The following is a 57,671-nucleotide window of genomic DNA, read 5'->3' as shown; positions in this document are numbered from 1 at the left end:
CGATGATCTGCACGATGCGTCGCTCCGGCTGCGCCAGCTTCAGGCCCAGCGCCATGCCGCCGCTGAAGCCAAGCCCTCCGCCGGCGAGACCGACATAGCTGTGCGGCCGCGTGCGGCGGATATGCTCCTGCACCAGCGGCGCATTGCGGATCGCTTCGTTGACGACGATATCGTCCTGCGAGATCGCACGGTTCAAGGTCGCGAACAGATAGGCCGCGCTGATCGCGCCAGGCGCGCCCTTGTTCGCAGCGGCGGCTACCCGCCGCTTGTCCGCTGCCTCGCGGGCACCGCTCCAGCCAGCAATGCGGTCGACGACGCTTTTGCGATAGGCGTCATCGGCGCGCGCCGCGACCGCCTCGAGCACCTGCCGCAGGACGGTCGCGCAATCGGCCTGGATCCTGATGTCCGTCGGGAAGCCCCACATCGGGAAATCCGACTTCAACGGATCGATGTCGATCTGGATCCAGTCGATGGCTTCTACGCGCTTGGCGTATTGCGGCACAAAAGGCACGTCGGTATCGAGCAGCAGTCCGACGTCGGCCTGTTCCAGCAGGGGCATCGGATCGAAACCGGCAAAGCACGGCGAATCCTGCGAAACATTGAGATCGATCGAGTTGAACTCCGCTATCCGGATGCCGCAGGCAAGCGCAAGACGCTCCAGCGCCGCGACCGCCTCGGCATTGCGCCCGAGATAGGCCGTCAGCGCGATCGGATTTTCCGCCGCCATCAATCGCGTGGCGATGGCATCTACGCGAGCAGGATCGATACCGCCGGCCGCCACGCCGCCATAGCGGGCGGGGTTGTAGGCCGGCATCTGCGTTTCGTCCCATTCCTCGGCCAGCGTCTCGCGCGGCAGCATCATATAGACCGGCCCGGGCGGATCACTGTGCATGAAGGCGCCGGCGCGGGCGAGCGCTTCCTTCACGACGACGCCGGAGGGCAGTGAATACTCCCATTTGACATAGGGCCGTACGATGCTGGCGATGTCGAAGGGATCCTGCACGAAGTGTACATAGGTGTCGCGCGATCCCGTCAATTCGCCATGCAGCGTGAAGGGTGCGCGTCCCGCGAACAGCATTACCGGCAGCCGGTACCGAAACAGGTTCTGTATCGCCATGCAGGCATTGGCGGTCCCGGCGTCGACATGCACGAACACCGCCTGTCCCCTGCCGGTCGCCAGTGCGTAGCCGCCGGCCATGTGAACGGCGACGATCTCGTGCGGGCAGAGGATGACTTCCGGATGCTTGCGGCCTTCGCGGTCCCAGCGCGCGATCTCCTCGATCAGCGAGACATGATCGGTGCCGAGATTGGCGAAGATGTAGTCAACGCCAAGGTCGACGAGACCTTCGAGGAAATAATGCGCGGCACTGTGACGGCTCATGGCCTTTTCCTTGTGTTCCCTTGTCGGCCTTCGGCCTGTTCTTGTTCGACGACGGATCCGGCGTGATCTGTCAGGGGTGGCCGCCGACCACGCGACGGATAAGTCCGGCGGCGTCTGTCACATCACCGTCCGAATCCCAAGCGACAAACTGATCGGGCCGGACCAGTATGAGCGCCGCTTCGTAGAATTCTCGCGCTTCCACGCTGTCGTCCCTGACCAGCTTCAGTGGTACGCCGCTGGTCTCGGCGGCGCGCCTGATCGAGGCGGTGGCGGCTTCCGGCGCGCCAAAATCGAGCAGCGTAAATCCTTCGCCCAGTTCCTCGAAGACATTGCGGCCCGACGTGAGCTGGCGCGGCGTCAGATGATGGCCGGCGCGCGCCGCGAATTGATGCGACCCGATCGCACTGCAGGCGGCGCCAGGCGTGCCTGCGACGACCGAGGAGCCCTCGTAATTCGGCTCGAACGAATTCACTTCCGAATGCGCACCGGACGAGCGCGCCTGCCATTCGGCTTCGAACGCATCCTTGTCGGCCGCGGGATCGAACTTGGCCAGGAATTTCCGGTCGCTTTCGATCGCCTTCTCGATGAAATCCTGCGCGGTGGACGCGAATACCGGGCGCCGTTCCTCGCCGTAGGAATCCAGGAGGTGCGCTCCCGCCCAACCTTGTAGCGCCGCCGCAAGTTTCCAGCCGAGATTGGCGGCGTCTTCGAGGCCGGTGTTGATGCCGTAACCGCCATAGGGCGGATGGCTGTGCGCGGCATCGCCGGCAATGAAAACGCGGCCCATGCGATATTGATCCGCGATCGCGACGCGCAGGTCCCAAAAGCCGATGTGCTCGAACTCGACGTCGAATTCATCGCCGACCGCTCCATGCAGGAGGCCGCGGAAATCGAAGTTTTCTTTTGTCGTACCGAGCGGCACCGGCGCGTGGAAGAACCAGGTGGTGCCGAGATCGACGCGGCCGAAGAACTTCCAGTAGCCCTTCAGGTCGGGATGCAGCACATTGTAAAAGGACTTGTTCGGAAAACGCTCCAGCAGCCTGTGCAGCCCGGTCGAGCGGAACACCAGCAGCACCATCAGCCGGTCGTGGTCGGTCAGGGTCTGGGGAATGCCGGCGGCCTCGCGCACCAGCGAGCGGCTGCCGTCACAGCCGACCACATAGTCTGCCCGCAGGACGCGCTGCCGAGCGGTGTTGCGCTCGGCAATCGTCACCTGCACGCCCTCGGCGTCCTGTGCGATCCCGGAAGCGCTCCAGCCGTAAATTGTTTCGACGTTCCGCAATTTACTCAAGCGGTGCCGCAGCACGGCCTCGGTTGCGTATTGCGGCAGCCGTTCGTTATCCGTGAAGTAATAGGGCCGCACCAGCTCGCGCTGGAGCCAGTCATACCGGTATCCGCTCAGCAGCGTGCCATAGGACGTCATGCCGCCGATGCCGTAGTTGGGCGGGATCGTCCGCGCCGCTCTAAGCTCCGCCTCCGCTCCCCAGAAGTAAAAGTGTTCAAGCGTGCGCTGGGTCAGGTTTTGACCCTTCGGGATCGGCTGCGGGCTGACGTAGCGCTCGACCAGAACGCAGTTGGCGCCGCGCTGGCCAAGTTCGATCGCAAGACCAAGACCAACCGGCCCGCCTCCGACAATGACGACTTGCGTGGCAGATTCGGCGGGCATGTTCATTTTTGCTGCTTGCGATTGGCGTGATTGGCGCGCGGGCGGGGAAAATGAGAACAGGTCCGGCTTCAAGTCAAGCATAATCTCATAATATAAGATTTTGCCTCAAGATTTCCCGCTCACCTGATCGGCCGAAATCTGCGACGCCACGCGCCGGACCTCGGCGCCGATCTGATCGATCTGCGCGCCCGTCACCAGATTGCCGGCAATGGTGACGCAGACGCTGGCGATCGGATAATCGCGGTCATCGACAACAGGCGCGGCGATACCGACGGCGCCGGGTGTGACCTCGCCATAGGCGACGCAAAAGCCGGTCTTGCGGACCTTTCTCAGGCTTTTGAGGACATCATCGGCGTTGTCGCCGAGACCAACCGAGCGCAGATCGGCGAGATTGCGTTCGATCAGCGGCACCAGACGCGGCCGCGGCAGCAGCGCCAGGATCGAGCGCGCGATGGCGCCGCGCCCCAGCGGCATCGGCCGGCCGCGCGGATAGGAACTGATCGGGTTTTTGGTGGAGGATTCAGAGGCAACGCAAAGGATTTTATTGCCGTACCAGCGCAAGACCATGGCGGTGCAGGAATGGGCAGCCGTCAGCTGTTTCAGGTAAGGCGCGCCGATCAGCACCAGCGGGTCGGAGCGGCGCGTCAGATAATCCATCTCGACGACCTTCGGCCCCAGCGTGACGCCGGAGTTGCGGGCCGACATCAGGAAGCCGGCGTCTTTCAGGATCTTCAGATAGCGGTAGAGCGTCGGCCGGCTGTAGCCGAGCTCGCGCATCAAATCCTCAGGCGTCCATTCCAGCCGCTCCTCGGAAAACACTTCGAGGACCGCAAGCACCCGCTCCAGGCTGTTCTTTGGCTTCATGCCTCAAGCCACATGGTCTGACTTCGCTCCAGTTTTGGCGCGCGGCCCGCGTTGGCGCTGCTTTGGACCAGATACTTTTCCCGATCCGGCAGAATCAACCTTGAACTGACACGCGATGGCGCATAATACATCATAATCTCACATTAAGAGATTTTAACAGAAAAAGCTCCCGCGGACCGAGCTGCCGGCGAGCAAGCTAGTAAGGGAGGATATCGTGGCGATCGATTCCGCAAGCGGCATGCATTCGCGCCGTACGGTGCTGGGGATTCTCGTCGCGGCATTTTCCCCTGTGATGCCCGGCCTGGCTCACGGGCAGTCGCAGCAACCAATCCGGCTCAACGTCCCCTTCTCGCCGGGCACGGGGCCAGACCTGCTCGCGCGCATCCTCAGCGAGGAACTGCGACAGCGCTGGAATCACCCTGTCATTGTTGAGAACAAGCCCGGCGCCAGCGGCAACATCGGCACGCAGGCCGCAGCGCGCACTGCGCCTGATGGCCAGAACCTGCTGGTGACTGTCAATACATTCGTGATGAATGCGAGCCTTTATCCGACAATACCCTACGATCCGGAGAAGGATTTCGTGCCGATCGCCGAGATCGCGACGGGCGCTTTGGCGCTCGTCGTTCATCCTTCGCTCAACGTCAACACGCTCGCGGAATTGATCGCACTTGCCCGCAGCAAGCCGGGCGAGATCAATTACGCTTCTCCCGGCCGGGGCACACCGCAACATCTCGCCATGGAGCTGTTCAAGCTCACGGCGCAGATCAACCTGACGCACATTCCTTATTCAGGGTCGGCCGGCGCGGTGAAGGATCTTGCGGGCGGACACGTCTCGGCCATGTTCCTGCCGGTCCATACCGCGCTTCCACTCGCAGAAACCGGACAAATCCGTATCCTTGCAGTGGGCAGCCAAAAACGGACGCCGCAGGCGGCGAACGTGCCAACGCTCGCAGAACTAGGCGTCACCGACTTCGATGTCGATTTGTGGTACGGCGTTCTTGCTCCGGCCAATACGCCGAAAGAGATCGTCGACCGCTACAATGCGGTGTTCAACGACATACTCGCGGAGCCGAACGTTCGAGCGCTTCTCGGCAAGCAAGGCCTGATCGCGCAGGGCGGCCCGCCTCAACGCCTCGCAGAACTGATCGCCAAGGATCGCCCGCGCTGGGCCAAAGTCGTCAAGGACGCGCAGATCACTGCAGAGTAGCGCGAAAGAGCCCAACAAGGCGATGCAACTTCACGCCGGTAACCCGGCCTTTAGAAGGCCGGTCTCATGGCGCCGGCGATCGGTCTCCTGCTTGTAGTGCTGGGTGGCGAGATAGGCGGCCACCGAGAAACTCGGTTCGAGCTTCACGACCTCGGCAGCATGCGCCGCGGCAGCAACGCCGTTGCCCATCTGCGCGAAGGTTGCGGCGAGGAAAGCGTGATGCGTGTAATCAGGCCGCGTAATCCGCGCGAAAGCCTCGGCGGCTTCCGAAAATTTCTCGGCGCTGTAGCAGGCTCGGCCGAGATGATTCCAGAAGCGTTCGGGGTGATACGGGTTGAGGCGCATCGCCTTCCTGATCCAGTCGATCCCCTCTTCCGGCCGTCCCAGCCAGGTCAGAAACTCGCCCTGCTGCACCACGACCAGATCGTAGTTGGGATTAAGCGCGAGCGCGCGTTCCTGATGGTAGGCCGCCCTCTCATGATCGTTGCGCGTCAGGTTCACCGCGGCCAGGATACGGTGCACGTCGCTGTCGTTGTCATCGAGCGCCAGCGCGATCTGCAATTCGTCAGCCACTTGCTGGAAGGTGGCCTCGCGATCCGCGCACCATCCGTAGACCCAGGTCTGGCCGAGCACGCAGGCCTTCCAGGCATGTGCGTGCGCGTAATTCGGATCGAGCGCGATGGCGCGGTCGAGAAGCGCCCGTGCCTCGGCGTTGGCCTCCCGCTGCGAGCGGTGATGCAGCACCTTGGCGGCGAGGACGCACTCATATGCCGCCATGTTGTCGGTTCGCTGGCGCTTTGCGCGCTCCTGCGTGGCCGCTTCGACGCGGCCGGGAAGCGTGGCAACGATCGCGCCCGTCACCTCGTCCTGAATGGCGAAGATATCCTCCAGCTTGCGATCGTAGCGCTCGGCCCAGACGTGCCGGTCGGTCTGCGCATCGATCAGCTGCACGGTGACGCGGACGCGATCGCCGACCTTGCGCACGCTGCCTTCGAGCACATATTCGACGTCGAGTTCGCGCGCGACCTCCTGCACCTTTACGGCTTTGCCCTTGTGCACGAAGGTCGAGTTGCGCGAGATGATGAGCAGGTCGCGGAAGCGCGACAGTTCCGTGATGATGTCCTCGGTGAGGCCGTCGGCAAAGAACTCCTGCTCCGGATCGCCGCTCATGTTGACCAGCGGCAGCACGGCAATGGACGGCTTCCTGGTCGTGATTGTCGCTGTCGCGCCGTCCTTGCCGCTCACCGGCGTCGCGGCGGCATCCGGCGCGAGCCGCACCCGAAAGACGTGGATCGGGCGGGTGATGTTCTTGACGTTCTGCTCGCCGATATCCTCAAAGGCGATGTCGTCGAGCCGGTGGTTGACTTGATCGCGCACGGCGCCCGAGACGCAGATGCCGCCGGGCTCGGCGAGCACCTCGAGACGCGCCGCGACGTTGACGCCATCGCCGAAAATATCGTTGTCCTCGATGATCACGTCGCCAAGGTTGATGCCGATGCGGAACTGGATCCATCGCGCCGGCGACACATCGGCATTGCGCAGCGCCATCCGGCGCTGGACTTCGGCAGCGCACGACACCGCATCCACGACGCTGCGGAACTCCACCAGCATGCCGTCGCCGGTCGTCTTGATGATACGGCCCCGGTTCTTGGCAATGGCGGGATCAATGAGCTCAAGGCGATGAGTCTTGAGGCGTGCAAGCGTCCCCGCCTCGTCGACCTCCATCAGCCGGCTATAGCCGACCATGTCGGCGGCAAGGACTGCGGCAAGCCTTCGCTCCGGTCCGGGCGCTTCCATTTTCCGCCTCTCTGAGAGGCAGTCTAGCAGATTTGTTGCATGGGCCAAGGATGCATCCGGGATGCAAGTATGCACCCGCGATGCAAGTATGCATCCGGGATGATGGCAGCCGCAGTTCAATCTCAAGCAGCAGGAAGGTGGGTCCTGCAATTACGCGGGATCTGGCAGGGCGAGTAGAACGGCGAGAACCGCAGGCGACTTGAGCACCGCGAACTTCTCACGCGCGCTGAGAAAGCCCGCTGCCTCCTCGAAGGTCTCAGCATCTTCGATTTTTGCGCGTGCAATCGCGAGATGCGGATCGACCTCACCGCGCTTTCGCGGCCGTTGTCCGGAGAGGTTGTTCAAATGCGCTTCGCGCAGATCGGCATCGCTGCGCAATTCGTGCAGCGGGCAGGCGAGCGGCGAATGCGGCGCGCTGGCCAGTTCATTGGCCCTTGCCAGTACCGGTGGCGGCGCGGTCTGCTCCGGGGTTTCGAACAATCTGGACCTGCGGTTCGGGCCCGACGATGATGACAATATTGCGATCGGTATGGAAAGCAGCAGGCCGAGGATCACCGGCGTCATCCAGAGCAGCAAGGGCAGCGAGACGGCATAGGCGGCCACCGCCATCGCGATCCCGACTAATGTCGGCACCGCATAGGTGTTGACCGTGTCACGGTGCGAGACCGCGCCATCGTCCCGGCGCTGAACCTGCCAACCGGCATCGCGTCCGAACAGGATTTCGCCGACGGCGGACGACTGGAAGATCATCATGACCGGCGCGGTCAGGCCCGAAAGGATGGTCTCGGCGATGATGCCGACCAACACCAGCAGGCCGCCGCCGAATTTTCTCCGCGTGTCGGCATCGGTCAGCAGTACGACGAAGGCCAGCAACTTCGGCGCGATCAGCATGCCCATCGTGCCTGCGAACACCCACGCCGCCAGGACCGGATCCTGTGCCGGCCATTGCGGAAACAGCGAATATCCCTTCGGGAAATATTCGGGCCGGACGAACTGTGCCTGCAGCGAGACCAGGATTCCGAATACGAGAAAAATCAGCCAGAGCGGCGCGGTGAGATACGATCCGATTCCCGTCAGCAGATGAAGCCGCGATACCCAGTGAAAGCCGCGGGTCGGCAGCAGCGCCAGATGCTGCAGATTGCCCTGGCACCAGCGCCGGTCGCGGGCGGCGAAATCCGATAGCGTGGGCGGAGATTCCTCGTAGCTGCCGCGCAGCGTCGGCGCCATGTGAATCGCCCAGCCGCCACGTCGCATCAATGCCGCCTCGATGAAGTCGTGGCTCATAATATGACCGCCGAACGGCTTGCGTCCCCTGAGTTCGGGGAGCCCCGCATACTGCGCAAAGGCTCGGACGCGAATGATGGCGTTGTGGCCCCAGTAATTGCCTTCGGAGCCGTGCCACCACGCGATACCCGCCGCCAGCATCGGGCCGTATAATCTCCCGGCGAATTGCTGCCAGCGCGCGAACAGCGATTTCGCATTGACGATGATAGGCAGCGTCTGAATCAGCGCAGCCTTGGGGTGCGTCTCCATAGCGGCCACGAGGCGAACGACGCTGTCGCCGGTCATCAGACTGTCGGCGTCCAGAATCAGCATGGACTCATAATTGGAGCCGAACCGCCGGACCCATTCCTCGATATTGCCCGACTTGCGCGCGATGTTCTCGGGGCGATGGCGATAGAAGATCGTGGCCGCGCTGCCGACGTCCCCTCGAAGCTTCAGAAAGCATTTTTCCTCGGCAATCCAGGTCGCGGGATCGGTGGTGTCGCTCAGCACGAACCAGTCGAACCGCGCGCCGTGCCCGGTCTCTTGGACCGATTCGTAAATCGCGCGCAGCCTCGCCAGCACGCGATAGGGATCCTCATTATAGGTCGGCAGTAGCATTGCGGTCCGGCTGTTGATCGCGGGCAAGGGAGCCCTGGTGTCGATGCCGAGCTCGTCCTTTTTCCTGGTCAGCAGCACGAAAAAGCCGGCCAGCGCCGACATGAAGGAAAAGGCGATCCATGCAAACAGCAGCACGAACAGCGCAAGAATGATCGCCTCCAGGACCGTGACGCCGCCGACCTGAAGCACCCGGTACATCTCGTAACAGCCCGCCGCGGTCAGGATCGCGGTGCCGGTCAGCACCAGGGCGCGCCGAACCCACAGCGGCGCAAAGTCGGGCGCTGGTGGCGGCTCGAACCGCCGCAACGCCTGCGCCGCCATATCCATCGGCGATTCCGAGGGAAGGAAATCGTTCAGCGGAATATCGCCAGCCCTAGTCGCTCTGCCGGCTTTCGCTAAGGTGTCCATCGATAGACCCAGACCTCCGATACCGTCTCCTTGTCCTGCATGAGGGATGCGCGGATTTCGACGGGGGTCTTTTCCTTCAACAGCTCGAAGCTCAATCGCCAGCCGCCGGTAGCCGGGTTTGGCTGGGTGACGATGTTCTGGATTTTTGCCCTCTCGGCCGTCACGACGCCGCGCAGGATTTTCGGATCGACCGATTTCAGCCGCTCGCCGGTAACGTCGAGCACGAAGATCGTGGCGTTGTCGCCTCGCGCGCCGATGCCGGTTCGGGAAAATCGCGCGAGCGAGGTGGGCTTCGGCGCATCCGGTCCCCAGTGCAAACGATAGGTGTAGGTGTGCTCGCCCTTGGCCGCCAATGCGGCCTTGGGAAGCCAGAACGAGGCAATGTTGTCGTGGATCTCTTCCTTGGTAGGGATTTCGAGCAGCTTCACCGCGCCGTCGCCCCAATCGCCGATCGGCTCCGCCCACAGGCTCGGCCGGCGCTCGAAATTCGATTCCAGGTCCTGGTAGGCGGCAAAATCCTTCTGACGCTGCATCAGGCCGAAGCCCCGCGGGTTGAGATCGGCAAACGAGGATACTTGCAGATCCCTCGGATTATGCAGCGGTCGCCAAAGCTCCTCGCCGCGGCCGTTGAAGATCGCAAGCCCATCCGAATCGTGAACCGAGGGACGGAAGTCCTCGACGTCCTTGCGGTCGTTCGGTCCGAAGAAGAACATGCTGGTCATCGGTGCGAGGCCGGCGTGATCCAGATCCACGCGCGGATAGATCGCCATTTCAACATCGAACACGGTCGTGTCGCCGGGCCGGATGGTGAAACGATAGGCCGCGGCTGCGCTCTGGCTGTCGAGCAGCGCATGCACGACGATGGAATTGGCGCCTGCCGCCGGCTTCTCGATCCAGAATGTCTTGAAGAACGGAAATTCTTCGCCCTTGGCTTCGCCGGTGTTGATCGAGAGGCCGCGTGCCGAGAGTCCGTACAATTGTCCCTTGGCCACGGCGCGGAAATAGCTGGCACCGAGAAACACGCAGACCTCGTCATAATAGTCGGGCTTGTTGATCGGCGCGTGCAGCCGAAAGCCGGCAAAGCCGAGGTCTACGGACGGGCTCGGCGGCGCCGTATCGCCGAACGAAAACAGCTCGGGCTGGTAGGCGATCTTTGATGCCTGCCCGTTCTTCACCTCGAAGATATCGACCCTGTTCTTGTAGAAGAACCCGCGGTGGAAGAATTGCGCCTCGAAGGGAAGTTTTTCGCCGCGCCAGAGCGCGCGCTCGGGCAAGAACCGGATCGCCCGATAATGGTCGTAGTCGATGTTAGCGAGATTGTCGGGCAGTTTTTCGTCCGGAGCCTTGTACGGCTTGCTTGCGAGGTCGCGCGCTATTTGCCGCACGATGGATCGGTCGAACGGCGCCGGCTGGGCACGGGCGGGGGACAAAAGCCCCGGCGCCACCCCGGATACTACTAATGGCAGCGCGGAAGCGGCGAGGAAATCCCTGCGATTCACGAAACAACCTCGCGGTTACTAACGTTGACCCTCGGCAACGCAGTGCACGCGCGGCGGTTCCTCACTTCGGAACAGAGTTGCCTGTTTTTCCCGATGCCTAAAATCCGGTCAGGCGGACCGCGCTAACCCCTCAGCGTGTGGCTTATGCGTGTGACCACATCGTCCCACTGGCGCTTCTCCGCGGCGGGATAATTGATCAGCACGCAGTTCATGGTGCCGTTGCCGCGGTTGCAGCGGTTGTACCAGATCCGGTCCTTGCGAACGCTGGACACGACAAAAAAATCAGATGTGATCCTTTTGTAAATGATGCCGGCAGGCGGCCGCATCTTGGCCAGGAATGCGGCGGGCGAACCGTTCCCGGGATTGGGAACGGACTGCACCGTCAGATCGGCGCGGCGGTCCTCGGTGAAAAACCGCCGCCCGGTTCCGCCTTCAGGCGGTCCGGCGTCGCTGCTGAAGATCGAAACCGGCATGTCGACGCTGGTGCCGGTGCTCGGGATCTCATATCGCCGCCATTCGGTGTCGCCGGCAAAGGCGAGCGCGGGCGCAAAGATCAAAACGCTGACGATGAACAAGCGCGGCGTACGCATGGAACGATCTCCGGTTCGACTCGAGACAATCGAATCGATCGAAGTCCGTTCCAGCTCCGGACATTTCTAGGGCGCAGCCGCGCCCGCGATATGTTTCCCCGCGATGTAGCCGAATGTCAGCGCGGGGCCGAGCGTGATGCCGGCGCCGGGATAGTTGCCGCCCATGATGCTCGCCATGTCGTTGCCGGCGGCATAGAGGCCTGCGATCGGCTGGCCGTGTTCGTCCAGCGCGCGGGCGTGTTCGTCGGTCCTGATGCCGGCATAGGTGCCGAGATCGCCGATCACCAGCTTGATCGCATAGAACGGTCCGTCCTTGATCGGCGCGACGCAGGGGTTCGGGCCATGCAGCGCGTCGCCCTGGTAGCGGTTGTACGCGCGCGATCCCTTGCCGAAGGCGGGATCGCGACCCTCCACGGCTGATGCGTTGAATTCGGCGATCGTCGCTTCCAGCCCTTGTCGATCGATGCCGGTTCTGTCAGCCAGTTCGGCGAGCGTCGTACCGCGCTTGAGATAGCCGGTCGCGAGATGATGGCGAAGCGGCATCGGAAACGGCGGCACGCATCCAAGGCCGTATTTCCTCAGCGCGCGGTGATCGCAGAGGAGAAACGCCGTGATCTCCTCGCCGGGCTTCGCGGCCTTCACCATCGCCTGCACGAAGTCGTGGTACGAATTGCCCTCATTGGCAAAGCGCCTGCCGTCGCGCATCACGGCGATGACGCCGGGTTTGGCGCGGTCGATGAAATGCGGCATCACGCCCTTGCTGCCGTCCTTGCGCTCGGTGATCGAGACCGGCACCCACGCCGCGGCATTCGGCAAATTGTCCTCGATGCGTCCGCCCGCGGCCTCCGCCAATCGCAAGCCGTCACCGGTGTTGCCGGCAGGGCCCGGCGAGAAATGCTCGGTGCCCTCGGGGGCGTGCGGGAACATCGCCTTGCGTCTGGTGACATCGTGCGGAAAGCCGCCGCAGGCCAGCACGACGCCGCGCTTGGCATTGACGCGGATCAGCTTTCCATGGCGTTCGACGACCGCGCCGCGCACCGCGCCGTCCTCGACGATCAGTTCGTGCACCGGCGACGACAGCCATAGCGGTATCTTCAGGTCGAATGCCGATTTGGCGAGGCGGCCTGCGAGTGCATTGCCGTTGGTCAGCGTCATGCCGCGGCCGTTGCGCAGCACGTCGAGGGCATGCTTCGACAGGCGCTTCGCCACATAGAGCGCCGAGGTCAGCGATTTGGTCGCGCGCATGAAGTGGACGATGTCCTTGCCCGACCCCAGCATCATGCCGAACACCGTGAGTTCGGGGAGGGGACTGCCGAGGGTCTTGACGTGCTCGCCCAGTTCGCGGCCATCGAACGGCCGCGTCACCATCGAGCGGCCGCCCTGCGTCCCGCCGGGCGCTTCCGCATGATAATCCGGAAAGGTCAGCGGCATGTCGAAGCGCACCGCCGTCTTGCTGGTGAAAAAATCCACCGCTTCGGGACCGGCGGAGAGAAACGCATCGACGCGCGCAGCATCAAAGCTGTTGCCGGCCTCGTGGCGCAGATAGGTCCGCGCCTGGTCGGGGCTTTCCTCGATGCCCCAGGCCTTCGCCAGCGAGGTGCCGGGAATCCAGAGCCAGCCGCCGGAGCGTGCTGTGGTCCCGCCGAAGCGCGGTTCCTTCTCGACGATCAGAACATTGAGCCCGTGATGCCCCGCGGTGACCGCCGCCGACATTCCGGCGCAGCCTGAGCCGACCACGAGCACGTCACATTCGTAGGTTTCTTGTTCGTTGCCCGCCACGCGCTCCGCCTCGTTTTCGTTCCTTGGGCGGGCATTTGGATGGGGATTGAATTATCTGTCAATCGCGCTGCTGCACCTTCTCCCACAACGGGAGAAGGAAGAAGCGCGCGCTGCACTCGCTCAATTCCCCGTTTCGAACGTGCAATCAGCGCCGCCACCTTCCTTTTTCCTGATCTCGGCCGGGTCGAGCGTGCACGTCAGCTTCGAGACGCTTTCGAACACCGATCCGGCGGCGCCGTCGGGCGGCACGCCGGCCATGGCTTCGGTCGCAAAGATTTCGCTGGCACGGCGTCCGGTGATGGTCTGCTTGGCGCCCTTGAAGGTCAGTTCGCAGGAGCGTGCGGTGATGTCGACATTGCTGACGCGGCAGACGATCTTGTCCGCAGTGACCGAAATCTTCTTGGCGTAACGCACGCCGCTCTGCCCGACGAAAAATGCGCTGACGGCTTCCCGCTCATCCGCGGTCAGCAGCGGGGAATACAGCGCCACGACGCCGGCCAGCGCCAAGGCTGCCGGTCCGTTGGCGGTTGCCGGGGCGGCCGATGCGGTGGATGCGCCGGCGGTGAAAAGCGAAACAGCGAGAACCGCCAGCCTGCCGGATTTCATTTCTATCTCCTCAGCGTGATGCGCGCTCGCCCTCCGTACCACAGCCGGCGAGCTTCGCCAGCGGCGAATATTTCGTGTTGCGAATGGCTGGCTCGATGCGCTGTGCAGTTCAGGCAGGGCGGCCCCTCAAGTTATGCGCTTGCGCCGCTCTGGTATCGGCGGCACATTTGCGAGCGCGACGCCAAGATCGCCAAGACGAAAAGCCTGAGGAAGCTCCATGGCGGCCACGCGGATCGACTGCGATATTCATCCCGCGGTGGGCGGAACCCGCACCACGCTGCTGCCCTATCTCGACGACCACTGGAAAGAGCAGGTGGTCAGTCGCGCCATCGACGGCCTCGATCTCAACTCGTATCCGCCCAACATGCCGTTCTCGGGCCGCGCCGATTGGCGCCCGGCCAACGGCAAGCCGGGCTGCGAACTCGCGATGGTGCAGCGCGGCGCGTTCGACCAGCTCGGTTCGAGCCACGCCATCTGCAACGTCGTCTACGGCGCGCAGGCGGTGTTCGATTCCTATATGGCGGCCGGCTTCTGCAAGGCGATCAACGACTGGATCGCGGCCGAATGGCTTTCGAAGGATCCGCGGCTGAGCGCCTCGATCGTCGTGCCGATGCAGGCGCCCGATCTGGCGGTGGAAGAAATCGAGCGCAGAGCCGGCGACAACCGCTTCGTCTCCGTGCTTGTGCTGGCGCAGGGCGAGACGCTGCTCGGACGACGGCACTACTGGCCGGTCTGGCAGGCCGCCGAGAAGCACAGGCTGCCGGTCGCGATCCATGCCGGCAGCGCCTATCGCACCGCGCCGAGTTCGATCGGCTGGCCGTCCTATCGTTACGAATATTATCTCGCCGAAGCGCAGGCGTTTCAGGCCCAGATCTTGAGCCTGATCTATGAAGGCGTGTTCGGCAAATTTCCCGGCCTCAAGGTCGTGCTGATGGAGTCGGGCGTGAGCTGGCTGCCGGCCTTCATGTGGCGCGCCAACAAGACCTGGCGCGGCGTGCGCGTCGAGGTGCCGTGGGTTGAGCGCGAGCCGGCTTCCATCATCCGCGACCATATCCGCGTCACCATGCAGCCGTTCGACGGCCCGCCGGATGCCGCAGGTGTCGCCGACGTGATCGAGCAGATCGGCTCCGACAAGATGTTCCTGTTCGCATCCGACTATCCGCACTGGCAGTTCGACGGCGACGATCCGATGCCGCCGCATCTGCCTGCCAGCATCGTCTCGCGCATGTGCGCCGACAACCCGTTAGAGACCTTTCCGCGGCTGAAGCTCGCCGCATAGGTAGAGCATGATCCGGACCCGGAGGGCCACGTTAGTGCAAAGTGGGAACCGGTTTTTCCGATAAGATCATGCTCAAACAAAGAGAATATCGAAGGAGGATCGCATGAGTGACGTCATCGACCGCCCCATCCTAGCCGAGGAAGAAGCCGCCAGGAGCCGGCTGCGCATCATCGATTGCGACGTGCATCCGAGCATCCATGCGCATAGCGATCTCGATCAGTTCCTGCCAAAACGCTGGCAGGAGCATCTTCGCACCTACGGCAGCCATCTGCGGACGCCCTATATCGGCACCACGCCCTATCCGCGCTCCTCGCCGCTGATCGCGCGCCGCGATGCCTGGCCGCCGACCGGCGGGCCGCCTGGTTCGGATCTCGATTTCATGCGCAAGCAGCATCTCGATCCGCTCGATATCGAGTACGGCATCCTGCAGGTGCTCGATCTCTTCATCTTCTCGCAGCAGAACCTCGAATTCGGCGCCGCGATCCAGCGCGCCATCAACGACTGGCAGCTCGCGTTCTGGTCCGATCGCGATCCGCGGCTGAAGGCCTCGATCCTCGCCGGCCAGGACGATACGCAGTTCGCGATCGCCGAGATCGAGCGATGCGCCAAGATTGGCCGCTATGTGCAGATCAATGTCTGCCCGCGCGCCAACGAGCCGCTCGGCCGCCGCCGCTATTGGCCGATCTATGCACGCGCGCAAGAACTCGGCCTGCCGCTCGGCATTCATGTCGGCGGCTATGGCGGGCACGCCCCGACCGGCGGCGGCTGGCCGTCTTATTATGTCGAGGAGCACCAGTCGAACGCACACACGATGGCGGCGCAGCTTACCAGCCTCGTGCTCGAAGGCGTGCTTGAGCGCTTCCCGAACTTGAAGATCGTGTTCATCGAGGGTGGTTTTGGCTGGATCCCATCGGCCACCTGGCGGATGGACCGGCATTTCGACGCCTTCCGCAGCGAGGTGCCGCATCTCAAGCGCCGTCCGTCGGAATATGTGAAGCAGCATTTCTGGTTCACGACGCAGCCGATCGACGAGCCCGATGAGGCAAAACATCTACGTTCGCTGATCGAATGGGTCGGCGCCGATCGCCTGCTGTTTTCGTCGGACTACCCGCATTGGGATTTCGACGATCCGCGCTTTGCCTTCAAGACGCCGCTGACGGAGACCGAGCGCCGGAAAATCTTCAACGGCAATGCGCGCGCGCTCTACAAGCTCTGAGTGACGACAAGGATAACATGGCCCGTCACATCGTCGCCCGTACGTCAGATATCCCGCCCGGCGGCAACAAGGTCTTTGGCGTCGACGGTCGCGACATCGTCGTGTTCCACGTCAATGGCGAGTTCTTCGCGCTGCTCAATCGCTGCCCGCATGAGGGCGCACCGCTGGAGAAGGCCGCCTGCGTCGCGCGGCTGACCTCGCCGGAGCCTGGCGTCTACCAGCGCTCGCGCGTCGGCGAGCTCCTGCGCTGCCCGTGGCACGGCTGGGAATTCGACATGCGCAACGGGCAATCGTATTTCGATCCGAAACGCGTCAAAGTCCGCTCCTATCCGGTCGCGGTCGAGAGCGGTGAGGAATTGCAGAAGGGGCCTTACGTGGCCGAGACCTTTCCGGTGCACGTCGAAGACAGCTACGTCATCATCGAGGTGTGATGGTCCGTAGTCCGTAGGGTGGGCAAAGGCGCGCAAGCGCCGTGCCCACCATCGCACACTCCGCTCGTGATGGTGGGCACGCTTCGCTTTGCCCACCCTACGACTCCAATGAGTGACTACGCCATCAGCCCGTCGACCATCGCGCGCACGATGGTCGCAATCTCCTTCCGCAGCGCCTCGACCGGCACCGCGATCAGCTTCTGCTCGAGGCCGAGCAGCACCATGCCGTGAACGGCTGAAAAAAGACTGCGCGCCGTCACGCCAAGTTCGAGCGGCGTTCGCTGCGGAAAGAGTTCGGCCAGCGGCTGGTAGATATGCCGGAACAGATTCATCTGTTCGTTGATCGCCCATTCCGGGATTGGTTTGCCAGGCGCCATCCGGTGTTCGAACAACGCGCGCCACAGTTCGAGATTTTCCGCGGCGAAATCGCAGTAGGCGACCGCGATGCGCACCAGCGTGTCGCGAGGAGAGGCGGGGCCCTGCGCTTCGGCGGCGGTGAGGGAGGCATCCAGCCGCGCAAGCGTCCGCGATCCCACCCGCAGGATCAGTTCGTCCATATCGTCGACGAGATTATAGACCGCGCCGTTGGCGACGCCGATTTCCCGCGCCAGCTCCCGCGTCTTCAGGCCGGCCAGTCCGCCTGCGGACATGCTTCGTTCCGCCGCCAGGATCAGTTCTTCCCGAAATTTCGCTCGTCTTTTCAGTGCTTTAGACATCATTTACCAATTTCTTGAGCGACGCTCAAAATAATTCTTGAGCAACGCTCATGTTGGTGCTACAAGTAATTCATGAGCGACGCTCATAACACAGGGAGCTACCAATGTTCAAAACTGTTTTAACGCTCTTCCGGGGCAGTGTGGCTGCCGCGGGGGAAGAACTGGAAGACCGCTCGGCACTTCTCATTCTCGACCAGCAGATGCGCGATGCGGCGGCGGCCGTCGAACGTTCCAAGCGCACGCTGGCGCTGGCGATCGCAGGCGACCAGCAGGAAGGCCGCCGTCTCGACGCCACCAATGCCCGGATCGCCGATCTCGAAGTCCGCGCCACCGCAGCACTTGATGGCGGCCGGGAAGATCTCGCCCGTGAGGCCGCGCAATCGATCGCCAATCTCGAGGCCGACCGCGATGCTGCGATGACCGCGCGGACGCTGTTTGCGTCGGAGATCACGCGCATGAAGCGCCAGGTCGCCAGTGCCGAGGCGCGGATCACCGAGTTGGAGCGTGGTCGTCGCATCGCCCGCGCGTCGGAAGCGGTTCGCGCACTGCGCCGGGGCGGTGTCGAAGCGGCGCGGCCTTACGAATCCACGCTGCCGGAAGCGGAGAACACGCTGAAGCGTTTGCGCGAACGGCAGATTGAGGCCCAGGCCGCCTCCGACGCCCTGATCGAACTCGATGCCGCCACCGGACCGCAGGCGACCGCCGAAAGGCTCGCCGAACAGGGCTTTGGCCCTCGGCTCAAATCAACCGCCGATGACGTGCTCGCGCGGCTGAACGCCAAACGCCCGCAAACTGCCTGAAACTGAACTTGATCAATTAAACCCATATCAAACAGGAGATTGTCATGAACCAGAACGTCCAACCCCACAGCGGTGCCTGGGTTACCTTCACCTATGCTTCGTTTTCCGCCTCGGCCTTCATGGTCGCCGTCGGCGTGTTCTTCCTGCCGCTCGATCTCTGGATCAAGGGCTACCTCGCGATGGGCATCGTCATGCTGGTGCAGTCCTGCGTCACCCTGGTCAAGACCGTGCGTGACATGCACGAGAGCGGCAAGCTGGTGAACCGCATCGAGGACGCCAAGGCCGAGCGGTTGCTGATGGAAGTTTCCAAAGCTGCTTGATTTCCAAGGCTGCGTAACCTGTGACGCAGTGCTGGCGAAGGCGGACGGCGGGTGTTTCGGAATCCGCCGTCTGTCGGCGGCCAGGCATGATCAAGAAATCGCTGCAGTCCGGCTTCGCGTCGGAAGACTTAAAGGAAGGATCGACTTCAATGAAACGACCCGTGGTGTTTCTTCTACTGGGGCCTTCGCTGGTCGCGCTCGCGGTGTGGATGGTCGCTGCTGCCATCGCGGGTCGGATCGACGATAGCTTCATTGGTGTATGCGCAATAACGTCCTTCCTGCTCACCTTGCCTGTATCGGCGATCACCGGGCTTGTGGACGGGTATCTTGCACGGGGCTTGCCGGCGCTCTTGAGGGCATCCCTGACCGCAGCTTTCGGCATGACGGTTGCCATCGGGCTGGTTCTCGCCCTGTTCAAGATCATGTTCTCATCGTCAGTGCCGCCAGAGGTCATGAATGGAGCACTCTGCGCGGGCTTCTTCTTGCTGCTGCCGATGGGCTTGTGCTCGCTGTTGTCGGATGATGACGGCAACCGGCAACGGCATTCGATTGAACCGGCCTGCGCGTGAAGTTGGGATGTGAGCGCCGCGTAACCTGTGACGCGCGGCGCTAGCGAGCGAGGACGGCGGATGTCTCCCAGGCAAAGCAAAACTAAAAGGAAATGCTCATGAGGACCCGATCCGGCACCCGCTATTCGCTGTCATGAATCATTTGATGTCGCCGTTAAATGCATCGTTTACCCTGCAGCAACCTAAGGGTGCTCTACTCATAGCTCCTTAACTGGCGCGGGCGCAGAAATCCCGGGCGGATGAGGTTGCTGCGCGGTTTCGTGAAACGCTTGCAGCCCGTCTGAAAACGATATTTCACCGCATGACCTCATTTCAGGATGGCGCCATGAATCAGAATATCCAGCATCACAGCAACGCCTGGGTCACCTTTACCTACGGTTCGTTCGGCGCCTCGGCCTTTCTGGTCGCGATCGGCGTCTACTTTCTCCCCGTCGACCTCTGGATCAAGGGCTACCTCGCGATGGGCATCGTGATGCTCATTCAGTCCTGCGTCACCCTGACCAAGACCGTGCGCGACGTGCATGAGAGCAGCCGCTTTGTGAACCGCATCGAGGATGCCAAGGCCGAACGGCTGCTGATGGAAGTTTCCAAGGCTACTTGATTTCCAAAGCTTCATGATTTCCAAGGCCGCGTAACCTGTGACGCGGTGCTGGCGAAGGTGGGCGGCGGATGCTTCGGCATTCGCCGTTTGCCTGCCTCGCAGAATGTTTGACGTTACCAACACATCGTTTACCTTCCTGCCACCGTAACGTGTCGCACTCATGGCTCCTTAACGGGCCCGGCGCACAAAACCGGACCGAGTGCGGGCAAGTGGCATGGCGTTTATCTCGAGCGGCAATTCGGCGATCCGTCATGCGTTGGGGCAGGTTCGCTCCGCGGCCGGGCGTTTGGGCGGCTATGGCGTGTTCTGGCTGAAGGCGCTGCGTCAGCCGACCATCGATCTCACCATTCGCACCCATGCCGGGCTGATCACGCGCATTGTCGAAACTCCCGGGCTGTCGCTTTCCGAAGCCGAACTCGGCGAACTGGTATCGCAGCTGCGCGTCGTGGCCGCCAAAACTCTGCCAGAGGAAAGTCTCACTTACGGCATTTTCTCCGGCGACCGCGAAAGGTTGTCACGCGCCATCGTCACGCTGATCTGCGAGGAAGCGACCGGACGTCCGATCGCCTTCAACGCGCTGTCGGTGATGGAGGTCGCACTGGATGGGGAGCCTGTCGAGGTCACCCATCTCGGCCTCGTGATGGTCGATCCCGACGAGCGGGGACGGGGGCTCTCCTGGGTCCTCTATGGTTTGACGGCGCTGGTTCTCTTCGCCCGTGACGGGCTGCGTCCGAAATGGATTTCGAACGTCACCCAGGTGCCATCAGTCGTCGGCATGGTCAGCCAGACCTTTTCGGATGTCTTCCCGTCGCCGCATCCGGACGCGCGCCAGAGCTTTGCGCATCTGCAACTGGCGCGCGGCATCATGTCGCGTCATCGCGCTGTGTTCGGCGTGGGTGATGAGGCCGGCTTCGATGAAGCCCGGTTTGTCATCACCAATGCCTATACCGGCGGATCGGACGCGCTCAAGAAGACCTTCGAAGTCGCGCCAAAACATCGCGACGAGCAATACAATATGTTTTGCGCCCGTGAGCTGGACTACGCCAGGGGCGACGACGTCCTGCAGCTCGGCCGTATCGATCTCGCAGGCGCGCGCCGCTATCTCCTGAGCGAAGTGCCCTCTGGTTCGCTGCCGGCACTGCTCGGGACTGGCGCGGCGCTGGCCCTGCAGCGGCTGGTGCTTCCCGCCATTCACTGGATGGACGATACGCGGCCCTTCGGTATCTTGCGGCCGCGGGCGCCGGGAAATGGGAACGGCCCATGACGCCGGGGATGGTCGCCGATTCCATCGTCAACCTGTGCGGCGCGATTGGCCTTGGCGTCGCCATGGCCACGCTCTACCGGCGTGATCCCAGGAGCCCGCTGACCCGGCGCCTGCTGGTTGCGCTTGGCATCATCGCGTTGCTGTTCCTGGTGCGGGGGACAGCATGGTGGAGCGGCAGCGGGGTGCTCGACAACCTGTCGATGATCCCGGCCGCGCTGATCCCGCTCGGCGCCTTGCTCGTCACCGAAGGGATTTTGCGGCGTCATGCCCCGCGCCCGGCCAAGATCGTCATTTTGACCGGCGGCATCGTGCTCGGTCTCGCCGGCGCTGTCGGATCGGAGCGTTTTGCGGCACCCTTTGCCGTCCTGCTCGCCTTGTTCCAGCTTGGCAGCTTTGCAACCTGCGCCTGGCTGCTGACGACGCGGGACCGGACCACGCTGATGGCGTCCGAGAATACGAGCATCGGTCGCCTCGCCGTCGGCGCCGTCCTCGTCATTCCCTTCATCGTCACCGATTTCAGGGTGCTGATGCCGGATATTCCGGTCAGGCTCGGGGCGTTGGGGGCGCTGCTCGTCGTCACCGCGATCCTGATCGCGGAACGCGGCGCGGAGACGCAGCGTCAGGCGCTTCTGATGACGGCGCTGCGGCTGTCGAGTTCGGCGCTTCTCGGTATCGCCGCGGCGTTTGTCGCGCCGGATGTCGATGCCGCGCAGGTCATGCGATTTTGCGCCATCGCGATCGCGGGCGTTCTCACCATCGGCTTGATGGTGGACGCGCTGCGCGCCTACTTCGAATCGCAGGTGCCCGGCGTTCTCAACTCCGTTGCGGCGTCGCCGGCCAAAACGCGCGACGCGCTGATCGCGGAACTCGCGCGTCACCCGATCTTCGAGAGTGCCCGGCGCTATCGCGAGAGCGAACTCCTGGCCTACGATCCCGCGCTACTGCGCGATTTCCTGTCGAGCGTGCGGGTGCTACGCCGCCCCGACGCGCCGTGGGGACTGAAATTGTCCGATCCCGCCGTCGAGCGCGTGATGTCGCTGCTGGCCGCCAACAGCGCGACGCATCTCATCGTCCTGTCACACGATCCGATCGACGTCATCGCGCTTGCGGTTCCCGTGATTTCGGCCGATCCGGCCACGGAAACCGCGCTGGCGCTGGTGCGGCGCCTGCTGGCGCTGACGCCGGAGACCATCTGACGTTCCGTCACGCAAATTTTCTTGCCCGACTTACGAAACGCATCGTGACTGTGATAAGACCGCCGCCGTAACGGTTCATGACGGGGCAGGTCGATGTCGAAGCAAGCCATGCGCGAGGAGGCCGAGCGCCTGATCCGCGAGACGATGGAAAAGAAGGCTCTCGTCGTCAAGCAGGGCAACACCAGGATCGAGGCGGTCTGCGGTAAATGCGGCGCGCCGAACCGCGTTCAGGCGGAAAAGGGCGCTACCCGCGTCAAATACGTCTGCAAGCAATGCGGCGACAAGCAGGTAACGCTTTAGGAGTCCGGTTTGTAGGGTGGGCAAAGGAGCGTAGCGACGTGCCCACCATTTAATGCCGCGCTCGCAATGGTGGGCACGCTTCGCTTTGCCCACCCTACGAACTATGAGCCCTTCACAAACTTCGCGAACGCATCCGCATAATCCGGATGCCAGCGCGACAACGCGGGACGATTTTCCACAATGTCGCCGGCAGCCCACAGCATGCGGCGCTCGTCGAGCTGCCGCGGCACGTCATTGTCCGGGCAGAGGATGTAGAAATCGCCGGCATCGATGCGCGCGATCATGAAGTCGACGGTCTGCTCGGCCGTCCAGGCGCCGGGCGGCTTCTCGGTGCGGCCGCGCGCGGTCAGCGCGGTGAAGACGTGACCGGGGATCATGAGATGCGCAGTGATCCTGCAACCCGGTATGTTGCGCAATTCGTGCTGCAGCGCTTCCGTCTGCGCCTTCACGCCGGCCTTCGAGACGTTGTAGGCGGGATTGCCGGGCGGCGTCGTGATGCCCTGTTTGGAGCCGGTGTTGATGATCAGGCCGGGGCGGGCGCGTTCGATCATGCGGGGTGCAAAAGCCTGCGTGCCGTGAATGATGCCCCACAGGTTCACCGCGAGAATGCGCTGCCAGTTCTCCAGCGGACCAAAACTGTTGCTGTCCGGGCCGATGCCGGCATTGTTCATCAGGATATCGGTGCCGCCGAACCGCTTTTGCACCGCGGTCTCCAGACCCGCGACATCGTCGAAGCGGCTGACGTCGACCGTTGCCGTCATGATATCGGCCGCGCCGGCCTTCGCGACGGATGCGAGCCTTGCGCCGGCTTCAGCAAGCCGCTCGGTGCCGATGTCGGCGATGCAGACTTTCATGCCGATGGCGGCGAAATGTGTGGCGGCGGCGAGGCCGATGCCGGACGCGCCGCCGGTGATCACGGCAACATTGTTCGGCGACATGGCGGGATGGGGCATGTAAGTTTCCTGGACTGCTTGGGGAGGGCGACCTCAGCGCGTCCAGTTATCGCATACTTTCTGCGTGTTATCAGCCCGTGCGTTTCTTCGGCCGGCCGATATCGGATCGCAAAGCCTGCAATTCCTTGCGCGCCGCGGTTGTGGCGGTGCGCTCGATCTTGCGGTAGCGCGCGACCAGCGAGCGGCCGAACGGCGTCAGTACCGCGCCGCCGCCGTTCTTGCCGCCGGTCTGCCGCTCCACGGCGGCCTGACGGCAGATGCGGTTGATCTCGTCGACCAGATCCCACGCCCGCTTGTAGGACATTTCCATGGCGCGCCCGGCGGCGGAAATCGAACCGCTTCGATGGATCGTTTCGAGCAACTCGATCTTGCCGGGACCGATACGCCCCCCTGCGTCGATATCGATGCGGACGCTGAGCGAAGGGTGGGGCTTGCCGGTCGTTTTTTGCATGGAAGATGTGCTCACTCGCTTCGAGGCTACACGTTGCGTCCCAAACCTTTTACGAACAAGCTGAAGCGGTTACATATCCGTATCAACACGGGGTTCTGGAATAGACATGAATTATCCATCGCTGTTTTCGCCGCTCAAGGTCGGTCCCTATCAACTCCAGCATCGCCTCGCGTTGGCGCCGTTGACGCGGATGCGGGCAGCAAAACCTTCGCTCGCGCCGCGGCCGCTGAACGCGGAATATTACGCCCAGCGCGCGACGCCGGGCGGGTTGCTGATCGCCGAAGCCTCGCCGGTGACGGAAACGGGTTTTGGCAGCCCCGGCGTGCCCGGCATCTACACCGAGCAGCAGATCGCGGGCTGGCGCGAGGTGGTCGATGCCGTTCACGCCAAGGGCGGGATCATCTTCCTGCAACTCTGGCATGTCGGACGCGTCTCGCATTCCTCGTTCCAGCCGGGCGGCGCATTGCCGGTCGCGCCGTCGGCGGTGCCGATCGCCGATCTGAAGACCGGGACGGCAGATGGCAAGGCGGTGCCTTACGAGACGCCGCGCGCGCTCGAGACATCGGAGATTCCCGGCGTGATCGACGCCTATCGGCAGGCCGCGAAGAACGCGCTTGCCGCCGGCTTCGACGGCGTCGAGATTCACGGCGCCAATGGCTATCTGATCGAGCAGTTCCTGCAGTCTCACACCAATCTACGAACCGACCAGTATGGCGGCTCGATTTCGAACCGCGTGCGCTTCCTGATGGAAGTGACCAAAGCCGTGGTCGAGGTTTGGGGCGCGGATCGCGTCGGCGTGCGGCTGTCGCCCCACGGTGTCGCCAATGGTAGCGGGGAGCCGGACCCGATGCCGCTCTATACCCACGCGGTCGAGCAGCTCAACCCGCTTGGCCTCGCCTATCTGCATTTCATCGAGCCGCGCTCCTCCGGCGCCGGCCGCGCTGAGGTCAATCATCAGAACGTGCCGTCGGCGATGGTGCTGTTCCGGCCGATCTGGAAAGGCGTGCTGATCACCGCCGGCGGCTTCACCGGTGAGACCGCGGATGCCGCGATCCGGGATGGCCATGCCGACGCTGTCGCGTTCGGCCGCATCTTCATTTCCAATCCGGATTTGCCCCGTCGCCTGCAGCGCGGCTTCCCGCTGACGCCCTACAACCGCGCGACGTTCTACGGCGGCGACGTGGCGGGTTATACGGATTATCCGGAGCACAACGAACTGGAGCAGGCGTAAAATAGATCGTAGCCCGGATGGAGCGAAGCGAAATCCGGGACCCTTCGCGAGCGGATATTGTTATCCCGGATTTCGCTTCGCTCCATCCGGGCTACAAGGCCACCGTCATTGCGAGCGAAGCGAAGCAATCCATCCCGTCTCACGGAAAAAGAATGGATTGCTTCGTCGCTTCGCTCCTCGCAATGACAATGGAGATATAACGGCAAAGATCGTAGCCCGGATGAGCGCAGCGACATCCGGGGCCGGTATCACCAGCGTTCCCGGATGTCGCTGCGCTCATCCGGGCTACAAGGGCTCGCCATGTTTCCGGAAGAAGAATCGGAAAAGAAAAAGACCAAGGCCGTATCACTCGGCAAGCCTGCCGCCGGCCAATGCCTGTGCGGCCAAGTCGCCTTCGAGATCGACGTGCCGGCGCGCTGGGCCTGGCACGATCATTCGCCGTCGAGCCGCCGCGCGCACGGCGCGGCGTATGCGACCTATGTCGGAAGCTGGCGCAAACGCTTCCGCATCACCAAGGGCAAGACCAGCCTCACGCGCTATGAGGACAAGGCGACCAAAACCGCACGAAGTTTCTGCGCGAGTTGCGGCACGCCGATTGTCTATGAGCGCCCGCGCTCGCCGCATATGGTCAACATCCCCCGTGCGCTGTTTTCGGGTCGCACCGGGCGGCAGCCGCTCTATCACATCGCGATCGAGGAATTGCAGGAATGGACCTACACCGGCGAACCGCTGGTGCCGCTGAAGGGATATCCGGGCGTGGTCTGGCAGCGCTCGAAAAAGAAGAAGCGCGCGGATCGCGAAGGGATGGTGTAGAGCAGGATGAGATTAGGATGGGCCGTGACGACGGCCCACCTTGTGCTCCGGGCGCAAGCGGCCTAAGTGCTGCGAGCTGGGGCCCATTCTACTTTGCATGGGGTTGTTTTCGCGATTCTGTTTCTGGGCCCTGCACCGCTCCGGGACACGGGAGTGCACGCGCAGAGCAGCCATGACCTCGCTCCATTGCGCGCGTCGTTGAAGTTTGGTCATCTGTCTCCATCCCGCGGGTTAACGAACCGGCGGGCAGGAGGAGACATGAAGAATAAAATCACCGGCCGCTCCGCATTCCTTGCACTGCTGAAGGACGAAGGCGTCACGCATCTGTTCGGCAATCCCGGCACCACCGAACTGCCGATCATGCATGCGCTGAAGGACCATCCCGACCTCACCTATGTGATGGCGATGCAGGAAAGCCTCGTCGTCGCCATGGCCGACGGTTTCAGCCGTGCCTCGGGCAAGCTCGTCGCCTGCAACGTCCATGTCGCGCCCGGCCTCGGCAACGCGATGGGCTCGCTCTACAACGCAAGCTTCACCGGCACGCCCTTGATCCTGACGGCCGGCCAGCAGGAGCAAGGCCACGGCCTGACGGAGCCGGTGCTGTACGGCCCGCTGGTGCAGATGGCGGAGCCGCTGGTGAAATGGGCCGTCGAGGTGACGCGGCTGGAAGATCTGCCGCGCATCGTGCGCCGTGCCGCCAAGATCGCGACCACGCCGCCGACCGGGCCGGTGTTCATCTCGCTCCCGGGCGACATCCTCAATGCCGAGGCCGGTATCGAACTCGGCCGGTCGACCCGGGTCGATACGCGCGTCAAACCGTCGGACGAATCGCTGCAGGCGCTGACCGCGCGCATCCTCAAGGCCGAGCGCCCCGTGATCATCGTCGGCGACGAGATCGTCAAGAGCGACGCCTTGCAGGAGGCCGCTCAACTCGCGGAAACGCTGGGCTGTCCGGCGTATCAGTCGTCGACGCCCTATGGCGCGCATTTCCTGTCCGAAAGCCCGTGCTTCATGGGCGCGCTGGCGCGCATCCAGAAGATCGCCCGCGAGACGCTCGCGCCTTATGACCTCATCATCGCGCTCGGCGGCGATCCCCTGCGGATGTCGGTCTACAGTGAGACCGATCCGCTGCCGGACGGGCTGTCGATCGTGCAGGTCGGCCTGGTCGATCACGACCTCGCCAGGAATTACGGCGTCGACATCGCGCTCAAGGCCGATGTGAAGGAAACTTTGCGCGCGCTGGTGCCGGCACTGAAGACCGCGGGCGGCGGTGCGCTTCAGGCGCGGGCCGACCGGGGATTGGACGCGCTGGCGTCTAAGAACTGGACGGCCAGGCGCAGGCCGCTGGTCGAACAGATTTCAAAAGCGGGCAAAACCTCGCCGATCGATCCGGACTGGCTGGCGCTGCAGGTCGTCGAGGCGATGCCTGATAACGCGATCCTGGTCGACGAGGGACTGACGTCATCGCGGCAGATCATCGCGCTGCGCCCGCATCGCGATCGCTACGGCTATCACGCGCTGGCCTCCGGCGGCATCGGCTGGGGATTGCCGGCGTCCGTCGGCGTCAGCCTCGCCAATCCACAGCGGCCCGTCGTGTGCTATTCCGGCGACGGCAGTTCGATGTATTCGATCCAGTCGCTGTGGACGGCCGCCAACCACAAGCTGCCGTTGACCTTCGTGATCGTCAACAATGGCGGCTATCGCATCATCAAGCAGCGGCTGCTCGCCTTCCACGGCGACGATCACTATGTCGGCATGGATTTCATCGATCCGCCGGTGGATTTTACGGGCATGGCGAAATCGCTCGGACTTGAGGCGACACGGGTCACTGATCCCTCGCAGTTGAAGTCCGTATTGTCATCCGCCTTCAGCCGCCCCGGCGCGAAGCTGATCGAGGTGGTGGTGAGCAATTCGGTGAACTGAGCGCGGTCCACCGTCATTGCGAGCGCAGCGAAGCAATCCATCTCACAGCGTGGGGATAGATGGATCGCTTCGTCGCTTTCGCTCCTCGCAATGACGTGCAGTGAGCCTCGAAATCCATAAGCGAGAACCAACGCATGATCATCACCGCTGTCCGCGCGCACGTTCTCGAGGCCCGGCTTTCGCAGCCCTTTGCCTATTCCCGGGCCTGGTACGACACCCGCACCGCCATGGTGGTCGAGATCGAAACCGATGCGGGCCTGATCGGCTGGGGCGAATGCTACGGGCCGGCGCGGATGACCGCGGCCGTCGTCCAAAGCGTTGCTACGTGGCTGATCGGCGAGGATCCGCTGCGGACGGATTATCTGTGGCAGATGATCTATGCGCGGCTCCGCGATCACGGGCAGAAGGGCGTCGTGATCGAAGGCCTGAGCGGCATCGACATCGCGCTCTGGGACATCAAGGGAAAGCATTTTGGCGTCCCGGCGCACCGGCTGCTGGGCGGTCCGCTTCGCGCCGAGGTGCAGGCCTACGCCACGGGTCTTTACCGGCGCAAATCAGGCGATCCGCTTCGCTATCTCGCTGAGGAGGCGGCAGGCTACGTCGCCGAAGGTTTCAGGGCCGTGAAGCTGAAGGTCGGCTTCGGCGTGGAAGAAGACGCCGCGGTGACGCGCGCCGTGCGCGAAGCGATCGGCCCCGACGTCGCACTCATGGTCGATGCCAATCACGCCTACGATGCCGTGGCCGCGATCCGGCTCGGCCGGATGATCGAGCCATATGACATCGGATGGTTCGAGGAGCCGGTGCCGCCGGAGGATGTGGCAGGCTATCGCGCGGTGAAGGCAGCGCTATCGATCCCGGTCGCCGGCGGCGAATGCGAGTTCACGCGGTTCGGTTTCCGCGATCTGCTGGTATCGCGGGCGATCGACATCATCCAGCCAGACACTTGCGCGGCGGGCGGTCTGTCCGAATGCAAGAAGATCGCCGACATGGCCGAGGCGTTCGGCGTCCGCTACAATCCGCATGTCTGGGGCACCGGCATCGCGATCGCTGCATCCCTCCAGCTATTGGCCGTTCTGCCGGCCCACACGCCGGTATCGCTCGCGCCGATCCAGCCGATGCTGGAGTTCGATCGGACCGAACACCCCATTCGTCAATCGCTTCTGGTTCAGCCGATCGAACACAGCGGCGGCATCGTTCGCGTGCCCGACGGCCCCGGCCTCGGCATCGAGGTCGATCGCGACGCGCTGGCGCGTTTTACGGTTCGATGATGTAGGGTGGGCAAAGCGAAGCGTGCCCACCATTCAGAATAGCGATGTGGACAGGTGGTGGGCACGGCGCGTTGCGCCTTTGCCCACCCTACAAACTACGGCTCCATCCGTCATTGCGAGCGAAGCGAAGCAATCCATCGAGCCGTACGGAAGGTGGATTGCTTCGTCGCTTCGCTCCTCGCAATGACGATCTATTCTGCCGCTCTTGCCGCTGCATGCGGCCGGTACCGTGCCGCCGGATGCGCTTCCGTCAACCGCGCGCGCCCGGCACCGAACAGCTTCTCCCGCAGCGTCCCGTTCGCGTACTCGCTCTTGTACCGCCCACGCTTCGTCAGCTCCGGCACCAGCATATCGGCAATGTCCTCGAAATCGCCGGGCGAGGTGGCGAACGCGACGTTGAGGCCGTCGACGTCGGTCTGCTCGAACCATGCCTCGATATCATCGGCGACCTTCTCGGGCGTGCCAACCACGACGGGGCCGGCGCCGCCGATGCCGACATGCTCGACGACCTCGCGCACGGTCCAGACCCGATCCGGATCGGCACGGGTGACGTTGTCGAGCGCGGTGCGGCCGGCGTCGTTCTGGATGTGGCGCACCTGCTGGTCGAGGTCGTAGCCCGAGAAATCGATACCCATCCAGCCCGACATCAGCGCCAGTGCGCCCTCGGGCGCGATGTGGCGGCGATAGTCGGCATATTTCGCTTTCGCCTCCGCTTCAGTGCGGCCGAGAATGATCGTCATCATCGAGAACATCAGGATCTCGGCCGGATTGCGCCCGATTTCCTTCGCCAGCGCGCGGATCGCCGCCACGCGCGGCCCGATGATCTTGGCCGACGGGCCCGACATGAACACGCATTCTGCGTGCTGAGCAGCGAACTGCCGTCCGCGCGGCGAGGTGCCGGCCTGATACAGCACCGGCGTCCGCTGCGGCGACGGCTCGCTCAGATGAATGGCATTGAGCCGGTAGTTATTTCCCTCATGTTCAATGCGATGCACCTTGGAAGGATCGGCAAAAATGCCGCGCGCGCGGTCGCGCAGCACGGCGTCGTCTTCCCAGCTTCCTTCCCAGAGCTTGTAGACCAGCTCCATATATTCATCCGCGATCTCGTAGCGGTCGTCATGCGCGGTCTGCTTGTCCTTGCCGGCACCGCGGGCCGCGCTGTCGAGATAGCCGGTCACCACGTTCCAGCCGATCCGGCCTTCGGTCAGATGATCCAGCGTCGACATTCTCCGCGCAAACGGATAGGGCGGCTCGAAGGAGAGATTGCTGGTGACGCCGAAACCGAGATTTTGCGTCACCGCCGCCATCGCCGGGATCAGCATCAGCGGCTCGTTGGCCGGCGTCTGCGCGGCGTTGCGCAGCGCGGCGTTAGGGCTATCGCCAAACACGTCGTAGACGCCGAGCACGTCGGCGAGAAACAGCCCGTCGAACCGGCCGCGCTCCAGCGTCTTCGCCAGGTCGAGCCAATAGGGCAGGCGGTTGTAGCCGAGGGTGCGGTCGCGCGGATGGGTCCAGAGCCCCGGCGATTGATGCGCCACGCAGTTCATGGCGAAGGCGTTGAGCCGGATTTGTTTTGTCATGACGCGAACCTCGGTGCGTGCAGGGTTCCCTGCGCGTTCGCCCGGTTAATCGCCGGGCTGTTGCCTGAAATTGTTGCATCCTCGCTGGTTTTAGCAAGGCCCATTCGGCTCGTCGTGCCACTTCCAGCGGGCGGCTTATCCCGATAGGTTGCGCTCCACAAAATTGGCGAACAAGGAAAAGAAATATGGCTGATAGAGCCGACGCGATTGCGCGGGTACGTGAGCATCTGAATTCCGGCGCGTTTCTCGCCGAGCTCGGCCGCAGGGTCGGTTATCGGACCGAAAGCCAGAACCCCGGCAGCGGCGAGGCGTTGCGCGCCTATCTCGTCGATGATCTCCAGCCCGCCTTCGCCGCGCTCGACTTCTCCACCCGCCTGATCGAATCTCCGACCGGCAAGGGCCCGTATCTGCTGGCGGATTATCGCGAGGATGCCTCGCTGCCGACCGTGCTCACCTATGGCCATGGCGACGTCGTCGATGGCATGGCAGGCGAATGGCGCGACAATCTCGATCCCTGGAAAACCACGACCAAAGGCGAGCGCGTCTATGGCCGCGGCACCGCCGACAACAAGGGCCAGCACAGCATCAATCTCGCGGCATTGCGTGCCGTGCGCGAGACCCGCGGCGGCAAGCTCGGCTTCAACGTCAAATTCATCATCGAGACCGGCGAGGAGATCGGCTCGCCCGATCTGCGGCAGGTGTGCGAAGCCCATCGCGAGGAGCTGAAGGCCGATCTGTTCCTGGCGTCGGACGGGCCAAGGCTTTCAGCCGATCGGCCGACCATTTTCCTAGGATGCCGCGGCGGCAACCGTATCCATCTCGATGTCAATCTGCGCGAGGGTGGGAACCATTCCGGCAATTGGGGCGGCGTCCTCGCCAACCCTGCGACGATCCTTTGCAACGCTATCGCCAGCCTTGTCGACGGCAAGGGGCGGATGAAGCTCGACGCGCTCAAGCCGCCGCGGATTTCGAATGCCGTGCGCGCGGCGCTCGCGGACGTGAAGATTGAGCCGACCGCGGACGAGCCGGCGCTGGCGCCCGATTGGGGCGAGGAGGGTTTGTCGCCTGCCGAGCGCCTGTTTGCCTGGAACACGCTGGAAGTGCTGGCGATGTCGTCAGGCAGCATCGAGAAGCCGGCCAACGCGATTCCCGGACGCGCCAATGCCGTGCTGCAGCTTCGCTTCGTCGTCGGGACCAGATATGAAGAGGTCGTCGACGCCGTGCGCACGCATTTGCATGCCAACGGCTTTTCGATGGTGGAGGTCAGCGGCGCGCAGCGCTTCGCCGCCTCGCGCACCGACGTCGACAGTCCCTGGGTGAACTGGACGGCAGACTCGATCCTGAAGACCACCGGCAAGGCACCCGCGATCCTGCCGAATTTCGGCGGCTCGCTGCCCAACGACGTGTTCGCCGAAGGGCTGGGGCTGCCGACGATCTGGGTGCCGCATTCCTATCCCGGCTGCTCGCAGCACGCGCCGGACGAACACATCCTTCTGCCGGTGACGGAAGAGGCCCTCGCCATCATGGCGGGGATCTTCTGGGACCTTGGCGAGAAGAGGCGGGCGTTCTAACTGCGGCTCACACCCCTTCATCCAGCGCGACCATCTCGCGCTTCTTGCGCAGCGCGGGCAGCAGCGGCGCGACCAGCAGCACTAGAGCGAACAACAGGCAGGCGGCCGAGATCGGCCGCTGCACGAAGGTCATGAGATCGCCCTGCGACAGGATCAGCGATTTGCGCAGATTGTTCTCCAGCATCGGTCCCAGCACGAAGGCCAGCACCAGCGGCGCAGGCTCATAGCCGAGCTTGCGCATGAAATAGCCGATAATGCCGAATGCAATCATCACATAGACGTCGAACACATTGTTGCTGGAGCAATAGACGCCGATGATGGTGAACAGGATGATCAGCGGGAACAGGATGTTGTAGGGCAATTTCAGCAACTGCACCCACATCCCGATCATCGGCAGGTTCAGCACCAGCAGCATCAGATTGCCGATATACATGCTGGCGACGATGCCCCAGAACAGGCCGGGGTTCTGCGTGATCATCAGCGGGCCGGGCTGCAGGCCGTGAATGACGAAGGCCCCGAGCAACAGCGCCATCACCACGTTCGGCGGAATGCCTAATGTCATCAGCGGAATGAAGGCGCCGCCGGCCGCGGCGTTGTTGGCGGCTTCGGGACCTGCAACACCCTCGATGGCGCCCTGGCCGAACCGCTCCGGCGTTTTGGATAATCGCTTCTCCAGCGCATAGGACGCGAACGACGAGATCACCGCGCCGCCGCCGGGCAGGATGCCGAGGAAAAATCCAAGGACCGTTCCGCGCGACATCGGGCCGGCGCTGGCTTTCCAGTCCGCCCTGCTTGGAAACAGGTGCGTGATCTTCGTGTTGATGATGTCGCGCTTGATGACCTGCTCGGTGTTGAACAGGACTTCGGCGATTCCGAACAGGCCCATGACCACGGGGACGAGGCCGATGCCGTCGATCAGTTCCAGACGGCCGAAGGTCAGGCGCGGTTGCGCGGTGATGCTGTCGAGCCCGATCGCGCCGAGCACGACGCCGATGCAGGCCATCAGCAACGCCTTCGCCATCGAGCCCTGCGTCAGGAAGGTGAGGACCACGAGGCCGAGTACCATCAGGCTGAAATATTCGGCCGGACCGAAAGCGATCGCGACGCTGGCGAGCTTGGGCGCCACCAGCATCAGCGCGATCAGCGCGAAGGTGCCGGCGAAGAACGAGCCGAATGCGGAGATGCCGAGCGCAGGTCCCGCGCGGCCTTTTTTGGCCATCTGGTGGCCATCGATACAGGTGACGACGGAAGCGGCCTCGCCGGGAATGTTGACCAGGATCGAGGTGGTCGAGCCGCCATACATCGAGCCGTAATAGATGCCGGCCATCATGATGATGCCGGATTCCGGCGTCCCGGACAGCGTGATCGGCAGCAGCAGCGACATCGCCGAGATCGGGCCGATGCCCGGCAGCACACCGACCAGCGTGCCGATGAACACGCCGATGAAGCAGTAGATCAGGTTGACGGGTTGAAGGGCGACGCCGAAGCCATGGGCGACATTGATGAGTGTGTCCATGGTGCGATCAGCCGATTTCGAAGATGCCCGAAGGCAATTGAATCAGGAGCAGGCGTTTGAGGACCCACCACATGCCGAGCGGAACCAGCACTGCAATCGGAACGGCCAGCGGCCAGCGCACCGGATCGACCACGCGCAACAGCAGCAACATCAGCGGAATGGAGGACAGCAGAAAGCCGAGCGGGTTAAGTGCGAAGGAAAAGGCGATGAGGCAGACGATCACCAGCAGCGGCTTGGTCCAGCGCGTGTTCACCCAACGCGAGCCAAAGGTCGGCCCGCCCTCGGTCAATGCGGCTGTCATGATCGAGGCGGCGAACAGGCACATCAGGATGCCGGTATAGAACAGCACGAATCCGGAGCCGGGATCGTTGATGGTGCCGAGCTTGAGCTTGAGCCCGGACCAGACCACAAAGCCGCCGAGCGCGAGCCCGATCAGCCCGCCCCACAGCTCGGAATTGTTGAGGCGGAATTTGACGTCGGATTGATCACTCATGGACTCTCTTCCAGCCGTTCCCCGGACGCTGCGCAGCACGAAGTGATGCGCTGCAGAGCCGGGGTCGATGTGTTTGCGGGCGTAGTGATGCGGACGCAGTGGGTCCCGGTTCTGCGAAGCAGCGCTTGCGCGCTGCATCGCGCCCGGGACACGGCGGGTTCAGTTCGTCTTCTTTGCCAGACCGAGCTTGTCGACCACCTTGCGCTCTGACTCGGTAACCTCGACGACGAACTTCTTGTAGTCCTCGGTGCTCTTGTAACTGGGCACCATGTCGAACTTGGCCAGCGTCGCGATCACAGCCGGATCATCCAGCGCCTTCTTGAAGGCGTCATGCAGCTTGGCGACGATCTTCGGGTCCATGTTCTTCGGTCCGGCGATGCCGAACGGCGAGTCATAGACCATGGGATAGCCGAGTTCCTTCAGCGTCGGCACGTCGGGGTAATTCGGCGAGCGCGCCGAGGTCCACACCATCAATAGCCGCAGCTTGCCGGCGTCGACCAGCGGCCGCCAGCCGGTCGAGTCCGCCTGCAGCATGGTGTGCTGTCCGAGCACCGCGGCATTGGTTTCCGCGCCGCCCTTGAACGGCACCTGCGTCAGCTTGATGCCGGCCATGCTGGCGATCTGCTCCATACCGATATGCAGCGACGTGCCGGCGCCCGGCGTCGCATAGGTCACCTTGCCGGGGTTCTGCTTGGCGTAGTCGACGACGTCCTTCCAGGTCTTGAACGGCGACTCGGCGCTGGTGGTGACGCCGAACGTATAGCCGGTGAGGTGGACGATATAGGTGAAGTCCTTGTCCGGATTCCAGGAGACTTCCTGCATCAAGGGCAGGCGGAACACAGTGATCGGGATCTGCGCGATGGTGTAGCCGTCGGACTTGGCGCCTGCCACCATGGTGGCAGGGCCGACGGTGCCGCTGCCGCCGGCCTTGTTGTCGATGGCGATCGGCTGTCCGAGCACCTTGGACGCGCTTTCGGCGATCGCGCGCATCGAGATGTCGGTCGAGCCACCTGCGGGCCATGGAACGATCAGCGTGATCGGCTTGGTGGGATATTCCTGCGCGCCGGCGGCTGCTGAAATCAGCATACCGACGGCAGCAATGGCGAACGTCAAGCGGCGAACTCTGGACATATCAAACTCTCCCCTGCGACCTCTTTTATGGCGAGGCGCGCTTATCTTCTTTTTCTGGGCTCGATCTTCCCCGAAATCGCCTAAGAAGAAAAGCGGCGAACTCACCGCGGCCGGCCGCAATCGGCTGGAAATGCGACGTGCGACAATTGGTCTGCCGGGCCTCCCGAGATGCGGAATTTATGCCGCGCGCCGCAGGGCAAACACGCTCGCTTCGTTGGCCTCCGGCTTGCGGTCGATCATATCCGCCGTCAGCCGGGCACTGCCGCAGGCGAGAGTCCAGCCGAGCATGCCGTGGCCTGAGTTGATGAACAGCCCGTCGAGCGGCGACCAGCCGATGATCGGCCGGCTGTCCGGCGTTGTGGGACGAAGCCCGCACCAGGGCTCGATGTCGCCGGCAGTGTTCATGCCGAGCAGCTCCGCCGAAGCGCGGCGCAGGATCTCGACGCGGCTGGTGTCGATCGTCGTGTTGTTGCTTTCGAGATCGGCGATGCCGGCAACCCTGATTGCCGTGTGTCCATCAAGCGCGAGCGGGGCGAACACCAGCTTGCGTTCCATATCCGTTACGCTGTGCCTGATCACGTGCGCACCGGGAGCCGGTGTCAGGGTGATGCTGTAACCCTTGAGCGGATAGATCGGCAGATAGAATCCGCAGGCTCTGGCAAATGCGCTCGATGCCGTTCCCATACACAGGACGAAGCGGTCCGCCTGGACATGTCCGTTTCCGGTGTCGATGGCGACCAGGCGGCCGCCGGATCGTACCGGCCCGATGACTTCCGTGCCGAGGATCCATTCGACATTGCGTTGCCGTCTCAGGCGGAGCGTAAGCCCCGCGCAGAACGCCGCGCAATCTCCGATCTGTTCGGAGGCCGTGAAGATGCCGCCTGCGAGTTCGCTGGCGTCAAGCCTGAGCGCAGGCTCCAGCGCCAGGCATTCCGCCGGCGTCAATACCTGCTGGCCGTCCTCGCCGGGCTTCGCGGTGATCATGCGGCGCGCCGTGTCGAATTCCCTCCTGCTGCGGAACACCACAAGCTTGCCGGCGGTGCGCAATCCGAACGAGAGCATCAGGCTTTGGGAAAGCCGCGCCAGCTCGCTCCGGCTCAAGGCGGCGAGTGCGAGCTGCGCTGCAATGGTCTCGCGCACCGCTGCCGGCCGGCAGGCGAGCAGGAATCGCGCGCCCCAGGAGATCAGGGCTGGATCAAGGCCGGCGCGGATACGCATCGGCGAATCCGGCGACAGCAGCAGCGATGGCAGCTTCAGCAGGGTTGCCGGCGATGCCAGCGGCGCCACGAACGCGTAAGAGAGCTGGCCGCCATTCGCGGCGCTGGCGCCCTTCGCGGTGGAAGCATGCCGGTCGACAATGACGACGTCGTGGCCGGCTTCGGCAAGGCACCATGCGGTCGTCAGTCCGATGACGCCGGCGCCCAGTACACAGATTTTCATCTCTAGGTCTCGCTTTAAATGACCGCCCGATCGGAACGCGAGAACCGATCGGGCGTGGGGTTGTCGCGCGCCAGGTTAAGGCCCCCCGGACGCCGCCATTGATGCCAAGTCTGCATGATGCAAAATTTGCATAACCTGCCCGCGACGTGGCAGGCTGATGAAGGTGTGACCTCATGGGTGAGCGCCGACCGGCTTAGATGACTGGGCGAGGAATCATCGGGATTGTCGGGCTGATGACGGCGAGGGGTGGTGATGCAAAGCTTGCATTGGCCAGCCTGCCGGCCGATCCGCTAGGTTTCCCGGCATGGGGCTTCACGTTCCGTATCGAGAACCAACGCCGGCTGGCGTTCGCGGCCTTGTGCGGCCCCGGGGCGGGCTTTGCGGCCGCGCGGCGGCCACGGCCTGCATCAAAGCGGGGAGCGTGATGGAGCTTCGCTGGCTTCAGGATTTTCTGATGGTGGCCGAGACCGGCAATTTTACCCGCGCCGCCGAGAAACGAAATACGTCTCAGGCGGCGTTCAGCCGACGGATCAAATCGCTCGAGGCCTGGCTTGGTTTCGACCTGATCGACCGCAGCGTCTACCCGACGCAGCTCACGCCGCAAGGCGAGCGTTTTCGTGAACATGCCGGCGAATTGCTGCGGCAGATGCTCGACAGCCGCGGCGAGCTCGGCGGCAAGCCGGTTAGCCGGAACGAACATATCCGCATCGCCTTGCCGTTCGCGATGGCCACCGCACGGCTGCCGCAATGGTGGCAGGCCTGGTCACAGGAGCGGCGGTTGAGCTGTTCGGTGGTCGTGGGCAACATCCACGATCTCGTCACCTCGCTGGTGTCAGACAATGTGGACCTGATGATCTGCTACCATCACGCGCAGCAGCCGATCCATCTCGATCCGGATCTCTACGAACGTGTGACGCTCGGCACAGAATTCCTGCGGCCCTATGCCAGCGAAGCGCTGGTGGCGAAGGGAGGCGCGTCGCTGCCTGGACGGGCGTCGCATCCGGTGCCGCTTCTGATGTATTCGCCCGGCGTCTATTTCGCCCGGCTGGTCGATCTCATCCTGGAGAATGCCCCCATTTCCGGGGTACGGGTCATTGAAAGCGATATGTCCGATGTGCTTTGCGGGATGGCGCTCGGCGGCCGGGGCATTGCCTGGTTGACCGAGGGCACCGTGGCGGCTTATGGCCGGAAGCGGCTGACCCCGATCGGCGGTGACAAATGGGCGTTGCCTTTGTCTTTAGTCGCATTCAGGGGCCGAATGCATGATGGTCAACGGGCGCTAAATCTGTTTTGGTCCGAATTGTGCAGGTATGGTGCCGGGCAGACCGGGGCGGTCAGGAAAAGATAAGTTGGAGACCCCGCCGGCGAAACTGCCTGGCAAGTTACTTCGTAAGCTACGTGGCAAGTTGTCAGCTACTGGCAAGTTGTCGAGTTCGGGTGGATGAGCAATCATCCGCAACCTTTTAAGGGAGAAGTTACGTGAAACATCGTCAAATTATCGGCTATCTGCTCGCGGGTGCGTTGTGCACCACCCCGGCAATGGCGCAGGAACTTACCGGGACGCTGAAGAACATCAAGGACACCGGCGCCATCACGCTCGGCTTCCGCGACTCGTCGATTCCGTTCTCCTATCTTGACGACAACCAGAAGCCGATCGGCTACGCCATGGACATCTGCTACAAGATCGTCGATGCCGTGAAGAAGGAGCTCAAGCTCGACAAGCTCGAGGTCAAGCTCAATCCGGTGACGTCGTCGACCCGTATCCCGCTGCTCGCCAACGGCACGATCGATCTCGAATGCGGCTCGACCACCAACAATGCCGAGCGTCAGAAGCAGATTTCCTACACCAACACCCACTTCCTGACGGCGAGCCGCTACGTCACCAAAAAGGCGGGCAAGATCAATTCGATCGACGATCTCAAGGGCAAGTCGGTGGTCTCCACCGCCGGCACAACCAACATCAAGCAGCTCACCGAAGCCAACGCGGCGCGCAGCCTCAACATCAACATCATCCCGGCCAAGGATCATGCGGAAGCGTTCCTGATGGTCGAGACCGACCGCGCGGTGGCCTTCGTGATGGACGACATCCTGCTGGCGAGCCTGGTCGCCGGCTCTAAGGCGCCGGATGACTATGTGCTCTCGAAGGATGCGTTCTCCAAGCCCGAGCCCTACGGCATCATGCTGCGCAAGGACGATCCCGCCTTCAAGAAGGTGGTCGATGCCGCGACCGCGGCGCTCTACACGGGCGGTGAGGGCCAGAAGATCTACGACAAGTGGTTCACGCAGAAGATCCCGCCCAAGAACCTCAATCTCAACGTTCCGATCAGCTCTGAGCTGAAGAACGAGTTTGCGAAGCCGTCCGACTCGCCGGATCCGGATTCGTATAAGTAAACGTTCCCGCGCTCATGCAATGGCCCGGCCATTGCATGAGCGTACTCCTGTGGGACGAATGGTGGACGGTGGGGACCCGTGAACTATAACTGGAACTGGCACATCTTTTTCGAGCAGAACCCGACCGGGGCCGGCACCTATCTCGATATGCTGGTGGCGGGACTGCTGCTGACCATCAAGACGGCGCTGCTGGCCTGGGTCATTGCGCTGATCTTTGGCACGATCGTCGGCATCTTGCGCTCCCTGCCGTCGAAAACGGCATCCTGGATCGGCTTTGGCTACGTCGAATTCTTCCGCAACATGCCGCTATTGGTGCAGCTGTTCCTCTGGTTCTTCGTGCTGCCGGAGCTGTTGCCGCGCGCCGCAGGGCTGTGGATGAAACAGCTCCCCAACGCGCCGTTCTGGACGGCGGCGATCGGGGTAGGCCTGTTCATGTCGGCCCGCGTCGCCGTGCAACTCGCCGCAGGTATCGCCTCGCTGCCCCGCGGGCAGAAGCAGGCGGCAACGGCGCTAGGGCTGACGACTGGGCAAGGCTATCGCTACGTGCTCCTGCCGATCGCGTTCCGCATCATCCTGCCGCCGCTCACGTCCGAATTCCTCAACACCATCAAGAATACCTCCGTCGCGATCACCATCGGCCTGATCGAACTGACCGGCCAGGCGCGGGCGATGCAGGAATTCTCGTTTCAGGTGTTCGAGGCCTTCACCGCCGCAACCGTGATGTATCTCGCGATCAACATCATCGTGGTCACCGGCATGCGCTTCCTCGAACGCAGCCTGGCGATCCCCGGCTACATCGCGGGGAAATGACCATGTTCGATAATCTCGATTTCGATGTCATCCGCCGCTCGCTGCCCTATCTGTTCCTCGACGGCATGAGCTTTACGCTGATGCTGACCGGGTTGTCGGCGCTGGGCGGCCTGGTCTTCGGCACGATGATCGCACTGATGCGGCTGTCGAGCTATAGACTGATGGGCCGCATCGCCGGTCTCTATGTCGACTTCATGCGCTCGCTGCCGCTGGTGCTGGTGATCTTCTGGTTCTATTTCCTGGTGCCCTATATCGGTCAGTGGCTGACGGGCGCGTCGCGGCCCATTCGCGTCGGCGCGTTCACCTCTTCGCTCGTCACCTTCATCATGTTCGAGGCGGCGTATTTCTCCGAAATCATGCGCGCCGGCATCCAGTCCATTTCCAAGGGACAGCCGGCGGCCGCAAGCGCGCTCGGCCTGACCTACAGCCAGTCCATGCGCTACATCGTGCTGCCGCAGGCGTTCCGCAACATGCTGCCGGTGCTGCTGACGCAGACCATCGTGCTGTTCCAGGACACTTCGCTGGTCTACGTGCTGTCGATCCCGGACTTCCTCGGCGCCGCCAGCAAGGTGGCGCAGCGCGACGGGCGCCTGGTCGAGATGTACCTGTTCGCAGCGCTGGTCTATTTTGTGATTTCCTGTGTCGCGTCCTATGGCGTCCGGCGCCTGCAGGCACGCATTGCTATTGTCCGGTGAGAACCCATGATCGAAATCAGCCACGTCAATAAATGGTACGGGCCGACCTTCCAGGTGCTGAAGGACTGCACCACCAGCGTCGCCAAGGGCGAGGTCGTGGTGGTGTGCGGCCCGTCGGGCTCGGGAAAGTCGACGCTGATCAAATGCGTCAACGCGTTGGAGCCGTTCCAGGAAGGCCAGATCATCCTCGACGGCATCAAGGTCAACGATCCCAAGACCGATTTGCCGAAACTGCGCGCCCGCGTCGGCATGGTGTTCCAGCATTTCGAATTGTTCCCGCATTTGCGGATCATCGAGAATCTGTGCCTGGCGCAGGAGAAGGTGCTGGGCCGCTCGCATGGCGAGGCCATGGCCAAGGGCGAGAAACTGCTCGAGCGCGTCGGGTTGACGGTGCATGCGAACAAATACCCGGCCGAACTGTCCGGCGGCCAGCAGCAGCGCGTGGCGATTGCGCGGGCGTTGGCGATGGACCCGATCGCGATGCTGTTCGACGAGCCGACCTCGGCGCTCGATCCCGAAATGATCAGCGAGGTGCTCGACGTCATGGTCGATCTCGCCCACGAAGGCATGACCATGATGGTCGTCACCCACGAAATGGGCTTTGCCAGCAAGGTCGCCAATCGCGTGATCTTCATGGACAAGGGCGAGATCGTCGAGGATGCGCTGAAGACCGATTTCTTCGGCAGCCCCCGCAGCGAACGCGCGCAGAAATTCCTGTCGAAGATTCTGTCGCATTAAGGCACGACTGCTTGCCCCGTCATTGCGAGGAGCGTTAGCGACGAAGCAATCCATTCTTCCTTGGCGCCATGGATTGCTTCGCTTCGCTCGCAATGACGATTGAGGGAGCGCTGCCCGGTAATGACACGAGCGTTCCTCGCCCTTAACGAATTACCAATAACGTTCACTACAACCGCTTTCGCACTATCTACAGGAGACTCCGCTTGGAACAGATCGCTTACGTCAATGGTTCGTTCGTGCCACTTTCAGAGGCGAAGGTCTCGATCCTCGACCGCGGGTTCCTGTTTGCCGATGGCATCTATGAGGTTGCCGCCGTACTCGACGGCAAGCTGATCGACAATGCCTCGCATCTGGCGCGGCTGGAGCGTTCGGTCGGCGAGATCGAACTGGCCTTGCCGGAAACCACGGCGCGCATCCAGGAGATCCAGCAGGAGCTGGTCAAGCGCAACAATCTCGTCAACGGCATGGTCTATCTGGAAGTAACGCGCGGCGCCGATACCGGCCGCGACTTTGCGTTTCCCAAGGGCGTCAAGCCGACGCTGGTCATGTTCACTTCGACGAAGGACATCATCAATGCGCCGTCGGCCAAGACCGGCATCAAGGTGATCACGGTGCCCGACCTGCGTTGGACCCGGCGCGACATCAAGAGCGTCGCGCTGCTGGCGCAGGTGCTGGCCAAGCAGGCTGCGGCGGCGGCCGGCGCCGGCGAGGCCTGGATGATCGAGGACGGCAAAGTGACCGAGGGCGGCTCGTCGTCGTGCTTCATCCTGACCCAGGACGACGTGATCGTGACGCGGCAGAACGGCAGCGAGATCCTGCCCGGCTGCACCCGCAAGGCCGTGGTTGCGCTCGCCGAAGAACGTCAGCTCCGCGTCGAGGAGCGGGCGTTTTCGGTCGAGGAAGCGCTCGCCGCCAAGGAAGCCTTCGTCACCAGCGCCAGCGTGTTCGTCCAGGCGGTGGTGTCGATCGACGGCAAGATGGTCGCCGACGGCAAGCCCGGCCCGATGACCAACCGGCTGCGCGAGATCTATGTCGAGTTCGCCAAGGCGACGGCGGTGTAGCACCCAGGATGTCGTCGCCCGGCTTGACCGGGCGACCCAGTATTCCAGAGACGTCAGTGTTTGCGCCGAGAGGCCGCGTACTGGATGCCCCGCCTGCGCGGGGCATGACGAGTTGAATGTGGCGGGCCGTTGTTAGCGACCGCACCACCCCTCACTTCTTCCCGAACGTCGTCAGTTGCGCGCCATCATCGGCAACGAAAACCGCCAGCAGGCTTGCGGGCTCCGTCGTGCTCGCATTCTCGCTGACGAGATGCTCGCTGCCAGGCGGCTCGAAGAAGGTTTCGCCCGCCTTGTAGACGCGCGCCGGGCCGGTCACCGAATTTTCTGACCGGATGCTGCCGGACAGGACATAGACGAACACGCTGCCGGCATGATGATGGCTGGCCGACTTGCCGCCCGGCGCGTAGTTGACCACGACTGCGGTGAGGCTCTTGCCGGGCACGTTGGGAAGTTTCTCCGAACGAACCGGCGTTACCTTGTCGCCTTCGGCGTGGGCTGCGGGTGCGCCGACAATCGCGAGCACAACCACGGCCATCGCTGCCACACGACCCATCGGTATTGTCATGTCCGCCTCCTCGCTTTAAGCCGCAGCCTTGGCCTTGACCGGGTGTACCGCGCGAAAAGCAATCGCCAGCCTGTTCCAGGCATTGATCGCCCCGATCAGCATGGTCAGATTGACGGTCTCCGCTTCCGAGAAGTGGGCGCGCACGTCTTCGTAGAGATCGTCAGGGGCATGGGTTTCGGCAATCAGCGTCAGCGCATCGGTCCAGGCCAAAGCCGCGCGTTCGCGGTCGGTGTAGAGCGGCGACTCGTGCCAGGCGCTCAACAGATACAGCCGCTGCTCGGTCTCGCCGAGCTTGCGGGCGTCCTGGGTATGCATGTTGATGCAATATGCGCAGCCGTTGATCTGTGAGGCGCGCGTCTTGACCAGTTCGATCAGGGACTTTTCGAGACCGGAGGCGACGATCTGGGCTTCGAGTGCGACGAGCGCTTTGATGGTGTCAGGCGCGGCCTGGTAGTAGTTCATCCGGGGCTTCATGCAATTCTCCTCTCTGGACGTTGTCAATTTGAGGCGAATGTCAGCGTATTCCGACCTGAACGATAGCCATCTGGATCGATGTTGCCAGATACAATAAAGTGATCCGACGCAATGGGGAGGCGGCGGATGTTATCGCGGAAGTTGGTATCGACAGGCCGCTGTGCGACGCCGCTGGTTGCGATACTTGCATCCGTCTTGCTGAGCGCCCCTCTGCCCGCGGCTCAATTCGGCCCGCCGCCGAACGCGCCGTTGTCGGTGGAAAAGCTGTCGCGGATCGACGATTTTCTCAACGACCAGGTCGCACAAGGGGAAATTCCGGGCGCCATCGTCCTGATCCAGCGCCACGGCAAGCCGGTCTATTTCAAATGGTTCGGCAAGCGCGATGTCGATGTCGGCATCGACATGAGGCCGGATGCGATCTTTCCGCTGCATTCGCTCACCAAGACCGTCACCAGCTTTGCCGCGATGATGCTGATCGATCGCGGCAAGATCAAACTCGACGATCCCGTAGCCCAGTACATTCCCTCTTTCGCCGGCATGAAGGTCGGCGTCGAGCGCAAGGATGAGTCCGGCAAGGCTGTGCTCGATCTCGTGCCGTTGCGCCGGCCCGTCACCATCGAGGACCTTCTGCTGCATACGTCAGGGATCACCTACGGCTTCTACGGGCCGCGAGGACCGGTGAAGGCGGCGTATGACGGCATTTATCTCGGCGATTTCGACAATGCCGAATTTGCCGAGCGGATCGCCAGGCTGCCGCTCGCGGAGCAGCCGCGCACACTATGGGACTACGGGCACTCCATCGACGTGCTCGGCCGCGTCATCGAGGTCGTCTCCGGTCAGTCGCTCTATCAGTTTGAAAAAACCCAGTTGTTCGATCCTCTGGGGATGACGACGACCAAATTTTTCCTGACCGACCCGGACGAGCGGGCGCGCTACGCCACGCCGTTGCGCAAGGACCGCCATACCGAACGTAATTCGCTCGACGTCACGCGTTGGGAATCCGGCGGTGGCGGATTGGTGACCACCGTCGCCGATCTCGCGCGCTTCGGGCAGATGCTGCTGAACGGCGGCGCGCTTGACGACAGGACCTATCTCAGCCCCAAAACGTTCGCGCCGATGACGACGGATCACATCGGCCCGGGCTCGGGCGTCGCGCGCAACTACTTCTATTACCCGGGCGACGGCTTTGGGTTCGGCTATGGCTTCGGCGTCCGCACCGATCCCGGCAATGCGGTGCCGCCGCCGCCGGGCTCGCCCGGTGAAATCAAATGGGATGGCGCGACCGGCGCCTACCTCGTGGTCGACCGCGCGCAGGACATGTTCCTTGTCGTGCTGCAGAACGCGCCGTCCGGACGCCAGCACGTGCAAGTGAACGTCAAGAAACTGGTTTACGATGCGTTCGAGAAATGACGGGACGCAGGCTCGATGGGAAGTAACGAGATGCTGCGCAAGGCCGACGGGAGCGACCGGACCGTCAAGGCGAGGGGACGCATCGTCGCGCTGGACCGTGCTCGCACCTTCATCACGCTGTTGGTGCTGATCCATCACTCCGTCGTCAACTACACCCATTTCGGCACAGGCGACAGAATGCGCTGGCTGGGGTTCGACCTCGTTGTGCTGTTCAACGACAGCTTCTTCATGGCCTGCATGTTCCTGATCTCAGGCCTGTTCGTGCACGACAGTCTGGCCCGCCGAGGCGCGTCGAATTATCTGCAGAACCGGGCGTGGCGGCTCGGCGTTCCCTTTCTGGTTTCGATCTTCGTGCTGATGCCAATTGCATATTATCCGACCTTCCTGCGCTATCATCTGCCCGGCACCACCGATTTCAACTTCTTTCATTTCTGGTGGCGCACGCTGACGGTTGGTCCCTGGCCGTCGGGCCCGGCATGGTTTTTGTGGGTGCTGCTGGCGTTCGACATCGTCGCGGCAATCCTGCTGGCGCTGGCGCCGCGGATGCTGAAAATACTCGGCCTGCTCATCTTCTCGCTGCGCGACCGTCCTTGGACGGCATTTGTCGCCTTTCTGGTTTTCTCGGTGGCAGTCTACGTGCCGATGCGGCTGATCGTCGGCGATATGAGCTGGCTGGAGCCCGACGGCTTTCCGCTGCCGATCCAGACCAGCCGGATTTTGCTCTATGCCGGCAATTTCCTGACCGGTGTCGGCATCGGCGTGGTCGGCCTTCGCGCCGGAATTTTGAGCGAGGAAGGTGCATTGACCAGGCGCTGGCCGCGCTGGCTTGGCTTTGCGTCGTTGTTCTACGGCGCGATCCTGCTGATGGTCTATGCCCATCACAACTGGATCGCCGATTTCGATTCGCCGCCGCTATCCTGGCAAACCGGTTACAGCCTCGCCTTTGCGCTGTTCAGCGCCGCGATGACGTTCACGGTGCTGACCGTGTCGCTGGCCTTTACCTCATCGAACATGAAACTGCTCGATGCCATGCGGCCATCTGCCTATGGCATCTTTCTCACGCACTACATCTTCATCATCTGGCTGCAATACGCCGTTTACGATTATTCCTGCCCGGCCGTTGTCAAGTTTGCCGTCGTTTTCGCCGGCACGCTGGCGCTGAGCTGGGCGGTCACGTGGCTGCTACGAAAAATTCCAGTTGTGGCGCGGATGATCTAGAGTGGATCCATGCATCTGATGGGATTGGACCATGCAAGCGCATAATAGGAAACGTCTGGCCTCGCTGTTCGTGCTTGCAACGGCCATGTTGCTTTCCGGCATGCCTGCCTTCGCCGGATATCCCGAGCGCGTCATCAAGATCATCGTCCCCTTTGCGCCGGGCGGCGGCACGGATGCCATTACCCGCGTATTGGCGCAGGAGATGGCAAAGGATCTCGGCGGCAGCATCATCATCGAAAACAAGCCGGGCGCGGGCACCATCATCGGCGGGCAGGCGGTCGCGACTGCCGAAGGCGACGGCTATACGCTGCTGATGGGCACATTTGCCCATGCCGTCAATCCCAGCCTGAACGCCAAACTGCCGTTCGACCCGAACAAGGATTTTGCGCCCGTCGCACTGGTCGCGCGTTCTCCCAACATCGTCGTCGTCAATCCGAAATCGTCGTTTCGTTCCGTCGCCGATCTGATCGCGGCGGCGAAGGCCGAGCCCGACAAGATCTCCTACGGCACGTTCGGCACAGGCACCTCGGCGCACCTCGCGGGCGAAATGTTCAAGCATATGGCGAGGGTCAACATGACCACGGTTCCGTACAAGGGCTCCGCGCCTGCGATCACCGACCTGATCGGCGGGCAAATCCAGGTGATGTTCACGACGGTCGCAAGCGCGGCGTCCCTGATCGAGGGCGGCCAGTTGCGCGCGCTGGCGGTGACCACGGCGGAGCGCTCGCCCGCCTTTCCGCAATTGCCGACGGTCGCCGAAACCGGCCTACCGGGCTTTGAGGCCGAGACCTGGTACGGCCTGCTTGCGCCGGCGAGAACGCCGCCTGACATCATCGACCGCCTCAACAGGTCGGCGGCCAAGGCCGTGCAGGCCGACGCCTTCAAAAAACTCAGCGTCAATGAGGGCCTTGTCCTGATCGCGGCACCGCCGGAAGAGTTCGGCCGCTACTACCGCAGCGAGGTGGAGCGCTGGCGCAAGGTCATCCAGGACGCCGGCATCAAGATCGAGTAGGCGGCAGGGGACGCGAGCCCGGTTCCCCTGCTCGCGGTTCCCCGCTAGGATGGCCCGCATGTATGTGAGCGCTTCCGAGAGCCGGGTGCTGGCGCGCATCTTCGGGCTGCTGTCCGAAGACCTCAGCGAACGCGACGTTCGCGAGGCGGTCGGCCACCATTTGCTGGAGTTGCTGGAAGCCGATCACTACGCCTCCTTCGTCTGGCAGGATACAACCGGCCGCTTCGAGAAGGCCGTATACCTGAACATGGACCCGGCCAACATCGCGGCCTACGACCGATATTATCAGCAACACGATCCGATCACCTCAAAGCTTCAGGCCCGCCGCGAAGCGACGCTGGTCACGCAGGTGATGCCGCAACGCGATTTGATGCGGACCGAGTTCTTCAACGACTTCCTCGCGCGCGACGGACTGCATTGGGGCGTCAACGCCTATAGTTTCGTCGGTGCCCGCAACATCGGCGACGTCAGGATCTGGCGTAGCCGGCGCCGGGAGAATTTCGATGGCCATACGCTGGAATTGCTGCGGCTGATCGAGCCCGCCTTCACCGGGGCGCTGGTCCGCGCGGCTGGCGGGGCTGCGGCCATTGCGGCGGATGGCTCACCGATCCTGAAGCTCTCGGTGCGCGAGTTCGAGATCGCGCGAATGATATCGGACGATCTCAGTGACAAGGAGATCGCGCGCCGCCTGCAGGTCGAGGTATCGACCGTCCGTACCCATATCGAGCGGATTTTCACCAAGCTCGGCGTCCGCCGCCGCAGCGGCGTCGCCAGCCTGTTTGCAAGGCACTAGGGCAGGGCCCATCCTACTTTGCATGGGGTTGTTTTCGAGATTTTGAGTCTGGCCCCCGTGGTGCCGTCCCCCCAGCCTAGCGCGACGGCGGCGGCAGCCGGCCGAACAGCTTCTCCATCGCCATCCCGACCGCGAGCAACTTGCGATCGCTCCCCGCGGGGCCATCGAGTTCGAGACCAACAGGTAGTTTGGTCGATGCGCCCAGGGCAATCGGAAGCTGGATGCCGGGAACGCCGGCATTGCTGCCGGGGTCGGTGTTCTGGATGAACAGCAAGAAGTTGGCGAGGCTCGACGAGTCCGCATTTGAAGCAATCGCGACCTTCGGCACGGTCGGGAAGGCGATGGCGTCGAGCTTGTTCTTGGCGAACGTATCGCGATAGAGCGCTTGCAGCGCGGGCCGGGCGGTCTTGATGGCGGCGTCGTAGGCCGGCTTGGCGTCGGTGACCGTGTTGTTCGGTCCCGGCAGCTTGCGCGGAATGACCAGCCCGTCATAGGTGCCCTTCACGTCGGGGCTTGCGACCTCCTTGGCGAGGTTCTCGATGCTGACGCCGCTGCCGCTCTTTTTGAGATAGGCGACCATGTCGTCATAGGCCTCATAGAGCGCGAGCGGAAATCCGATCTGGCCGTTGAGTTCGGCCAGTTTTGGCATCTCGATATCGACGATCGTCACGCCGCTAGACTTGAGCTTTTCCAGCGCGGCCTTGAATGCGGCTTCGGTATCGCCATCCAGATTGGCCAGCATGGATTTGTCGACGCCGATGCGCACCCGCTTCAGCTCGGCCGGCGTGATCGTGCTGCCGCCGGCGATGACGCGATCGAGGATCGCCACGTCGGCCATCGTGGAAGCCATCGGGCCGGCGGTGTCGCGGGTGTGAGAAATCGGCGCGATCCCCGCTTGCGGATAGCGCCCGACGGTCGGACGCAGCGCCGCGCAGCCGTTCAGCGCGCAGGGCACCCTGACCGAGCCGCCGGTGTCGGTGCCGAGGCCCGCCGTAACGATCCGCGCGCCGACCGCCGCGCCCGTTCCCGATGACGAACCGCCGGCGATTTTCGTGGCGTCATAGGCGTTGCGTACCCCGGACTCCGCGCCTGTCTTGAACGCGGCGTTGTAGCCGGAGATGCCGAAGGCGAGCTCATGCATGTTGGTCTTGCCGATGATGATGGCGCCCGCCGCGCGCAGTTTCGCCGCCACCGGCGCATCCTTCTTCGGCACAAAGCCCTTCAGCGCCGGCGTTCCCGCGCTGGCGGGAAGCCCGGCCACCTCGATATTGTCCTTGATCACGACGGGCACGCCGCCGAGCGGCTTGCACGAGCCTTTCTTGCGGCCGGCGTCGAACGCTTCGGCAGCCTTCATCGCGCCGGCCTCATCCAGCGTGATGAAAGCGTTGAGTTCGGACTTTGCCTTGGCGCGCGCCAGCGCCGCCGATGTCAATGCCTTGCTGGTGATCTTGCCGGCGCAGAGATCGGCCGCGGCCTGCGTTGCGGTCAGTTGATCCAGGTCGATCGGCTGTTGAGATACCGCTGGAGACGCCGCGGCGAGGACAAGGCTCGTAAGGGCTGAGCCGAGCAGGATGGTGCTGCGAGCCATGATGATCCTCCGTGGAATTCAGGTACCCGTCCGGACGAACCTTACCCGCTGCCGGTTTCGGCGCTTGTCCTCATTTCTGAGGACGCCCGGCCATGACGAAAGAGCGCGCCTCAAACCTTCTCTCTCACGAACCTGTTCCGCAATGTCCCGATCCCCGTGATGTCGATCTCGACGACGTCGCCGGCCTTCAGGTCGGGCGAAGCGCCGTCGGTGCCCATCCAGATCACGTCGCCCGGCGACAGCGTGAAATATTTGGAGAGTTCGACGAGGAACGGCACGATGCCAAAGATCATGTCATTGGTGCGGAAGCGGCCGGTCTCCTTGCCGTTGACCCTGATCACGGTTTCCATCTTGTCGAGATCGACATCTGTTTCGATCCACGGGCCCATCGGCTTGAAGGTATCGGCGTTCTTTGAGCGCCACAGGCTGCGATCGGCCTTTTGCCAGCTGCGCTCGCTGACGTCGTTGCCGATGGTGTAGCCGAACACGCAATCCATCGCGTTGACTTCGGTGAGATGTTTTGCCTTCTTGCCGATGACGACCACCAGTTCGCCCTCGTAGTGGATCTTCTCGGTCGCACTCGCGGGGATCACCACATCCTCGTCATGGGCGATCAGCGCGTTCTGCGCGCGATAGCCGATCTCGGGTCGGTCAGGCACGTTCGGGACCGTGCCGGCCTTGTCGGCGGCTTCCTTGAGATGTTTGAGATAGTTCAGCCCGACGCAATAGAAGGTGCGCGGGATCAGCGGCAGTTCGATCTTCACGTCTTTCAATACATGCGACTGTGTTCCGCGCTCCCATTCGCCGAACGGGTCGCCATTGACGGCGATCACGTGCTCGCCCTCGACAATGCCCCAGGATGTCTTGCCGGCGGCGGTGAATTTCAGCCAACGCATGGTTCTTCCTCTTGTTCTTATTCAGCCGCGGCCCGCGGACTGGTTTTCCAGGCACCGGCGGCAGGCCGTGCCAGGCCGAGGTTCTCGCGCAGCGTCTTGCCGGCGTAATCCTTGTGAAACAGGCCGCGGCGCTGCAATTCCGGCACGATGTGCTGGACGAAATCGGCGTAGGAGCCGGGCACGATGGTGGCCGCGATGACAAAGCCGTCGCAGCCGCGCTCGACGAACATCTCCTCTAACTTGTCCGCGATCTCCTCCGGGCCACCGACGATCGCATCCTGCACCTGGCCGCGGCCGGAGAAGGTGACGAAGTCGCGCGCGCTGGGATTGGTCTTGCCTGAATTCTTGAGTACGCCGTCGCGAATGCCCAAAATGCCCTGCATGCTCTTGAGCTCCTCAGTGGTGAGTGGCTCGTCGAGCGGCTTGGAGGCAAAATCGTAGTTCAGCGCCTCCGCGAGCAGCGACAGCGCATCGATCTGCAGCGGCAGCTTGTTGATGACAGCCATCTTGTCCTCGGCCTCTGCCTTGGTCGCGCCGCAGACGGGCGTGGTGAGGTTGCAGAGGTACATCTGGTCGGGATCGCGCCCGGCCTTCGCCGCTTCGTTGCGGACCGCCGCATAGCCTTCCTTGGCGGCGGCGACGTTGCGCGCGGCGGTGAAAATCACTTCGCCCCATCGCCCCGCAAAACGCTGGCCGCGGCCGGAGGCGCCGGCCTGGATGATGACGGGATGACCCTGCGCCGAACGCGGCACCGTGAACGGCCCGCGCGACTTGAAGAACTCGCCCTTGTGGTCGAGCCGCTTCACCTTGGCTGGATCGGCGAAGCGGCCGCTTGTCTTGTCCATGATCAGCGCGCCGTCTTCCCAGGTGTCCCAATGGCCGAGCACGACTTCCATGAACTCGTCGGCGCGATCGTAGCGGTAGTCATGTTCGAGATGGGCGTCCTTGCCCATGTTGTGGGCCTCGCCGTCATTGAGCGAGGTGACGACGTTCCAGCCTGCGCGTCCGCCCGACATCAGGTCGAGGGTGGCGAAGCGGCGCGCGACGTCGAACGGCTCGTAATAGGTGGTCGAGCAGGTCGACCCCAGTCCGAGCCTGGTCGTGACCATGCCCATCGTGGTCAGCACGATCAGCGGATCCATCTTCACGCAGCGGATGCCGTACTCGACGGTGTGGGCGTGGTCGTTGCCGTAGCGGTCCGGCATCGCCAGGCGGTCGTCGAAGAACGCCATGTGGAATTTGCCGGCTTCGAGAATCCGGGCGATCTCCTGGTAATAGTCAGCCGACATCGAATCGTCGCGCGATTCCAGGTGCCGCCATGAACTCGGCAGATTGGTGCAGTTCTGCGCCTGCAGGAATCCCACCAGCGCCATTTGCCGTGTCATGCGGTTCTCCTTGTGCTGGCGGAATTCATTTCAGATCGAGCTCGGCGGCGAGCTTGTAGTCTGCGGCCAGCGCCTTCAGTTTATCCCAGGTGGCATCCTCGACCTCGATGCCGTCGCGCCTGCGCTGCTGCTCGCGGATATGTTCGATCTCTCCGGGATAGAACACGCCGGGCGAACCTTCGGACGGCGGCGTCGCTTTCAGATAGCGCGCGAACTCGCCGACCTGCTTCTCGAAATCCTTCAACGGGCGGAACGCAGCGACGTTGAACACCGCCATGAAGCATCCGTCGTTATGACGGCCGGTCGGCTCAACGCCAAAGCCCAAGCCCGTGAGCAGGCCGCACAGCACCTCGACCATCGCGGCGAGGCCGCTTCCCTTGTAGCCCTCGCTGCCACCGAGAGGCAGCAGCGCACCGCCCTTGCGATACTGGGTCGGATCGGTGGTGTGCCGTCCCTCGGCGTCGATAATCCACCCCTGTGGAATCTGTTCGCCGCGTGCGACCGACAGCGCGATCTTGCCGGCCGCCACCGCCGACGTCGCCATATCCAGATAGAACGGCGCCTCGAGATCTGATGGCACTGCAATCGAGATCGGATTGGTGCCGAGCCTTGCCTCGCGGCCGCCGAACGGCGCGACATGTTTCGGGGAGCGGCCGGAATCGGCGGTGGCAATGCCGATCATGCCCGCCCGCATCGCCATCAGCGGATAGGCCGCGAGCCGCCCGACATGGCTCTGGCGGAACACGGTGCAGGCCGCCACATTGGCGGTCTTCGCCTTTTCGATCGTCAGCGCCATCGCCTTGGCGTTGACGTGGAAGCCGAAACCCCAATGACCGTCGATCACGGTGGTGGTCGGCGATTCCTGCACGATGGTCCATTTGGCGCCGGGCACGATATGGCCGGCCTTGATGCGGTCGATATAGGTCGGAATCGCGATCACGCCGTGCGAGTCATGGCCGGCGAGATTGGCGTTGACGCAGCCGACCGCGACGGCACGGGCTTCCTCCTCTGACGCGCCAGCGGCTTGGAGCAGCGCCGCACCGATGCGTGTGAGACGATCGGCCTGGACCATCGGCATGGGAATTTCCTCTACCTTTTAATGCCCGCGCGAATAGCGGGTCTTGCTTGTTGCCGCAGCTGGCATGGTCTCAAAGCGGCGGCGGCAGGGCAAGCGTGGAAATATCCTGTTAGCCATGCCGCAGGCACGGTCCCCGCGTGCCCGGGATTTCATTCTGCAGAATTCGAAAATGCCCTCGGCAGGCCCGCATCCCGACCCGGCGCGCCGGCGGTATGGCTGACGAATCGTGAATGAGCCCGTAGTTCTCCTGAGCGATGTCGCTGTCCGTTGGTCCGACATTTACTCTGAATCGCAACTCCGGGTCGCCAATAACGAGCATTTAGGCCCCCTGCACGCATAAAATCCGCAAGGGGGCAGCCCGACGCTGCCGGCAGGGAGCTTGGGGACGGTGAAGACCGATATCGCGCGGACGTTCGCGGCGTTGAATGCGACCAACGAAGCGATTCTGTACGCCAAATCACCTGAAGAGCTGTACGCGAAGGTCTGCGAAGCCGCGTTCTCGGTCGGGGACTTCCTGGCCGTGGCGATCTTCCTGCTGGAGCCGGAAACCAATCTCCTGCGCTTCGCCGCCGGCTGTGGCGACGACGTTCCGCGCCTGCGCAGCATCGATATTTCGACCGTGGCCGGTACGCCCGAGGGTTCCGGGGTCTCCGGGCAGGCCTTCCGCGACCGGCGAATATGCGTCAGCAACGATTTTCTGAACGACCAGCACTCGCTGGCCTGGCGCGAGGGCGCCAAGGCCAACCAGGTGGGCGCGGCGGCAGCGCTGCCGCTGATCTGCAACGGCGAGAGGGTCGGCGTGTTGCTCGTTTCGCGGCGCGAGGCGCACTCGATCGACGAGCAACTCGTCTCGATGCTGGAGCGCGTGTCGGCAAACATTTCCTTTGCGCTCGACAATTTCGACCATGAGGCCGCGCGCAAGAACGGCGAGCGCACCATGCGGCGGTTGAACCGGATGTTCGGCGCCATCAGCGCGACCAACGAAGCCATTCTGCGCGCCAAGACCGAACAGGAGCTCTATCAGCGCGTTTGCGATGCTGCGGTACACAGCGGCAAATCCGCGGCCACAGTGGTCCTGCTCGCGGAGCCGGACTCGATCTGGCTGAAGCCGGCCGCAGGCACCGGCGCAATCGTCGAACAGATCATGCGGGCGCCGTTCTCGATCGATGCCGGCAACCCGTATGGAACGGGCGTCTGCGGCAGGGCATTCCGAACCCAGCAGCCTGCCGTCAACAACGATATCCTCAACTCGTCGCAGGGGCAGCCCTGGCACCAGGCCGCACGGGAGACCGGCGTCACCGCCTGCGTCGCCGTTCCCCTGATCAAGGCCGACGAGAGCATCGGCGTGTTGCTGTTCTTTGTCGGAAAATTGTGGGCGGAGGACGAAGAGATCGTCGCGCTGATGGCGCGGATCGCGGAGAACGTTTCGTTCGCGCTGGACAATTTCGAGCGTGCCGGCGAAAAGGCGAGAGCCGACGCACAGAAGGAACGGCTGGGGCGCATGCTGGCGGCGCTCAGTGCGACCAACGAAGCGATCGTTCGTGCAACGTCGCGCACGGAGCTGTTCGAGCTGGTATGCGAGGCTGCCGCAAAGGGCGGCCGGTTCAACTCGACCAGCATCATGCTGGCCAGGTCGGACAGCGACTACACCGACATGGTGGCCGTGGCGGGGTCGACGGCCGGCAACATGCGCCGGGTGAAGGTTTCGATCAACGCGGATCATCCAGAAGGACGCGGGCTCTGCGGCAACGCATTCCGCTCGCGCCAGGCCTGCATTGCCAATGACCTGCGTGCGGATCCGCGAGGGTCTGCGTTCCATCAGTTCATTCACAGCGACGGCGCCATGTCGGGCGCGGCCTTTCCGCTGCTGGTCTCGGGCGAGCCCGTCGGCGTGATGTTCTTCATTTCCTCCGAGAAGGACACGTTCACGGCCGAATTCTCCGAACTGCTGCAGCGGCTCACCGAGAACGTGTCGTTCGCGATAGGCACCTTCGATCGCGCCGACGAGAAGGCGAGGACCGAGGGTCAGAAGGAGCGCCTGACGCGGATGTTCGCTTCGCTGAGTGCGACCAACGAAGCCATCATGCGGGCCAAATCCCGCGGGGAGCTGTTCGATCTGGTATGCGAAGCCGCGGCGGGTGGTGGCAGGTTTACGTCGACCACCATCGCATTGGCCGATTCCGGCAGCGACCTTCTCAGGATCGTCGCCGCCGCAGGGCCGGCTGCCGAGACGACGCGGCACGTCAGGTTGTCGGTGGATGAAGCCCGTCCCGAGGGCCGTGGGCTCAGCGGAACGGCGTTCCGAACCAGGCGGCCCTGCATCACCAATGATTATGTGACCGACCATCGCGTCGCCGCTTTCCAGGCCATCGTTGGCTCCTACGGCGCTCAGTCAGGCGCTGCCTTCCCCCTGCTGGTTCGCGGCGAGCCCGTCGGCGTCATGATTTACATGTCCCTGGACAAGGACACCTTCACGCCCGAATTTTCGGAACTGCTGCAACGATTGGCCGACAATGTGTCATTCGCGCTGGAGAATTTCGACCGCGCCGACGACAAGGCGAGGACCGAAATCCAGAAGGAGCGCCTGACGCGCATGCTGGCGGCGCTGAGCGCAACCAACGAGGCAATCATCCGCGCGTCGTCGCGGGCGGAACTGTTCGCGCTGGTGTGCGAAGCGGCGGCGAAGGGTGGCAAGTTTACCTTGACCTCCATCGCGATGATAACGCCCTACAGCGATTTTCTCGACGTCGTGGCCGCCGACGGTCCCACCGCCTCCAGCGCCCGCGGGGCAGTGATATCGACCAGCGAGGCGCACCCGGAGGGGCGCGGGCTTTGCGGTTCGGCGATACGTTCGCAGCAGGCCTGCATCATCAACGATTACCTCAGCGATCCGCGCGCCGCGGCGTTTCACGGTACAGCACGCACTGACGGCACGAACTCCGGCGCTTCATTTCCCTTGTTGGTGCAAGGGCATGTCGTCGGTGTGATGTCTTTCATGTCGCGCGAGAAGGATACGTTCACGGCCGAGTTCGCCGAATTGCTGCAGCGGCTCGTCGACAACGTGTCGTTCGCGCTGGAGAATTTCGATCGTGTCGACGAAAAGACCAAGGCCGATGAGCGGATCGAATATCTGGCGTCGCACGACAGCCTGACCAACCTGCCGAACCGGGAAATGTTCAACGGCATGCTGCGCCGCGCGATTGATGCTGCCGCGCGCTACCAGCGGCAGTTCGCCCTGCTGTTCATCGACCTCGACAGGTTCAAGGTGATCAACGACTCGCTGGGACACGACGCTGGCGACATGCTGCTGGTGGAGATCGGCGGCAGGCTGCGCCGCGCGCTGCGGTCGAGCGATGTCGTGGCGCGGCTTGGCGGCGACGAGTTCGTGGTCATTCTGGAGGAGACCGCCGAGCGTCCCGAGGTCGAGCAAATTGCCGGCGAGCTTCTCTCCGTGCTGAGCCAGCCGCTGCAGCTCAGCGGTCACGAATGCCACACGACCGCCTCGATCGGGATCGCGATGTACCCGTCCGACGGCACCGACATGCAGACGCTGACCAAGAACGCCGACATGGCGATGTACCTCGCCAAGGAGGACGGCAAGAACGGCTTCCGCTTCTTCAGCAAGGAGATCAAGACGCAATCGATCGAGCGCCTGACGCTGGAGAGTGCCTTGCGCCGCGCGCTGGAGCGCGACCAGTTCTCGCTGCACTATCAGCCGAAGATCGACATGGGGAGCGGCCAGATCACCGGCGTCGAGGCGCTGCTGCGCTGGAATCATCCCGAACTCGGCAGCGTATCGCCGGGCCAATTCATTCCGCTGGCCGAGGAAACCGGACTGATCGTTCCGATCGGCCGCTGGGTACTCAAGGAAGCCTGCGTGCAGAACATGGCCTGGCAGCGCCGCGGCCTGCGGCCGGTGACGATGGCGGTCAACCTGTCGCCGCGGCAATTCGCCGATGCGCATCTGTTGCACGATGTCGACGAGGCGCTACTGGCAAGCGGCATGTCGCCGGTGCTGCTGCAGCTCGAAGTCACCGAAAGCATGGTGATGCGGAACGTGTCGCGCGCGATCAAGGTGCTGGATGCGATTCAGAGCCGCGGCATCCGCCTTGCGATCGACGATTTCGGAACCGGCTATTCGTCGATGTCGCTGATGAAGCAATTCCCGATCGATACGATCAAGATTGACCGCTCTTTCATTCGCGATCTGCCGATAGATTCCGAGGACCAGGCCATTGCGCAGGCGATCATCAGCATGGGCAAGGCGCTCGGCATGACCGTCATTGCGGAGGGCGTCGAGACCGTGGAGCAGGAGACCTTCCTGCGCAACCACGCCTGCGACGAAATGCAGGGTTTTCTGTTCTCCAAGCCGCTGCCCGCCAAGCAAATGGCTGATCTGCTTCGCGCCGAGCCGCAGCTCGCTTCGCCGCCGTTGCAGCCGGAGGCCGGGTCAGGGTTGAAAAGCACTGTCGTCTGACGGCTGCGGATGCAGTTCGCGAACCGCCGGGTCCGGGATAGCCGTTCTGCGGGGAAAATCATAAGGCCACGGCACAGACGTCTGGCCTGCGAAGGTCCCAAGGAAGATGTCCGCGGCGGAAGCATAAGTCGCCCGGTCTGGCAATCCAAGCTCGGCGCACCATTCGGCAGGGAGCGGCTGGGAGGAGGCGCGCGACTCCATCGCGGGTCCCCACCACCAAGCCGGCGCCGGCGAGCGTTCCGTTTCCGGAACGGCACGCCACGTGATGTATTCGCCGATCATACGTTCAAATTGCAGTGCCGCCGCCGGATGCATCCCATCTCCTGAAGCCTGATGA

50 protein-coding genes (1 of these 50 cut by a window edge) are annotated in these 57,671 nt (G+C 63.2%); 27 read left to right on the top strand and 23 right to left on the bottom strand.

Annotated features, from left to right (window positions below):
• From KIP88_RS11465 to KIP88_RS11455, 3 genes are all read right to left on the bottom strand, one after another.
• Positions 1–1,381: the 5' portion of a thiamine pyrophosphate-requiring protein gene (locus KIP88_RS11465; RefSeq protein WP_214487971.1), read on the bottom strand. 353 nt of this gene lie to the left of the window's left edge; only the first 1,381 of its 1,734 coding nucleotides appear in the window; the start codon lies at positions 1,379–1,381; the stop codon falls past the left edge of the window.
• A gap of 70 nt (positions 1,382–1,451) precedes the next feature.
• Positions 1,452–3,047 (bottom strand): FAD-dependent monooxygenase, encoded by a 1,596-nt coding sequence (locus KIP88_RS11460; protein WP_308163495.1) that lies wholly within the window; start codon positions 3,045–3,047, stop codon positions 1,452–1,454.
• Between the two features lie 105 nt (positions 3,048–3,152).
• Positions 3,153–3,911 (bottom strand): IclR family transcriptional regulator, encoded by a 759-nt coding sequence (locus KIP88_RS11455; RefSeq protein ID WP_214487969.1) that lies wholly within the window; start codon positions 3,909–3,911, stop codon positions 3,153–3,155.
• A 214-nt stretch (positions 3,912–4,125) separates the two neighbouring features.
• Here KIP88_RS11455 and KIP88_RS11450 point away from each other — a divergent pair, with 214 nt between their 5' ends.
• Positions 4,126–5,118 carry a tripartite tricarboxylate transporter substrate binding protein gene (locus KIP88_RS11450; RefSeq protein WP_214487968.1) on the top strand — a complete coding sequence of 331 codons (993 nt, stop codon included), beginning with the start codon at positions 4,126–4,128 and terminating at the stop codon, positions 5,116–5,118.
• Between the two features lie 30 nt (positions 5,119–5,148).
• On the opposite strand, the gene KIP88_RS11445 is transcribed toward KIP88_RS11450, so the two are convergent.
• The 6 genes from KIP88_RS11445 to KIP88_RS11420 form a co-directional block, all read right to left on the bottom strand.
• Positions 5,149–6,915, bottom strand: coding sequence for an adenylate/guanylate cyclase domain-containing protein (locus KIP88_RS11445; protein WP_214487967.1), 1,767 nt, complete (start codon positions 6,913–6,915; stop codon positions 5,149–5,151).
• A 150-nt stretch (positions 6,916–7,065) separates the two neighbouring features.
• Positions 7,066–9,207: a glucans biosynthesis glucosyltransferase MdoH gene (gene mdoH, locus KIP88_RS11440; RefSeq protein ID WP_214487966.1), complete on the bottom strand. Its 2,142-nt coding sequence runs from the start codon at positions 9,205–9,207 to the stop codon at positions 7,066–7,068.
• Positions 9,195–10,706, bottom strand: a complete 1,512-nt coding sequence (locus KIP88_RS11435; protein WP_214487965.1) for a glucan biosynthesis protein G — start codon at positions 10,704–10,706, stop codon at positions 9,195–9,197. Before KIP88_RS11435 ends, mdoH begins: the two co-directional genes overlap by 13 nt.
• A 122-nt stretch (positions 10,707–10,828) precedes the next feature.
• Positions 10,829–11,296, bottom strand: coding sequence for a hypothetical protein (locus KIP88_RS11430; RefSeq protein WP_214487964.1), 468 nt, complete (start codon positions 11,294–11,296; stop codon positions 10,829–10,831).
• 66 nt (positions 11,297–11,362) lie between these two features.
• A complete protein-coding gene (locus tag KIP88_RS11425; protein WP_214487963.1) occupies positions 11,363–13,075 on the bottom strand; it encodes an FAD-dependent oxidoreductase in 1,713 nt (570 codons plus the stop codon).
• A 120-nt stretch (positions 13,076–13,195) separates the two neighbouring features.
• The gene (locus KIP88_RS11420) at positions 13,196–13,681 is read right to left on the bottom strand and encodes a hypothetical protein (protein WP_214487962.1); all 486 of its coding nucleotides are present in this window, start codon (positions 13,679–13,681) and stop codon (positions 13,196–13,198) included.
• A gap of 217 nt (positions 13,682–13,898) precedes the next feature.
• Between KIP88_RS11420 and KIP88_RS11415 the strand changes: the two genes are divergently transcribed.
• The 3 genes from KIP88_RS11415 to KIP88_RS11405 all read left to right on the top strand — a co-directional run bounded on the left by KIP88_RS11415 (position 13,899) and on the right by KIP88_RS11405 (position 16,607).
• Entirely contained in the window at positions 13,899–14,960 is a 1,062-nt protein-coding gene (locus KIP88_RS11415; RefSeq protein WP_214487961.1) for an amidohydrolase family protein, read from the top strand.
• A 103-nt stretch (positions 14,961–15,063) separates the two neighbouring features.
• Positions 15,064–16,176, top strand: coding sequence for an amidohydrolase family protein (locus KIP88_RS11410; RefSeq protein WP_214487960.1), 1,113 nt, complete (start codon positions 15,064–15,066; stop codon positions 16,174–16,176).
• A gap of 17 nt (positions 16,177–16,193) precedes the next feature.
• Complete coding sequence (locus KIP88_RS11405; RefSeq protein WP_214487959.1) at positions 16,194–16,607, top strand: Rieske (2Fe-2S) protein; 414 nt, start codon at positions 16,194–16,196, stop codon at positions 16,605–16,607.
• Positions 16,608–16,723: 116 nt separating this feature from the next.
• On the opposite strand, the gene KIP88_RS11400 is transcribed toward KIP88_RS11405, so the two are convergent.
• Positions 16,724–17,323 carry a TetR/AcrR family transcriptional regulator gene (locus KIP88_RS11400; protein WP_214488035.1) on the bottom strand — a complete coding sequence of 200 codons (600 nt, stop codon included), beginning with the start codon at positions 17,321–17,323 and terminating at the stop codon, positions 16,724–16,726.
• 104 nt (positions 17,324–17,427) lie between these two features.
• On the opposite strand from KIP88_RS11400, the gene KIP88_RS11395 reads away from it, so the two are divergent.
• The 7 genes from KIP88_RS11395 to KIP88_RS11365 all read left to right on the top strand — a co-directional run bounded on the left by KIP88_RS11395 (position 17,428) and on the right by KIP88_RS11365 (position 22,373).
• Entirely contained in the window at positions 17,428–18,123 is a 696-nt protein-coding gene (locus KIP88_RS11395; protein ID WP_214487958.1) for a PspA/IM30 family protein, read from the top strand.
• Between the two features lie 44 nt (positions 18,124–18,167).
• The gene (locus tag KIP88_RS11390; protein WP_214487957.1) at positions 18,168–18,443 is read left to right on the top strand and encodes a YiaA/YiaB family inner membrane protein; all 276 of its coding nucleotides are present in this window, start codon (positions 18,168–18,170) and stop codon (positions 18,441–18,443) included.
• An 86-nt stretch (positions 18,444–18,529) separates the two neighbouring features.
• Positions 18,530–19,012: a hypothetical protein gene (locus tag KIP88_RS11385; protein WP_214487956.1), complete on the top strand. Its 483-nt coding sequence runs from the start codon at positions 18,530–18,532 to the stop codon at positions 19,010–19,012.
• 325 nt (positions 19,013–19,337) lie between these two features.
• Positions 19,338–19,613 (top strand): YiaA/YiaB family inner membrane protein, encoded by a 276-nt coding sequence (locus KIP88_RS11380; protein WP_214487955.1) that lies wholly within the window; start codon positions 19,338–19,340, stop codon positions 19,611–19,613.
• A 214-nt stretch (positions 19,614–19,827) separates the two neighbouring features.
• Positions 19,828–20,877: a hypothetical protein gene (locus KIP88_RS11375; RefSeq protein ID WP_214487954.1), complete on the top strand. Its 1,050-nt coding sequence runs from the start codon at positions 19,828–19,830 to the stop codon at positions 20,875–20,877.
• Positions 20,874–22,073 carry a hypothetical protein gene (locus KIP88_RS11370; RefSeq protein WP_214487953.1) on the top strand — a complete coding sequence of 400 codons (1,200 nt, stop codon included), beginning with the start codon at positions 20,874–20,876 and terminating at the stop codon, positions 22,071–22,073. Before KIP88_RS11375 ends, KIP88_RS11370 begins: the two co-directional genes overlap by 4 nt.
• A gap of 93 nt (positions 22,074–22,166) precedes the next feature.
• Positions 22,167–22,373 carry a hypothetical protein gene (locus KIP88_RS11365; protein ID WP_108519872.1) on the top strand — a complete coding sequence of 69 codons (207 nt, stop codon included), beginning with the start codon at positions 22,167–22,169 and terminating at the stop codon, positions 22,371–22,373.
• A gap of 101 nt (positions 22,374–22,474) precedes the next feature.
• On the opposite strand, the gene KIP88_RS11360 is transcribed toward KIP88_RS11365, so the two are convergent.
• Positions 22,475–23,326, bottom strand: coding sequence for an SDR family NAD(P)-dependent oxidoreductase (locus KIP88_RS11360; RefSeq protein ID WP_214487952.1), 852 nt, complete (start codon positions 23,324–23,326; stop codon positions 22,475–22,477).
• Positions 23,327–23,396: 70 nt separating this feature from the next.
• On the bottom strand, positions 23,397–23,777 hold the full coding sequence (locus KIP88_RS11355; RefSeq protein WP_214487951.1) for a winged helix-turn-helix domain-containing protein: 381 nt from the start codon (positions 23,775–23,777) through the stop codon (positions 23,397–23,399).
• 106 nt (positions 23,778–23,883) lie between these two features.
• Here KIP88_RS11355 and KIP88_RS11350 point away from each other — a divergent pair, with 106 nt between their 5' ends.
• The 4 genes from KIP88_RS11350 to KIP88_RS11335 all read left to right on the top strand — a co-directional run bounded on the left by KIP88_RS11350 (position 23,884) and on the right by KIP88_RS11335 (position 29,012).
• A complete protein-coding gene (locus KIP88_RS11350; RefSeq protein WP_214487950.1) occupies positions 23,884–25,008 on the top strand; it encodes an alkene reductase in 1,125 nt (374 codons plus the stop codon).
• 300 nt (positions 25,009–25,308) lie between these two features.
• Positions 25,309–25,821, top strand: coding sequence for a GFA family protein (locus KIP88_RS11345; RefSeq protein ID WP_249790724.1), 513 nt, complete (start codon positions 25,309–25,311; stop codon positions 25,819–25,821).
• 258 nt (positions 25,822–26,079) lie between these two features.
• Positions 26,080–27,744 (top strand): thiamine pyrophosphate-binding protein, encoded by a 1,665-nt coding sequence (locus KIP88_RS11340; protein WP_214487949.1) that lies wholly within the window; start codon positions 26,080–26,082, stop codon positions 27,742–27,744.
• A gap of 134 nt (positions 27,745–27,878) precedes the next feature.
• Entirely contained in the window at positions 27,879–29,012 is a 1,134-nt protein-coding gene (locus KIP88_RS11335) for a mandelate racemase/muconate lactonizing enzyme family protein (protein ID WP_214487948.1), read from the top strand.
• A 191-nt stretch (positions 29,013–29,203) separates the two neighbouring features.
• Here the strand turns inward: KIP88_RS11335 and KIP88_RS11330 are convergent, their stop codons facing one another.
• Entirely contained in the window at positions 29,204–30,592 is a 1,389-nt protein-coding gene (locus tag KIP88_RS11330) for an LLM class flavin-dependent oxidoreductase (protein ID WP_214487947.1), read from the bottom strand.
• Positions 30,593–30,777: 185 nt separating this feature from the next.
• Here KIP88_RS11330 and KIP88_RS11325 point away from each other — a divergent pair, with 185 nt between their 5' ends.
• Complete coding sequence (locus KIP88_RS11325) at positions 30,778–32,163, top strand: M20 family metallopeptidase (RefSeq protein ID WP_214487946.1); 1,386 nt, start codon at positions 30,778–30,780, stop codon at positions 32,161–32,163.
• A gap of 7 nt (positions 32,164–32,170) precedes the next feature.
• Here KIP88_RS11325 and KIP88_RS11320 read toward each other — a convergent pair whose 3' ends face one another.
• The 4 genes from KIP88_RS11320 to KIP88_RS11305 all read right to left on the bottom strand — a co-directional run bounded on the left by KIP88_RS11320 (position 32,171) and on the right by KIP88_RS11305 (position 36,743).
• Positions 32,171–33,679, bottom strand: coding sequence for a tripartite tricarboxylate transporter permease (locus tag KIP88_RS11320; protein WP_214487945.1), 1,509 nt, complete (start codon positions 33,677–33,679; stop codon positions 32,171–32,173).
• A gap of 7 nt (positions 33,680–33,686) precedes the next feature.
• On the bottom strand, positions 33,687–34,172 hold the full coding sequence (locus KIP88_RS11315; RefSeq protein ID WP_214487944.1) for a tripartite tricarboxylate transporter TctB family protein: 486 nt from the start codon (positions 34,170–34,172) through the stop codon (positions 33,687–33,689).
• 159 nt (positions 34,173–34,331) lie between these two features.
• Positions 34,332–35,303 carry a tripartite tricarboxylate transporter substrate binding protein gene (locus tag KIP88_RS11310; RefSeq protein ID WP_214487943.1) on the bottom strand — a complete coding sequence of 324 codons (972 nt, stop codon included), beginning with the start codon at positions 35,301–35,303 and terminating at the stop codon, positions 34,332–34,334.
• 177 nt (positions 35,304–35,480) lie between these two features.
• Positions 35,481–36,743, bottom strand: a complete 1,263-nt coding sequence (locus KIP88_RS11305; RefSeq protein ID WP_214487942.1) for an FAD-dependent oxidoreductase — start codon at positions 36,741–36,743, stop codon at positions 35,481–35,483.
• Between the two features lie 424 nt (positions 36,744–37,167).
• On the opposite strand from KIP88_RS11305, the gene KIP88_RS11300 reads away from it, so the two are divergent.
• The 6 genes from KIP88_RS11300 (at position 37,168) to KIP88_RS11275 (ending at position 42,438) form a co-directional block, all read left to right on the top strand.
• Positions 37,168–38,091: a LysR family transcriptional regulator gene (locus KIP88_RS11300; protein ID WP_214487941.1), complete on the top strand. Its 924-nt coding sequence runs from the start codon at positions 37,168–37,170 to the stop codon at positions 38,089–38,091.
• A gap of 191 nt (positions 38,092–38,282) precedes the next feature.
• Positions 38,283–39,134, top strand: coding sequence for an amino acid ABC transporter substrate-binding protein (locus KIP88_RS11295; RefSeq protein WP_249790723.1), 852 nt, complete (start codon positions 38,283–38,285; stop codon positions 39,132–39,134).
• Between the two features lie 78 nt (positions 39,135–39,212).
• Positions 39,213–39,944 (top strand): amino acid ABC transporter permease, encoded by a 732-nt coding sequence (locus KIP88_RS11290; protein WP_214487939.1) that lies wholly within the window; start codon positions 39,213–39,215, stop codon positions 39,942–39,944.
• A 2-nt stretch (positions 39,945–39,946) separates the two neighbouring features.
• Complete coding sequence (locus KIP88_RS11285) at positions 39,947–40,639, top strand: amino acid ABC transporter permease (protein ID WP_214487938.1); 693 nt, start codon at positions 39,947–39,949, stop codon at positions 40,637–40,639.
• Positions 40,640–40,645: 6 nt separating this feature from the next.
• Positions 40,646–41,377, top strand: coding sequence for an amino acid ABC transporter ATP-binding protein (locus tag KIP88_RS11280; RefSeq protein ID WP_214487937.1), 732 nt, complete (start codon positions 40,646–40,648; stop codon positions 41,375–41,377).
• Between the two features lie 203 nt (positions 41,378–41,580).
• Complete coding sequence (locus KIP88_RS11275; protein ID WP_214487936.1) at positions 41,581–42,438, top strand: D-amino-acid transaminase; 858 nt, start codon at positions 41,581–41,583, stop codon at positions 42,436–42,438.
• A 151-nt stretch (positions 42,439–42,589) separates the two neighbouring features.
• On the opposite strand, the gene KIP88_RS11270 is transcribed toward KIP88_RS11275, so the two are convergent.
• On the bottom strand, positions 42,590–43,003 hold the full coding sequence (locus tag KIP88_RS11270) for a cupin domain-containing protein (RefSeq protein ID WP_214487935.1): 414 nt from the start codon (positions 43,001–43,003) through the stop codon (positions 42,590–42,592).
• Between the two features lie 15 nt (positions 43,004–43,018).
• Positions 43,019–43,477 carry a carboxymuconolactone decarboxylase family protein gene (locus KIP88_RS11265; protein ID WP_214487934.1) on the bottom strand — a complete coding sequence of 153 codons (459 nt, stop codon included), beginning with the start codon at positions 43,475–43,477 and terminating at the stop codon, positions 43,019–43,021.
• A gap of 126 nt (positions 43,478–43,603) precedes the next feature.
• On the opposite strand from KIP88_RS11265, the gene KIP88_RS11260 reads away from it, so the two are divergent.
• Genes KIP88_RS11260 through KIP88_RS11245 form a run of 4 tightly spaced genes read left to right on the top strand, consistent with a single transcriptional unit; the run spans position 43,604 to position 47,910 of the window.
• Positions 43,604–44,887, top strand: a complete 1,284-nt coding sequence (locus KIP88_RS11260) for a serine hydrolase (protein ID WP_214487933.1) — start codon at positions 43,604–43,606, stop codon at positions 44,885–44,887.
• Between the two features lie 15 nt (positions 44,888–44,902).
• Positions 44,903–46,105, top strand: a complete 1,203-nt coding sequence (locus KIP88_RS11255; RefSeq protein ID WP_249790675.1) for an acyltransferase — start codon at positions 44,903–44,905, stop codon at positions 46,103–46,105.
• A 31-nt stretch (positions 46,106–46,136) separates the two neighbouring features.
• A complete protein-coding gene (locus KIP88_RS11250) occupies positions 46,137–47,117 on the top strand; it encodes a tripartite tricarboxylate transporter substrate binding protein (protein WP_214487932.1) in 981 nt (326 codons plus the stop codon).
• 58 nt (positions 47,118–47,175) lie between these two features.
• Positions 47,176–47,910 (top strand): LuxR C-terminal-related transcriptional regulator, encoded by a 735-nt coding sequence (locus KIP88_RS11245; protein WP_214487931.1) that lies wholly within the window; start codon positions 47,176–47,178, stop codon positions 47,908–47,910.
• A 76-nt stretch (positions 47,911–47,986) separates the two neighbouring features.
• Here KIP88_RS11245 and iaaH read toward each other — a convergent pair whose 3' ends face one another.
• The 4 genes from iaaH to KIP88_RS11225 all read right to left on the bottom strand — a co-directional run bounded on the left by iaaH (position 47,987) and on the right by KIP88_RS11225 (position 52,857).
• Complete coding sequence (gene iaaH / locus KIP88_RS11240; RefSeq protein WP_214488032.1) at positions 47,987–49,414, bottom strand: indoleacetamide hydrolase; 1,428 nt, start codon at positions 49,412–49,414, stop codon at positions 47,987–47,989.
• Positions 49,415–49,608: 194 nt separating this feature from the next.
• Positions 49,609–50,394: a fumarylacetoacetate hydrolase family protein gene (locus KIP88_RS11235; protein ID WP_214487930.1), complete on the bottom strand. Its 786-nt coding sequence runs from the start codon at positions 50,392–50,394 to the stop codon at positions 49,609–49,611.
• Between the two features lie 17 nt (positions 50,395–50,411).
• The gene (locus tag KIP88_RS11230; RefSeq protein ID WP_214487929.1) at positions 50,412–51,779 is read right to left on the bottom strand and encodes an LLM class flavin-dependent oxidoreductase; all 1,368 of its coding nucleotides are present in this window, start codon (positions 51,777–51,779) and stop codon (positions 50,412–50,414) included.
• A 25-nt stretch (positions 51,780–51,804) separates the two neighbouring features.
• Complete coding sequence (locus KIP88_RS11225) at positions 51,805–52,857, bottom strand: Ldh family oxidoreductase (protein WP_214487928.1); 1,053 nt, start codon at positions 52,855–52,857, stop codon at positions 51,805–51,807.
• Between the two features lie 388 nt (positions 52,858–53,245).
• Here KIP88_RS11225 and KIP88_RS11220 point away from each other — a divergent pair, with 388 nt between their 5' ends.
• Positions 53,246–57,334, top strand: coding sequence for a GAF domain-containing protein (locus KIP88_RS11220; protein ID WP_214487927.1), 4,089 nt, complete (start codon positions 53,246–53,248; stop codon positions 57,332–57,334).
• Positions 57,335–57,671 lie beyond the last annotated feature (337 nt).

Origin of the sequence: Bradyrhizobium sp. SRL28 (genome assembly GCF_018596315.1) — a bacterium.
Classification (GTDB): Bacteria; Pseudomonadota; Alphaproteobacteria; order Rhizobiales; family Xanthobacteraceae; genus Bradyrhizobium.
This window is presented reverse-complemented; position numbering and strand designations above follow the sequence as displayed.

Excerpts from the sequence above, each read along its gene's own strand:
- KIP88_RS11460 (WP_308163495.1), bottom strand. The coding sequence starts at position 3,047 with ATGCCCGCCGAATCTGCCACGCAAGTCGTCATTGTCGGAGGCGGGCCG.
- KIP88_RS11455 (WP_214487969.1), bottom strand. The coding sequence starts at position 3,911 with ATGAAGCCAAAGAACAGCCTGGAGCGGGTGCTTGCGGTCCTCGAAGTG.
- KIP88_RS11445 (WP_214487967.1), bottom strand. The coding sequence starts at position 6,915 with ATGGAAGCGCCCGGACCGGAGCGAAGGCTTGCCGCAGTCCTTGCCGCC.
- mdoH (WP_214487966.1), bottom strand. The coding sequence starts at position 9,207 with ATGGACACCTTAGCGAAAGCCGGCAGAGCGACTAGGGCTGGCGATATT.
- KIP88_RS11430 (WP_214487964.1), bottom strand. The coding sequence starts at position 11,296 with ATGCGTACGCCGCGCTTGTTCATCGTCAGCGTTTTGATCTTTGCGCCC.
- KIP88_RS11420 (WP_214487962.1), bottom strand. The coding sequence starts at position 13,681 with ATGAAATCCGGCAGGCTGGCGGTTCTCGCTGTTTCGCTTTTCACCGCC.
- KIP88_RS11415 (WP_214487961.1), top strand. The coding sequence starts at position 13,899 with ATGGCGGCCACGCGGATCGACTGCGATATTCATCCCGCGGTGGGCGGA.
- KIP88_RS11410 (WP_214487960.1), top strand. The coding sequence starts at position 15,064 with ATGAGTGACGTCATCGACCGCCCCATCCTAGCCGAGGAAGAAGCCGCC.
- KIP88_RS11405 (WP_214487959.1), top strand. The coding sequence starts at position 16,194 with ATGGCCCGTCACATCGTCGCCCGTACGTCAGATATCCCGCCCGGCGGC.
- KIP88_RS11400 (WP_214488035.1), bottom strand. The coding sequence starts at position 17,323 with ATGTCTAAAGCACTGAAAAGACGAGCGAAATTTCGGGAAGAACTGATC.
- KIP88_RS11395 (WP_214487958.1), top strand. The coding sequence starts at position 17,428 with ATGTTCAAAACTGTTTTAACGCTCTTCCGGGGCAGTGTGGCTGCCGCG.
- KIP88_RS11390 (WP_214487957.1), top strand. The coding sequence starts at position 18,168 with ATGAACCAGAACGTCCAACCCCACAGCGGTGCCTGGGTTACCTTCACC.
- KIP88_RS11385 (WP_214487956.1), top strand. The coding sequence starts at position 18,530 with ATGATCAAGAAATCGCTGCAGTCCGGCTTCGCGTCGGAAGACTTAAAG.
- KIP88_RS11380 (WP_214487955.1), top strand. The coding sequence starts at position 19,338 with ATGAATCAGAATATCCAGCATCACAGCAACGCCTGGGTCACCTTTACC.
- KIP88_RS11375 (WP_214487954.1), top strand. The coding sequence starts at position 19,828 with ATGGCGTTTATCTCGAGCGGCAATTCGGCGATCCGTCATGCGTTGGGG.
- KIP88_RS11370 (WP_214487953.1), top strand. The coding sequence starts at position 20,874 with ATGACGCCGGGGATGGTCGCCGATTCCATCGTCAACCTGTGCGGCGCG.
- KIP88_RS11365 (WP_108519872.1), top strand. The coding sequence starts at position 22,167 with ATGTCGAAGCAAGCCATGCGCGAGGAGGCCGAGCGCCTGATCCGCGAG.
- KIP88_RS11360 (WP_214487952.1), bottom strand. The coding sequence starts at position 23,326 with ATGCCCCATCCCGCCATGTCGCCGAACAATGTTGCCGTGATCACCGGC.
- KIP88_RS11355 (WP_214487951.1), bottom strand. The coding sequence starts at position 23,777 with ATGCAAAAAACGACCGGCAAGCCCCACCCTTCGCTCAGCGTCCGCATC.
- KIP88_RS11350 (WP_214487950.1), top strand. The coding sequence starts at position 23,884 with ATGAATTATCCATCGCTGTTTTCGCCGCTCAAGGTCGGTCCCTATCAA.
- KIP88_RS11345 (WP_249790724.1), top strand. The coding sequence starts at position 25,309 with ATGTTTCCGGAAGAAGAATCGGAAAAGAAAAAGACCAAGGCCGTATCA.
- KIP88_RS11340 (WP_214487949.1), top strand. The coding sequence starts at position 26,080 with ATGAAGAATAAAATCACCGGCCGCTCCGCATTCCTTGCACTGCTGAAG.
- KIP88_RS11335 (WP_214487948.1), top strand. The coding sequence starts at position 27,879 with ATGATCATCACCGCTGTCCGCGCGCACGTTCTCGAGGCCCGGCTTTCG.
- KIP88_RS11330 (WP_214487947.1), bottom strand. The coding sequence starts at position 30,592 with ATGACAAAACAAATCCGGCTCAACGCCTTCGCCATGAACTGCGTGGCG.
- KIP88_RS11325 (WP_214487946.1), top strand. The coding sequence starts at position 30,778 with ATGGCTGATAGAGCCGACGCGATTGCGCGGGTACGTGAGCATCTGAAT.
- KIP88_RS11320 (WP_214487945.1), bottom strand. The coding sequence starts at position 33,679 with ATGGACACACTCATCAATGTCGCCCATGGCTTCGGCGTCGCCCTTCAA.
- KIP88_RS11315 (WP_214487944.1), bottom strand. The coding sequence starts at position 34,172 with ATGAGTGATCAATCCGACGTCAAATTCCGCCTCAACAATTCCGAGCTG.
- KIP88_RS11310 (WP_214487943.1), bottom strand. The coding sequence starts at position 35,303 with ATGTCCAGAGTTCGCCGCTTGACGTTCGCCATTGCTGCCGTCGGTATG.
- KIP88_RS11305 (WP_214487942.1), bottom strand. The coding sequence starts at position 36,743 with ATGAAAATCTGTGTACTGGGCGCCGGCGTCATCGGACTGACGACCGCA.
- KIP88_RS11300 (WP_214487941.1), top strand. The coding sequence starts at position 37,168 with ATGGAGCTTCGCTGGCTTCAGGATTTTCTGATGGTGGCCGAGACCGGC.
- KIP88_RS11295 (WP_249790723.1), top strand. The coding sequence starts at position 38,283 with ATGGCGCAGGAACTTACCGGGACGCTGAAGAACATCAAGGACACCGGC.
- KIP88_RS11285 (WP_214487938.1), top strand. The coding sequence starts at position 39,947 with ATGTTCGATAATCTCGATTTCGATGTCATCCGCCGCTCGCTGCCCTAT.
- KIP88_RS11280 (WP_214487937.1), top strand. The coding sequence starts at position 40,646 with ATGATCGAAATCAGCCACGTCAATAAATGGTACGGGCCGACCTTCCAG.
- KIP88_RS11270 (WP_214487935.1), bottom strand. The coding sequence starts at position 43,003 with ATGACAATACCGATGGGTCGTGTGGCAGCGATGGCCGTGGTTGTGCTC.
- KIP88_RS11265 (WP_214487934.1), bottom strand. The coding sequence starts at position 43,477 with ATGAAGCCCCGGATGAACTACTACCAGGCCGCGCCTGACACCATCAAA.
- KIP88_RS11260 (WP_214487933.1), top strand. The coding sequence starts at position 43,604 with ATGTTATCGCGGAAGTTGGTATCGACAGGCCGCTGTGCGACGCCGCTG.
- KIP88_RS11255 (WP_249790675.1), top strand. The coding sequence starts at position 44,903 with ATGGGAAGTAACGAGATGCTGCGCAAGGCCGACGGGAGCGACCGGACC.
- KIP88_RS11250 (WP_214487932.1), top strand. The coding sequence starts at position 46,137 with ATGCAAGCGCATAATAGGAAACGTCTGGCCTCGCTGTTCGTGCTTGCA.
- KIP88_RS11245 (WP_214487931.1), top strand. The coding sequence starts at position 47,176 with ATGTATGTGAGCGCTTCCGAGAGCCGGGTGCTGGCGCGCATCTTCGGG.
- KIP88_RS11235 (WP_214487930.1), bottom strand. The coding sequence starts at position 50,394 with ATGCGTTGGCTGAAATTCACCGCCGCCGGCAAGACATCCTGGGGCATT.
- KIP88_RS11230 (WP_214487929.1), bottom strand. The coding sequence starts at position 51,779 with ATGACACGGCAAATGGCGCTGGTGGGATTCCTGCAGGCGCAGAACTGC.
- KIP88_RS11225 (WP_214487928.1), bottom strand. The coding sequence starts at position 52,857 with ATGCCGATGGTCCAGGCCGATCGTCTCACACGCATCGGTGCGGCGCTG.